The 57,671-nt window shown below is 37.9% G+C and carries 47 protein-coding genes, 3 pseudogenes, 3 CRISPR repeat arrays, 1 riboswitch and 1 other annotated feature (2 of these 55 running past the window's edge); of the genes and pseudogenes, 6 read left to right on the top strand and 44 right to left on the bottom strand.

Features of this window, described 5'->3' with window-relative positions; all coding sequences use genetic code 11:
* From TEPIRE1_RS00770 to serC, 4 genes are all read right to left on the bottom strand, one after another.
* Positions 1-1,105, bottom strand: partial view of an aconitate hydratase gene (locus TEPIRE1_RS00770; RefSeq protein ID WP_013777288.1) — the 5' portion only. It extends 833 nt beyond the left edge of the window; 1,105 of the gene's 1,938 nt are visible here — the first part of the coding sequence; it begins with the start codon at positions 1,103-1,105; its stop codon lies off the left edge, out of view.
* Positions 1,106-1,116: 11 nt separating this feature from the next.
* Positions 1,117-2,268, bottom strand: coding sequence for a homocitrate synthase (gene nifV / locus TEPIRE1_RS00765; protein ID WP_013777287.1), 1,152 nt, complete (start codon positions 2,266-2,268; stop codon positions 1,117-1,119).
* Between the two features lie 64 nt (positions 2,269-2,332).
* Positions 2,333-2,524: a MerR family transcriptional regulator gene (locus TEPIRE1_RS00760; protein WP_013777286.1), complete on the bottom strand. Its 192-nt coding sequence runs from the start codon at positions 2,522-2,524 to the stop codon at positions 2,333-2,335.
* Positions 2,525-2,720: 196 nt separating this feature from the next.
* Positions 2,721-3,812 (bottom strand): 3-phosphoserine/phosphohydroxythreonine transaminase, encoded by a 1,092-nt coding sequence (gene serC / locus TEPIRE1_RS00755; RefSeq protein ID WP_013777285.1) that lies wholly within the window; start codon positions 3,810-3,812, stop codon positions 2,721-2,723.
* 360 nt (positions 3,813-4,172) lie between these two features.
* Here serC and TEPIRE1_RS00750 point away from each other — a divergent pair, with 360 nt between their 5' ends.
* Positions 4,173-4,904, top strand: a complete 732-nt coding sequence (locus TEPIRE1_RS00750; protein ID WP_013777284.1) for an HAD family hydrolase — start codon at positions 4,173-4,175, stop codon at positions 4,902-4,904.
* 69 nt (positions 4,905-4,973) lie between these two features.
* Positions 4,974-7,091: a Tex family protein gene (locus tag TEPIRE1_RS00745; RefSeq protein ID WP_013777283.1), complete on the top strand. Its 2,118-nt coding sequence runs from the start codon at positions 4,974-4,976 to the stop codon at positions 7,089-7,091.
* A gap of 70 nt (positions 7,092-7,161) precedes the next feature.
* On the opposite strand, the gene TEPIRE1_RS00740 is transcribed toward TEPIRE1_RS00745, so the two are convergent.
* The 4 genes from TEPIRE1_RS00740 to TEPIRE1_RS13290 form a co-directional block, all read right to left on the bottom strand.
* A complete protein-coding gene (locus tag TEPIRE1_RS00740) occupies positions 7,162-7,674 on the bottom strand; it encodes a tryptophan transporter (RefSeq protein ID WP_013777282.1) in 513 nt (170 codons plus the stop codon).
* Positions 7,675-7,775: 101 nt separating this feature from the next.
* Positions 7,776-9,125, bottom strand: a complete 1,350-nt coding sequence (locus TEPIRE1_RS00735; protein WP_013777281.1) for a TrpB-like pyridoxal phosphate-dependent enzyme — start codon at positions 9,123-9,125, stop codon at positions 7,776-7,778.
* Between the two features lie 268 nt (positions 9,126-9,393).
* Positions 9,394-9,703 (bottom strand) — a binding site (T-box leader).
* 40 nt (positions 9,704-9,743) lie between these two features.
* The gene (locus TEPIRE1_RS00730; protein WP_013777280.1) at positions 9,744-10,316 is read right to left on the bottom strand and encodes an ECF transporter S component; all 573 of its coding nucleotides are present in this window, start codon (positions 10,314-10,316) and stop codon (positions 9,744-9,746) included.
* Between the two features lie 75 nt (positions 10,317-10,391).
* Positions 10,392-10,519: riboswitch (FMN riboswitch) on the bottom strand.
* A 103-nt stretch (positions 10,520-10,622) separates the two neighbouring features.
* The gene (locus TEPIRE1_RS13290; RefSeq protein WP_013777279.1) at positions 10,623-10,775 is read right to left on the bottom strand and encodes an aspartyl-phosphate phosphatase Spo0E family protein; all 153 of its coding nucleotides are present in this window, start codon (positions 10,773-10,775) and stop codon (positions 10,623-10,625) included.
* Between the two features lie 143 nt (positions 10,776-10,918).
* Between TEPIRE1_RS13290 and TEPIRE1_RS00725 the strand changes: the two genes are divergently transcribed.
* Together TEPIRE1_RS00725 and TEPIRE1_RS14335 are read left to right on the top strand one after the other, a co-directional pair.
* Positions 10,919-11,290, top strand: coding sequence for a helix-turn-helix domain-containing protein (locus tag TEPIRE1_RS00725; RefSeq protein WP_013777278.1), 372 nt, complete (start codon positions 10,919-10,921; stop codon positions 11,288-11,290).
* Between the two features lie 196 nt (positions 11,291-11,486).
* Positions 11,487-12,898 (top strand): annotated as a pseudogene (locus TEPIRE1_RS14335) (aminopeptidase).
* A gap of 50 nt (positions 12,899-12,948) precedes the next feature.
* On the opposite strand, the gene TEPIRE1_RS00715 reads toward TEPIRE1_RS14335, so the two are convergent.
* The 15 genes from TEPIRE1_RS00715 to TEPIRE1_RS00650 all read right to left on the bottom strand — a co-directional run bounded on the left by TEPIRE1_RS00715 (position 12,949) and on the right by TEPIRE1_RS00650 (position 28,634).
* Positions 12,949-14,412, bottom strand: coding sequence for a sigma 54-interacting transcriptional regulator (locus tag TEPIRE1_RS00715; RefSeq protein ID WP_013777276.1), 1,464 nt, complete (start codon positions 14,410-14,412; stop codon positions 12,949-12,951).
* Entirely contained in the window at positions 14,402-15,004 is a 603-nt protein-coding gene (locus TEPIRE1_RS00710; protein WP_013777275.1) for a hypothetical protein, read from the bottom strand. Before TEPIRE1_RS00710 ends, TEPIRE1_RS00715 begins: the two co-directional genes overlap by 11 nt.
* Positions 15,001-15,531 (bottom strand): molybdopterin-binding protein, encoded by a 531-nt coding sequence (locus tag TEPIRE1_RS00705; protein ID WP_013777274.1) that lies wholly within the window; start codon positions 15,529-15,531, stop codon positions 15,001-15,003. Before TEPIRE1_RS00705 ends, TEPIRE1_RS00710 begins: the two co-directional genes overlap by 4 nt.
* On the bottom strand, positions 15,521-15,886 hold the full coding sequence (locus tag TEPIRE1_RS00700) for a hypothetical protein (RefSeq protein ID WP_013777273.1): 366 nt from the start codon (positions 15,884-15,886) through the stop codon (positions 15,521-15,523). The genes TEPIRE1_RS00705 and TEPIRE1_RS00700 overlap by 11 nt, the downstream gene beginning before the upstream one ends.
* A 10-nt stretch (positions 15,887-15,896) precedes the next feature.
* Positions 15,897-16,919 carry a hypothetical protein gene (locus tag TEPIRE1_RS00695; protein ID WP_013777272.1) on the bottom strand — a complete coding sequence of 341 codons (1,023 nt, stop codon included), beginning with the start codon at positions 16,917-16,919 and terminating at the stop codon, positions 15,897-15,899.
* Positions 16,920-16,934: 15 nt separating this feature from the next.
* Positions 16,935-17,315 (bottom strand): hypothetical protein, encoded by a 381-nt coding sequence (locus TEPIRE1_RS00690; RefSeq protein WP_013777271.1) that lies wholly within the window; start codon positions 17,313-17,315, stop codon positions 16,935-16,937.
* Between the two features lie 2 nt (positions 17,316-17,317).
* Positions 17,318-18,568, bottom strand: coding sequence for a nickel pincer cofactor-dependent isomerase, group 22 (locus tag TEPIRE1_RS00685; protein ID WP_013777270.1), 1,251 nt, complete (start codon positions 18,566-18,568; stop codon positions 17,318-17,320).
* Positions 18,569-18,583: 15 nt separating this feature from the next.
* Positions 18,584-19,864 (bottom strand): TRAP transporter large permease, encoded by a 1,281-nt coding sequence (locus TEPIRE1_RS00680; protein ID WP_013777269.1) that lies wholly within the window; start codon positions 19,862-19,864, stop codon positions 18,584-18,586.
* Positions 19,865-19,866: 2 nt separating this feature from the next.
* A complete protein-coding gene (locus tag TEPIRE1_RS00675; RefSeq protein WP_013777268.1) occupies positions 19,867-20,343 on the bottom strand; it encodes a TRAP transporter small permease in 477 nt (158 codons plus the stop codon).
* Between the two features lie 50 nt (positions 20,344-20,393).
* The gene (locus TEPIRE1_RS00670) at positions 20,394-21,425 is read right to left on the bottom strand and encodes a TRAP transporter substrate-binding protein (RefSeq protein ID WP_013777267.1); all 1,032 of its coding nucleotides are present in this window, start codon (positions 21,423-21,425) and stop codon (positions 20,394-20,396) included.
* Between the two features lie 348 nt (positions 21,426-21,773).
* The gene (locus TEPIRE1_RS00665; RefSeq protein WP_013777266.1) at positions 21,774-22,346 is read right to left on the bottom strand and encodes a ferritin-like domain-containing protein; all 573 of its coding nucleotides are present in this window, start codon (positions 22,344-22,346) and stop codon (positions 21,774-21,776) included.
* Positions 22,347-22,652: 306 nt separating this feature from the next.
* Positions 22,653-24,128 (bottom strand): aldehyde dehydrogenase family protein, encoded by a 1,476-nt coding sequence (locus TEPIRE1_RS00660; RefSeq protein WP_013777265.1) that lies wholly within the window; start codon positions 24,126-24,128, stop codon positions 22,653-22,655.
* Positions 24,129-24,497: 369 nt separating this feature from the next.
* Positions 24,498-25,463: a CRISPR direct-repeat array (repeat unit 30 nt; unit sequence GTTTCAATTCCTTATAGGTAGGCTATAAAC).
* Between the two features lie 318 nt (positions 25,464-25,781).
* Positions 25,782-26,855 (bottom strand): Na+/H+ antiporter NhaC family protein, encoded by a 1,074-nt coding sequence (locus TEPIRE1_RS00655; protein WP_231848341.1) that lies wholly within the window; start codon positions 26,853-26,855, stop codon positions 25,782-25,784.
* A gap of 20 nt (positions 26,856-26,875) precedes the next feature.
* Complete coding sequence (locus tag TEPIRE1_RS13975) at positions 26,876-27,232, bottom strand: hypothetical protein (RefSeq protein ID WP_023211311.1); 357 nt, start codon at positions 27,230-27,232, stop codon at positions 26,876-26,878.
* 112 nt (positions 27,233-27,344) lie between these two features.
* Positions 27,345-28,634, bottom strand: coding sequence for an L-cysteine desulfidase family protein (locus TEPIRE1_RS00650; RefSeq protein WP_013777263.1), 1,290 nt, complete (start codon positions 28,632-28,634; stop codon positions 27,345-27,347).
* Between the two features lie 268 nt (positions 28,635-28,902).
* On the opposite strand from TEPIRE1_RS00650, the gene TEPIRE1_RS00645 reads away from it, so the two are divergent.
* Positions 28,903-29,205, top strand: coding sequence for a helix-turn-helix domain-containing protein (locus TEPIRE1_RS00645; protein ID WP_013777262.1), 303 nt, complete (start codon positions 28,903-28,905; stop codon positions 29,203-29,205).
* 189 nt (positions 29,206-29,394) lie between these two features.
* Here TEPIRE1_RS00645 and TEPIRE1_RS00640 read toward each other — a convergent pair whose 3' ends face one another.
* The 10 genes from TEPIRE1_RS00640 to TEPIRE1_RS00595 all read right to left on the bottom strand — a co-directional run bounded on the left by TEPIRE1_RS00640 (position 29,395) and on the right by TEPIRE1_RS00595 (position 43,013).
* Positions 29,395-29,793: a hypothetical protein gene (locus TEPIRE1_RS00640; RefSeq protein ID WP_013777261.1), complete on the bottom strand. Its 399-nt coding sequence runs from the start codon at positions 29,791-29,793 to the stop codon at positions 29,395-29,397.
* A 63-nt stretch (positions 29,794-29,856) separates the two neighbouring features.
* Positions 29,857-30,485: direct repeats of the CRISPR family, unit length 30 nt; unit sequence GTTTCAATCCCTTATAGGTAGGCTATAAAC.
* Between the two features lie 255 nt (positions 30,486-30,740).
* On the bottom strand, positions 30,741-31,136 hold the full coding sequence (gene csx20, locus TEPIRE1_RS00635) for a CRISPR-associated protein Csx20 (protein ID WP_013777260.1): 396 nt from the start codon (positions 31,134-31,136) through the stop codon (positions 30,741-30,743).
* 237 nt (positions 31,137-31,373) lie between these two features.
* The gene (locus tag TEPIRE1_RS00630; protein WP_013777259.1) at positions 31,374-32,990 is read right to left on the bottom strand and encodes a TIGR03986 family type III CRISPR-associated RAMP protein; all 1,617 of its coding nucleotides are present in this window, start codon (positions 32,988-32,990) and stop codon (positions 31,374-31,376) included.
* Between the two features lie 2 nt (positions 32,991-32,992).
* Positions 32,993-33,550 carry a type III-D CRISPR-associated protein Csx19 gene (gene csx19, locus TEPIRE1_RS00625; protein WP_013777258.1) on the bottom strand — a complete coding sequence of 186 codons (558 nt, stop codon included), beginning with the start codon at positions 33,548-33,550 and terminating at the stop codon, positions 32,993-32,995.
* Positions 33,547-34,932 carry an RAMP superfamily CRISPR-associated protein gene (locus TEPIRE1_RS00620; RefSeq protein ID WP_013777257.1) on the bottom strand — a complete coding sequence of 462 codons (1,386 nt, stop codon included), beginning with the start codon at positions 34,930-34,932 and terminating at the stop codon, positions 33,547-33,549. The genes csx19 and TEPIRE1_RS00620 overlap by 4 nt, the downstream gene beginning before the upstream one ends.
* Positions 34,932-36,488 (bottom strand): hypothetical protein, encoded by a 1,557-nt coding sequence (locus TEPIRE1_RS00615; protein WP_023211309.1) that lies wholly within the window; start codon positions 36,486-36,488, stop codon positions 34,932-34,934. Before TEPIRE1_RS00615 ends, TEPIRE1_RS00620 begins: the two co-directional genes overlap by 1 nt.
* Positions 36,489-37,148, bottom strand: a complete 660-nt coding sequence (locus tag TEPIRE1_RS00610; RefSeq protein WP_015294800.1) for an RAMP superfamily CRISPR-associated protein — start codon at positions 37,146-37,148, stop codon at positions 36,489-36,491.
* A 1-nt stretch (position 37,149) separates the two neighbouring features.
* Positions 37,150-38,718 carry a Cas10/Cmr2 second palm domain-containing protein gene (locus TEPIRE1_RS00605; protein ID WP_013777256.1) on the bottom strand — a complete coding sequence of 523 codons (1,569 nt, stop codon included), beginning with the start codon at positions 38,716-38,718 and terminating at the stop codon, positions 37,150-37,152.
* Entirely contained in the window at positions 38,715-40,094 is a 1,380-nt protein-coding gene (locus tag TEPIRE1_RS00600; protein ID WP_013777255.1) for a PDDEXK family nuclease, read from the bottom strand. Before TEPIRE1_RS00600 ends, TEPIRE1_RS00605 begins: the two co-directional genes overlap by 4 nt.
* 478 nt (positions 40,095-40,572) lie before the next feature.
* Positions 40,573-41,739: direct repeats of the CRISPR family, unit length 30 nt; unit sequence GTTTCAATTCCTTATAGGTAGGCTATAAAC.
* Positions 41,740-42,056: 317 nt separating this feature from the next.
* The gene (locus TEPIRE1_RS00595) at positions 42,057-43,013 is read right to left on the bottom strand and encodes a D-alanine--D-alanine ligase family protein (protein ID WP_023211308.1); all 957 of its coding nucleotides are present in this window, start codon (positions 43,011-43,013) and stop codon (positions 42,057-42,059) included.
* Positions 43,014-43,272: 259 nt separating this feature from the next.
* Between TEPIRE1_RS00595 and TEPIRE1_RS14330 the strand changes: the two are divergent.
* Positions 43,273-44,147 (top strand): annotated as a pseudogene (locus TEPIRE1_RS14330) (DUF1002 domain-containing protein).
* 112 nt (positions 44,148-44,259) lie between these two features.
* Here the strand turns inward: TEPIRE1_RS14330 and TEPIRE1_RS00585 are convergent.
* The 11 genes and pseudogenes from TEPIRE1_RS00585 to TEPIRE1_RS00530 form a co-directional block, all read right to left on the bottom strand.
* Entirely contained in the window at positions 44,260-44,571 is a 312-nt protein-coding gene (locus TEPIRE1_RS00585) for a DUF4387 domain-containing protein (protein WP_013777252.1), read from the bottom strand.
* Between the two features lies 1 nt (position 44,572).
* Positions 44,573-45,943, bottom strand: coding sequence for an acyclic terpene utilization AtuA family protein (locus TEPIRE1_RS00580; protein ID WP_013777251.1), 1,371 nt, complete (start codon positions 45,941-45,943; stop codon positions 44,573-44,575).
* Between the two features lie 25 nt (positions 45,944-45,968).
* Positions 45,969-47,209, bottom strand: a pseudogene (locus TEPIRE1_RS00575) (methylaspartate ammonia-lyase).
* Positions 47,210-47,222: 13 nt separating this feature from the next.
* Positions 47,223-48,677 (bottom strand): methylaspartate mutase subunit E, encoded by a 1,455-nt coding sequence (locus TEPIRE1_RS00570; protein WP_013777249.1) that lies wholly within the window; start codon positions 48,675-48,677, stop codon positions 47,223-47,225.
* A gap of 19 nt (positions 48,678-48,696) precedes the next feature.
* Positions 48,697-50,091, bottom strand: a complete 1,395-nt coding sequence (glmL, locus tag TEPIRE1_RS00565; protein ID WP_013777248.1) for a methylaspartate mutase accessory protein GlmL — start codon at positions 50,089-50,091, stop codon at positions 48,697-48,699.
* A gap of 30 nt (positions 50,092-50,121) precedes the next feature.
* The gene (gene glmS, locus TEPIRE1_RS00560; RefSeq protein ID WP_013777247.1) at positions 50,122-50,544 is read right to left on the bottom strand and encodes a methylaspartate mutase subunit S; all 423 of its coding nucleotides are present in this window, start codon (positions 50,542-50,544) and stop codon (positions 50,122-50,124) included.
* A 376-nt stretch (positions 50,545-50,920) separates the two neighbouring features.
* The gene (gene cas2 / locus TEPIRE1_RS00550) at positions 50,921-51,184 is read right to left on the bottom strand and encodes a CRISPR-associated endonuclease Cas2 (RefSeq protein WP_013777246.1); all 264 of its coding nucleotides are present in this window, start codon (positions 51,182-51,184) and stop codon (positions 50,921-50,923) included.
* A gap of 559 nt (positions 51,185-51,743) precedes the next feature.
* The gene (locus TEPIRE1_RS00545) at positions 51,744-54,233 is read right to left on the bottom strand and encodes a CRISPR-associated helicase/endonuclease Cas3 (protein ID WP_013777245.1); all 2,490 of its coding nucleotides are present in this window, start codon (positions 54,231-54,233) and stop codon (positions 51,744-51,746) included.
* A gap of 53 nt (positions 54,234-54,286) precedes the next feature.
* Positions 54,287-55,051 (bottom strand): CRISPR-associated protein Cas5, encoded by a 765-nt coding sequence (cas5, locus tag TEPIRE1_RS00540; RefSeq protein WP_013777244.1) that lies wholly within the window; start codon positions 55,049-55,051, stop codon positions 54,287-54,289.
* 2 nt (positions 55,052-55,053) lie between these two features.
* Positions 55,054-56,106 (bottom strand): CRISPR-associated protein, encoded by a 1,053-nt coding sequence (locus TEPIRE1_RS00535; protein ID WP_013777243.1) that lies wholly within the window; start codon positions 56,104-56,106, stop codon positions 55,054-55,056.
* A 60-nt stretch (positions 56,107-56,166) separates the two neighbouring features.
* Positions 56,167-57,671, bottom strand: the 3' portion of a protein-coding gene (locus TEPIRE1_RS00530) for a TM1802 family CRISPR-associated protein (protein ID WP_013777242.1). Its footprint extends 595 nt past the window's final position; only the last 1,505 of its 2,100 coding nucleotides appear in the window; its start codon lies beyond the right edge, outside the window — the gene reads right to left on this strand; it ends in the stop codon at positions 56,167-56,169.

Below are 57,671 nucleotides of genomic sequence, written 5' to 3'. Positions count from 1 at the left end.
TTTCCGGTGCCTGCCCCATGCCTATGCACGGTCCGCAGCCACATTCCAAAATTCGGGCTCCACAGTCTATAAGATCTTTTAATGCGCCTGACATGGAAAGCTTTGTAAGCACCTGCTTTGAACCGGGAGAAATAACCAGGCTCACATCAGGATGAACCTTTTTGCCTTTCAATATTCGAGCGGCTATGGTCAAATCCCTGTAAGAAGAATTGGTGCAGCTTCCTATAGCTACCTGGGTTACGCGAGTGCCTTCTAGCTCGCTTATAGGTTTTACATTGTCAGGGCTATGGGGACATGCCGCCATGGGGACAATCTTTGAAAGGTCTACGGTAAGAGTATCATCATATACCGCATCATCATCTGCCTTAAGTTCTACAAAATCATCTTCCCTTCCCTGCAGCTTTAAAAATTCAAGGGTCTTTTCATCCGATGGAAAGATGGAAGTAGTAGCTCCCAGTTCCGCACCCATATTTGTAATAGTGGCTCGCTCAGGAATGGAAAGGGTTTTTACTCCCTCGCCCGAGTATTCGAATATCTTGCCTACACCGCCCTTTACGGTAAGCTTCCCTAAGATATAAAGAATTACATCTTTTGCCGTGGCAGGCGGATTCAGTTTACCTTCTAAAATAATATTGCACACTTTAGGCATGACCATCGAATAAGTTCCGTTGCTCATGGCAACCGCCACATCCAGCCCCCCTGCACCTATGGCAAGGCTGCCGATACCTCCGGCAGTTGGTGTATGACTGTCGGAACCTAAAAGGGTCCACCCGGGTCTTGCAAAACGTTCCAGGTGAACCTGATGGCAAATGCCGTTGCCCGGGCGGGAAAAAATTATCCCGTACTTGCCCGCTACAGTTTTTATATATAGATGGTCATCGGCATTTTCGAATCCGGTTTGCAGCATATTATGATCCACATACGCAACGGAACATTTTGTCTTTATCTTATCAATGTCAAGAGCTTCAAGCTGAAGATAGACCATAGTCCCTGTAGAATCCTGTGTCAATGTGGAATCTATGGCAATTTCGATATCCTTCTGAGTTTCCATTGATCCGGAAATTAGATGTTCTTTGATAATCTTTTGCGTCAAATTAAGTCCCAATTGTAAACCTCCTAAATCGCATGTTCTATATCATTATTGACATATTCATAATAAAGGTTTAGAAGCTCCATATCGGTCAAAGGCCGTTTGAGTTCTACTGATGTTTTGCGGACACTTTCAAGGATAACGTTTGCCAAATCATCTTCAATAAAAATATTATACTCGCCGAGTTTCTTCTTAATGCTCGCAGTTCCTGAGTGTTTGCCGATTACAAAACGCCGTGTAAGCCCTACATCATCAGGATCGAACACCTCATAAGTTCTTGGATTTTTAATAGCACCATCTGCATGAATTCCCGACTCATGTGTAAAGATGCTTGTGCCTACTATAGCTTTCCATGAAGGCAAATCACGACCGGACGCCTTTGCTACATATTCACAAAGCTCGCGGAATTTTTTTGTATCCTGTTTCATATCAAAACCCAACAGATGTTTTAATGCCATTACGACTTCCTCTAATGCCGCATTTCCTGCCCGCTCGCCAAGGCCGTTTACCGTAACACCTACATGTGTAGCACCTGCGCTTACACCTGTAATCGCGTTTGCTGTCGCCATGCCAAAATCGTCGTGTGTATGCATCTCTATGTCAATGTCTACTGCCTGCCTGATTCTCTTAATCCTGTCATAGATTTCAAGCGGAGTCATTATCCCTACCGTATCGCAGTACCTGATGCGGTCGGCACCGGCCTCCTTTGCAGCTTTTATAAATTGAATCAGATATTCCTCATCGCTGCGGCTTGCATCTTCAGCATTTGCCGAAACATATACGCCCTCTTTTTTGGCGTATTCCACTGCCTTTACCATCTTTTCCAGCACTTCTTCCCTCGTAGAGTGCAGTTTATCTTTTATGTGCATATCTGAAGTTGCTATAGAAATTGCAACTGCGTCTACTCCGCACCGCAAAGATTCTTGTATGTCTTTTATTACAGCCCTGTTCCAAGCCATAATGCGCGCATTGAGTCCAAGCTTTGCAATAGCTGTAATCGCCTCTTTTTCATCTCCGCCCATAACAGGAGTCCCTGCTTCTATCTCGTCTACACCTATCTCATCCAGCATCCGGGCTATCTGGATTTTTTCTCTATTTGCAAAAACTACTCCTGCCGTCTGCTCGCCATCCCGCAAAGTCGTATCCACCAGATATATTTTTTGATTTTCCGTTTTCATAAGACTTCCTCCCCTTGCACTTTTGTATAATTGTATACAATTATACCTGTTTACTTGCACTTCGTCAAGAGTTTTTTTTAATAATATCAGCAGCTTCTTTCCGCGTATTACTAAGCCCCGCACCCATAGGCGAAATTTTACTGGAATCTCTGTAACCCTTTTCCGAAACCTTGGGACAAACCAAACCTTGTTCTTCGTAATATTTCACTGCTTTTTTAGTCAATTTTGTTATTGTACATACTTCTTTAATCAGCATAGCTGCCGCCTCAACAAAACCATAAGTTAATATACAAGGTGATGGTCAAGCTGTTTTATAATTGTTTGTAAATAGTTTGAAAAAACAAATCAAAAACTCCAACAGATAGTTGGAGTTTTTGATATAAATACCGAACTTAATTTAGCATCTAAAATTTGCCGCTAAATCCGCCTCATGGATTTCCTGAAAATTTATGTTATGCCTTATGCTCATTCTCGAATTTTTCAAGGAATGCAACTAGGGCCTCAACGCCCTCCTTAGGCATGGCATTATAGATAGATGCACGTAAGCCGCCAACGCTCCTATGCCCTTTCAGGTTATCGAAGCCGGCCGCTTTGGCTGCCGCAACGACTTTTGCATCAAGTTCTTCATCTCCCGTCACAAAGGTGACATTCATCAAGGAGCGGTATTCCTTTTCCACTGTGCCGCGGAACATTTTGCTGCTGTCAAGAAAATCATATAAAATCGCAGCCTTTTCTTCATTCCTTTTCTGCATAGCAGAAAGTCCGCCGCTTTTTTTAAGGTGTTTGAAAACTTTACCACAAACATAGATGCTCCAACAGTTCGGCGTATTGTACAGGGAACCGCTTTTTGCGTGTATGTCGTAGCGCATATAGGTAGGCACTTTTTCGTCCAAATCTTCACGGATAAGGTCCTCTCGGAGGATCACTATTGCTAAGCCAGCCGGACCAACATTCTTTTGTACTCCAGCAAAGATTAGACCGTAGTCTGAAACATTGCAAGGTTTGGATAGAAACATTGACGACTGGTCAGCAACCAATATCTTACCCTTGGTGTTCGGGAGCTTTTGGAAGGTTGAGCCATGTATTGTTTCGTTTTCACAGATGTAAACATAATCGGCATTAGGATCAACAGGCAGATCCGAGCAATCGGGAATATATGTGTAGTTTTTATCCTGACTGGTTGCAAGTAAATTAACTTTCCCATATTTCTTAGCTTCCAAATAGGCCTTTTTTGACCACGCACCGGTTACAATATAGTCTGCAACACCGTTTTTCATAAGGTTCATAGGAACCATTGCAAACTGTAGCGTGGCACCACCCTGAATGAACAATATCTTATAATTATCAGGAATATTCATAAGTTCACGCAAATCCGCTTCAGCCTCGTCGATGATGGTTTGGAAAACCTCGGATCGGTGTGACATTTCCATGACACTCATGCCGCTTCCTCTGTAGTTTAACACTTCATTAGCAATCTCTTCCAGCACCGGGGTGGGCATAATGGCGGGGCCGGCAGAAAAATTATACACTCTGTTGTAATCCATTTATAACACTCCAATCCTTTTTACTTTGTTTTACTCTTTTATCAAACGTTGAAGTATGCAACCTTGAATGCAGAAGTTTAACTTAATATATTCTATAACGATTTTACTTTTCCTTTTTTTTATATAATAAAATTTTCGCCCGTGATATTTTTTGCTAAGCCTTGGAAATATATAAAAATCCTCGCCCGTTTCTTTTACCCTCTAATGAGGATTACAAGGTCCAAAATAAGGATCATTTTTATGTCGATAGACTAATTCCTACTGGTGTCTTATTCTATTCAAATGATATGATATAATATAATATAGAAAAAATGGATTATTTGCCTGCCCCCAATGAATGATTTCAAGGAGGTGAAAGTCATGGGGAATATAGCTTCATTCTTTGATATTGACGGCACGCTTTTTCGAAATTCTCTTATGATTGAACATTTTAAAAAATTAATAAAGTATGAAGTAATAGACCCTCGCGTTTGGCACGGCAGCCTTAAGGATTATTATTCTGAGTGGGAAAAGCGCTATGGTGATTTCAATGATTATATGGATGAGCTGGTAAAAATTTATGTAAAAGAACTTAGAGGGATAAATAAATCCTACATCGAATTTGTGGCAAGTCAGGTAATAAACATGAACTGGGATAAGGTTTACCGATATACCAGATCAAGGATTAACTGGCATAGGCAGCAGGGCCACATGATATTTTTTATCTCAGGGGCTCCTGACTTTCTAGTGGAAAAAATGGCTGAAAAATATAAAGTTACGGCATATAAGGCAACTCAGTATATTATAGATGAAAATAATAATTTTACAGGCGAGGTTCTCAGCATGTGGGACTCGGAAAATAAGCAAAAGGCGATAAATCAACTTGTAAGCTCGTATGATGTAAATTTAGATGCAAGTTTTGCATATGGAGATACCACAGGGGACCTTTCGATGCTAAAAATGGTGGGCAATCCTGTTGCTGTAAATCCCGTCAAAAAGCTGCTTACGGCTATCAAGAAGGATGATGAGCTTTCAAAAAAGGCCACAATTATAATAGAACGCAAAGATGTAATATACCGGTTTACTCCGGCAGTGGAGATATTAGATCTATAGGCAAAATCAAACTGTGTTTAAAAAAGAAAATATTTTAATCAGACTCGCACAGACAAGCAGGAGGTTAGTATGGAAAAAATCATAAAAACTTTAGCTCAAGAATTAAATATAGGCGAAAGACAAGTTGCGGCAACTGTCGGACTGTTAGACGAGGGAAATACCGTACCGTTCATAGCCCGCTATCGGAAGGAGGTAACCGGAGGTCTGTCGGATGAGCAGCTTCGCCTGCTTTTTGAGCGGCTTTCCTATCTTAGAAATCTTGAAACAAGAAAGACTGAAGTTGTAAAGCTTTTGGAGGAAATGGAAAAACTCACGCCGGAAATTCGACAAAATCTTGATAGGGCTTTAACCCTTCAGGAAGTAGAAGATATCTACCGGCCCTTTAGGCCCAAGCGAAGAACCAGGGCTACCATTGCAAGGGAAAAAGGGCTTGAGCCTCTGGCAGCAAAGATTTTGGCTCAGGAAGACATGGTTGACGAACAAGCTATCGCATCCTTTATAGACCCGCAAAAGGGTGTAGCAACCTGCGAGGAAGCTCTGGCCGGAGCCCTTGACATCATTGCCGAGGTTGTATCAGATGATGCCAAAATTCGCAAGCTTATACGAGATACAGCCTATAAAAAGGGAATTGTTCAGACATCCGGTCTTACCGAGGAAACATCGACTTATTCTATGTACTATGACTTTAAGGAACCTGTACAAAAAATTGTTTCACACCGCATCCTTGCCATAAATCGCGGCGAGAGGGAAAAATATCTTCAGGTAAAAATCTTGGTTCCCGATGATGAAATCATAAGTATCATAAAGGCCGAATACATAAAGGAGTCTTCGCCTACCTCTCATCTTATGGAAAATGCAATCGAAGATGCCTATAAGCGACTTATTTGGCCATCCATAGAGCGCGAAATCAGGAATATGCTTACAGAACAAGCTGAGGAGCAGGCACTTTCTACATTTTCTAAAAATCTCAAACACTTGATTCTCCAGCCCCCTATAAAAGGTCGGGTAATAATGGGCTTTGACCCAGCATATCGAACCGGCTGCAAAATTGTAGTAATAGATGCTTCCGGAAAGCTTTTAGCATACACGGTTTGCTATCCTACACCACCACAAAATAAGTTTGATGAATCCAAGAAGATTATTTTGGATTTAATAGAAAAATACCGAGTCGATGTTGTTTCATTGGGAAATGGCACTGCTTCCCGTGAAAGCGAAAAATTCCTGGCGGAAATTTTAAAGGAAAGCTCAAGACCTGTTTCCTATGTTATCGTAAGCGAAGCGGGAGCTTCGGTATACTCTGCATCAAAACTTGGAACGGAGGAATTTCCGAATCTGGATGTTTCGTTTAGAGGAGCTGTTTCCATTGCGCGGCGCCTTCAAGACCCTTTGGCAGAGCTGGTAAAGATAGACCCCAAATCACTTGGTGTGGGCCAGTATCAGCATGATGTAAACCAAAAGCGGCTTTCAGAAAAGCTCTCGGGTGTTGTAGAAGACTGCGTCAACAGCGTAGGCGTAGACGTAAACACCGCATCGCCTTCGCTTCTTGGCTATGTAAGCGGCATTACCGCATCTACTGCTTCAAATATCGTAAAATATCGGGAAGAAAATGGCATGTTTAAATCAAGAAAGGAATTTTTAAAGGTGCCTAAATTGGGGCCTAAGACTTTTGAGCAGTGTGCAGGATTTCTTCGCGTGCCGGAAAGCAGTAATATCTTAGATAATACCGCCGTCCATCCTGAAAGTTATGATATAGCCGAAAAGATTATGAAGCTTTACACTTTAGATGAGCTTAAGATAAAAATATTTTCTGAAAATGAAATCGCTCAAATGGCTTCAAATCTTGATATCGGCATCCCTACCCTAAAAGATATCCTGTCAGAGCTTAAAAAGCCGGGCCGCGATCCTCGCGAAGAACTTCCTGCCCCCATCTTTCGCACTGATGTGCTGGAAATCTCAGACTTAAAGCCCGGCATGGCCTTAATGGGCAGTGTGCGCAACATCACGGACTTTGGAGCATTTATCGACATCGGCGTCCATCAGGACGGCCTATGCCACATATCGGAGCTTTCCGAAGGCTTTGTGCGTTCCCCCTTTGATGTGGTAAGTGTCGGCGATGTGGTAAAGGTTAAGGTATTATCCGTCGATGCAGAAAGAAACAGGATAAGCCTTACTATGAAGGGAGTATAGCCCTATAAATAATAAAACGCTATAATAAGCACTTGGGCAGCCGGAATTCCGGCTGCCCCGTAAGATTTGCTTATGCTTTATGCAGCACCGATTTTTGCATTGAGGCTACCACTTTGTAGCATATAAAAGTAGCAACAGTGTTTATTGCCGCTGCCGGCAAAACTACTGTCGTAAAAAGTACCGGAAACGCAAGAGGCAGGCTTCCCACTACAAAAAGAGCTGTGCCCAAAAAGACAGTACCGCTTATTATAGTTCCAATAATTGCGGTAATTATTACCGCAGCATTTTGGTTCAATTTAGAAAATACCTTTATCATCGCTATCACTGCAAAAGCTGTAACCATTTTGTCGCACATATTTGCTATTTGGCCTCCGGGAAATCCGGTAGTCATGGCAGAAAATATACCTGCAAGTATGCCTGCAAGCAGAGCATTTTTCGGGCTGCTGTCTATATAAAGTGCTACAAATAGCATTGACAGCAGAAAATCCGGTTTCATACCTCCCATAATAGGCGGAACGATATAGTGAAGCACCAATCCGATTGCTATCAGAAGTGATGTCAAAATCATATCTCTCAATTTCATAATAATTCCCTCCAGTTTTTAATTTATTGTAAATATCTAAAATCAGCATTTAATTGCAATTATAAAGTCTATATTTGTTTGCTTATCTGTCAAATACTGTCTTACTGTAGTTTACTTAAGGTTTCCTGCAAGACATCATCAGACAGGCTGGAGTTTTGCAGCTTGCCGGAAAGATAATTGTCGTAAGATGCCATGTCGAAATATCCATGACCGCTCAAGTTAAACAAAATTGTCTTTTTTTCTCCGGCTTCTTTGGCTTTTAAGGCTTCATCGATTGCTGCTTTTATAGCATGAGCTGATTCAGGTGCCGGCACAATTCCTTCATTTTGTGCAAAAAGCATCGCTGCTTCAAAAATATCCTGCTGGTCATAAGCAACAGCCTCAATCAGCTCATCATGCAAAAGCTGGCTTTGGATTGGAGATGCTCCATGGTAGCGCAAGCCTCCTGCGTGGATTCCCGGTGGAACAAAATCGCTTCCCAAGGTATACATCATCATCTTTGGAGTCAAATGGGCCACATCGCCATAATCGTAAGTGAACTTGCCCTTTGTAAGACTTGGACAGGCGGCAGGCTCAGCTGCGATTATACGTGTTTTTTTGCCGTCTTTGATTTTATCGTGCACAAATGGCATGGCAATTCCGCCAAAATTGCTGCCGCCGCCGGAACAGGCTATTACCACATCCGGATAGTAGCCTGCTTTTTCCATTTGTTTTTTAGCTTCAAGACCAATGACTGTTTGGTGAAGAACTACGTGGTTTAATACACTGCCTAAAGCATAGTTCGTATCAGAATTTTTTACGGCATCTTCCACCGCTTCACTTATTGCAATACCTAAGCTTCCTAAGGAATCCGGATGCTCTTTTAGCACGGCACGGCCCGCATCGGTTTTATCGGTGGGGCTTGCAAACACCTCTGCTCCGAAAAGCTGCATTATTGAGCGCCGATAGGGCTTTTGCTCATAACTTACCTTCACCATGTAAACCGAGCATTCCATGTCAAAGAACTTGCAAGCCATAGAAAGTGCTGTTCCCCACTGCCCTGCACCTGTTTCGGTGGCCAGCCGCCTTATCCCCTGTTTTTTATTATAATAGGCCTGAGGAATGGCGGTATTTAACTTATGACTGCCGGCGGGACTCACTCCTTCATACTTAAAGTAAATCCCGGCAGGCGTATCTAAAGCCTTTTCCAGCCTGTGTGCTCTATAGACGGGCGACGGCCTCCACAATCTGTATAACTTTTGAACTTCCTCGGGTATTTCTATAAAACGCTCTGTACTTACTTCTTGTTTTATGATTTCTTCAGGGAATATTGCCCCTAGCTCCTCAGGCGTCGCAGGCTTCCCTGTAACAGGGCTAAGCGGCGGTTTTACAGGAGTCGGCATATCTGCCTGAATATTATACCAGCTTGTTGGAATTTCGCTTTCCTTAAGTAATATTTTTGTATCTTCCATTTCTGTCATCTCCTCTTTAAATCAAGTATTATTTTTCAATACTTTTATTTTCTATCTTAGGTCGTAATTCTTCTCCTCAAAGGTTTTCAAATTTACAAGCAATGCTAGAAAAGTTCATTGCATATTATTGATAGGTTTTTCACTGCTGTATATATTAATTTTGCGCTTTCATGTCATATCTATCACCTCAAACCGGAATATTTTATTAAGTAAGATTCTTCGCTACGCTCAGAACGACAGTAGAATATAAAAAAACCGTCCCTTACATAAAAGGGACGGTTGCTTCCGTGGTGCCACCCAAATTAGCCTTACACCGGGTGTATATAACAAAAAAGCATCTCATCTTCAGGATGAAATGCTTGCCACCTCAATGTAAAACTCACTTTTCTCAGATACGGCGATGTTCTCGCGATATCCTGTCCTTCGCTAACGGGGGACATGCCGTGCAAAGCTACTTAAAGTATTTCGCCTTGCCTTCTCCAAGACCCATTCACTATGACTTTCGGTGCCGCACTCCCACCGCCGGCGGCTCTCTTTAACCTTCCATCAAAGCTACTCTTTCCTGTCATCGAATTTCCGATTGATTTAGATAATTGTATCACAGGCTTTGGATAAATGTCAACAGTTTTTTGTTAACGGTTTTATGGGTTTTACTTCCACTCTCATGACCTTCCCAACCGGTTTATAAACCAAGAACGTCAGTGTCGAATTAATGGATGCCTTCAGTAAATTAAAAGGTATTATAATCGGGATAATCATGGCTTTTACGGCTTCCATAGGAACATTCATGAATTTTGTTGTAAATATTAGGTTAAGGGGTATCATCACAAGTGTCATGCTAATTGACGCTGCAGCCAGTGCAATTATTGCACCTTTTTGTGTGTGGATTTTTTTATAAATATATCCTGCAACCGCAACCATCGTTCCAGTAGCTATAAAATGCATTATCGCACCGATCCAGCCGCTTCCTGCACTGACCGTTAAAGCCTGTATAAGTGAAACTATCAGAGTCACTAAAACACCTGCTCCCGGGCCGAACAAAAATGCTGCTATTAATGCCGGCACATCACCCGGCTCATATTCCAAAAATGGCGCTGAAGGAATAAGCGGAAACCTGATTAAAAACATTAAAAGTATTGATAGAGCTGCAAGCATAGCAAGTCTTGCCATTTTATTTACTTCACTTTTCATTGCTACACACCCTCCGTTAATTTAAAAAATTCCCAAAGACATAATCTCAGGGAATTTTAAAATCCATCATAAAAAATCAATCTTCTTTCATCCAGACTTTACTGTCGGCCTCGGAATCTAACCGAGTCTGCTTTCGCTCGCGGGCTAACGGAACTTGCCGCATTACCGCCGGTCGGGAATCACACCCTGCCCTGAAGATTATATCCGGTTTTATTTAATTTTATATTAACACGGCAATTAGCAGGTGTCAATAGCTGAGGTTTTTCGCCATGCACCAAAACATCATTTTTCCATTAACATAAACAGCTAATATTTTTTAGATTTGTCCTCTTTATAGTATTCTATAATATATTTATCAATTTCTCGGCTGATTTCGAGCACCTTTTCTTCATTGTCTTTTCCCTTTAAAGCATTATGCAGTGCTTTCCTCGCTGTTTCTATCTTATCTTCTATATTCATTATTCACACTCCCATGTTATATAGTAATGCATTTAATATACATTAAATACATTCTCATTGCAAATAATAAATATATGCTTACTGCTAATTTTTTTATGTTCGAAAATTAGATAAGGTTATTCTAATAAGGAGTGAATTGAAAATTGGAAATAGACAACGATGCTATCGGTAAAAGAATACGTGAAGAAAGAGAAAAACTGGGATTATCACGGGAAGAATTTGCAGAGATAATCGGACTTTCAGACTATTATATAGGTCAGCTAGAGCGAGGTGAGCGGCAAATGAGTATGCCGACTTTAATCAAAGTCGCAAACTGTTTGCATGTTTCTTTGGATTACCTTGTTCTGGGAAGGTTAAGCTTTGATGCGGCTTACATATGTGATCCAAATAATAATACATATGAAACTTGGGATGAAGGCTTCTATGAAATAAATAATTTGCTTAAAAAGTGTTCTCCACATGAAATAGAACTATTTAAAAAACTCATAAAAACTATTCTTCCTTATATGCGGTAATACGGTAAAACCAGCTGCTTAAATAAAATTATTATATTAAATATATATGACATTTGCAAAAATGCCTTTTCCTTATTATACCGCATTTATCGTTTTATTTGCTTGAAATCAAGTCATAGGTTTTTTTGTTATATATTTTTTCATCTTTGGTAAAATATAGTGTGTGAGTAAATTAAAATATTGGAGGTAAATTTCGATGAATGAAGATAATAAATCTCCCTTTGAAAAGGAATACGAAATCGCATGGGATAAATATTCAAAAACAGATTTAAAAAAAGTATTTGATTTATCCGAGAAATATATCGATTTTATGTCCCGTTGTAAAACTGAAAGAGAATGTGTCGAAGAATTTACAAGCCGTGCAGAAAAGAAAGGTTACAGGAATCTACAGGAACTTATAAACCAGGGAAAATCATTAAAGCCCGGAGACAAAGTATATGCGGAAATTATGGGAAAAACTATTGCTCTTTTTGTTATCGGAAAAAAGCCTTTAGAAGAAGGTCTTTGTATAATAGGAGCACATATAGACTCCCCAAGGTTGGATTTAAAGCAAAACCCTCTGTATGAAGACGCAGACTTGGCACTTTTTGAAACCCATTATTACGGCGGAATTAAAAAATATCAATGGGTTACGCTGCCCCTTGCCTTACACGGAGTAATCGCGAAAAAAGACGGTTCCCGCATAAACATAGTTATGGGCGAAGACGAGGGCGATCCAGTGCTGGGAGTATCGGATTTACTAATCCATCTTGCACAAGACCAAATGAAAAAGACCTTGGCCGATGGTGTAGAAGGTGAAAACCTTAATATACTTGTTGGTAGTATACCCTTAAAGGGTAAAGAGGCAAAGAACAGAGTCAAACATAATATCTTGAAAATCCTAAATGAGAAATACGGCATAGTTGAAGAAGATTTCGTCTCAGCGGAACTTGAAATCGTTCCTGCCGGAAAGGCGAGACATTATGGAATAGATAAGAGTATGATTATGGCTTACGGCAGGATGACAGAGTTTGTGCCTATACATCTTTTGAAGCTATAACCGAAATAGAAAATCCTGAAAAGACTTGTGTAGCTTTGCTTGTTGATAAGGAGGAAATTGGCAGTGTCGGAGCTACTGGCATGCACTCAAGATTTTTTGAAAATACCGTAGCGGAAATTGCTAACTTGCTTGGGGACTATAGTGAGCTGAAAGTTAGAAGAGCCTTAGCCAATTCAAAGATGATATCCTCCGATGTAAGTGCGGCCTTTGACCCAAATTATCCCGATGTCATGGAAAAGAAGAATTGTGCAAGGTTTGGCAGGGGAATCGTATTTAATAAATACACCGGATCAAGAGGAAAGAGCGGCAGCAATGATGCCAATGCGGAATTTATTGCAGAACTCAGAAACATCATGGATAAACACAAGGTCATCTGGCAGACATCAGAACTTGGAAAAGTAGATCAGGGTGGCGGCGGTACCATAGCCTATATCCTCGCCAACTACGGTATGCAAGTCATCGATGCAGGCATAGCCCTGCACAATATGCACGCACCTTGGGAAATCTCCAGCAAGGCCGACCTCTATGAAGCCAAAAAAGCATATTATGCATTCTTAAGCGAGGCTTAGCTAATACCAATACCCCCAACAAAATAACCCTGTGGGGTTATTTTATATTACTATATATTTGAATTACGTTGTTTTTTTAATCGATATGCTACCTGATAGTACTTTATATCATACCCTTTTTCTTCCAACACTCGAGCGATTTTCCTTGGCCCAAGACCCTTCTCATTTAGAGTAAAAATTATCTTGTTTAATATTTCTTCTCTATCCATCTTGCTGTCATCAAAATTAAAACTTTCTATGGTTTTAGGCTCTTCCTGTTCTTGATATACTCCATCACTTCCACTGCTTTCAAACATATAAAAGGGTATATGATTTATATCTACCACAGCAGTGACTTTTTTGGATGCAGGCACATCGCTTATCAGAGGTACTGCCGCATCAATAGTAGCATAAGTTATATCTCTGAACTGCCGGATGTTCCTCGGATAATAGGCATTTAAGAGAATACCCTTAGCTTCATTTGTAAAATCTATTTTGAGTTTGACATTATATTTGTCACCAGCATTGTACTCATAATTTTCTATGAAACAGTTCAGTAGTTTTTCCTTTTCTGATAGCGGTCTCTCCCGAAGAGGCGGCAATTTTATTTCATACTGGGCAAGTCTTTGGTACAGTTCTGGCAAAAGCACATTTTTTAGATTTTTGGTTGAGGCTGCAATAACAATCACATTGATATCTATATCCTTTCTGCCACCTATCCTTCGGATCTTGCCTGATTCAACTGCTTTAAGAAGCATTGTTTGATAATGTGCTAATGCATGAGCCTCATCCAAAAAGAGCACACCTCCATCCGCCAGCTCAAATAAACCTCTTTTTTCGGTGGCGCCGGTAAAAGCACCCTTTTCTGATCCAAATATTTCTACCGCTGCTATATCAGGATTTGTAAATTGTGCACAATTCACCTCTATAAAACTGGCATCTTCTGAAATAACATGGATTTTCTTAGCAAAATAGAACATGGCTCGAGCCAGCAGTGTTTTACCGGTCCCTGATTCCCCTGATATAACTGAGTGCCTAGGTCCTCCTAATGCACCGATGGATCTCTGGGCTATTATTATAGCTTCTTTTAAGCTACCGTCCTTTCCTACTATTAATTCAAAGGCGTCATCTACTTTACTGAAAGTGAGTTCCTGTTTTAAAAGTTCTAATTTTTGTCCCAAATTCTCAATCTCCGTAACATCACGAAAAGTTGCTACACCGCCTTTAAACTTACCATTTATTATAAGTGGAACGGCATTTACTACATACTTTCGGCCGTCATCGTGTTCAATTTTTACATCTAATTGAGGTTTTTTAGTTCTTAATACCTCTAACAAAGCGGCACGGGGATAAAATTCGGTTATTTGAGAACCTATCATTTTCGAAACGGTAGAATGAGCATAATCTGCTGATGCCCTATTAGAGAATATAAGGGTTCCATTTTCATCAACTACATTTACACCTTCCCGAAGATTGTCCAGTGTGGTTTCCAGCATCGGCATCTTGTCTTCATCAGACAGCATATTAATATTCATTAAGTGCACTCCTATCGAGAGATATATATTTTATTTCACTGCCTTCAATGGTTAAAGCACAGCCCACAGCATTAAAACCTGTACCATCTGTTATCATTATAGCAGCTGGGATATTAAAGTCTATAGATCTCTTTGCCATCGCAAGTAAAGGCGTTTTCCCTCCATCCGAAGGTTCCGAAAGTGAAAGAATTTCCCGGGCCGTTTGGGGATCTCCGGCGATAACAATCCCGGGGCCGCCGGGGTGGGCGGCTACACTCAAACCGCTGCCGATATATTCACCGGTGCTATTCGCCGAATTCGCTTCGATGTGCGGATTCCCTATAATTCCTCCAGTAGGGCCTGACATTTGGGGCACATGCATCGTTATACCCCAGGCTAAAACATATTCTGGAGCAAATCTGGAAAAGTATTGAGCCATGAAATAATCTGTCATAAATACATCATCAATGGGTTTAAAACTGTAATTCCTTATTAAGCCACTTATTTCGTCCTCCATTGAATCAGTAAAGGAAAAAGGACAGATCCCGGCTATCGCCATAGCATATCCGTCCTTTGTCAAATCTTTTACTAAAAAAGTAGCAAATCCATTCATTTAATTTCTCCACCAGAAGGATACTGCCGGGATACCGCTTCCGATGTCCTTTCCACAATAATTTGAGGATCTGTCTCGCCCTTTAATATGGAATCTAGAGCAGCTTCAGCCGCCGCAACGGCTTCCACATAGGGGCCTGGAACATTTACCAATAAACTATTGCTTTCTTTCGCTGCTATCAATTTTGACCACAAGTGTCCGTTTTTTCCATATATTTCCTTAAAACAAGAATTGGGGAACATCTTCAATATAGCCGTATGGGTAAAATCTCGAGCTGCATTAGGTATAAAACGATGGCCTCCTCCAGAACCACCTATGATAAAAATGAGATCGGCTTTTTCTTCAATAGCCCTCTTAAGTTTTGTTATAATTGTAGTTTCATTGTCCACTGAAGGAGTTATCCGTGTAACTTCACACCCCGGGAATCTCTCAAGAATTAGAGCCATTATAGCCGGACTATTGGTATCGACTACCGTTCCGTTTAATATCTCATCCCCAGTAGGAATAATGATGGCCTTACTTGTCAAAATTTAACCACCTTTCCCTGGCGCACCCAGAGTATTTACCTTTCGGAAACTTTTCAACGGAAACTTCTACGGATCTTTCGGCTTGGGCTATTTTTATGACGTCGGCAGCGGTTATTCCCGAAACCGTAGAAATAGCCTTTATTATCCCCTTTTCATCTTTATATACTGCCTCTGGTTCCATGCCATATATATCCATCTCTATTGCACTGCCGGTAACACCAATAACTCTGATAGGTCTTTGCAGAGTATTTTTTAGTGTTTGTTCCAATTCAAATGGTTTTAAACCCTTGATTTGAATTCCGGTTATGCGTACATAGGTTTTATCTACAAAAACTATGACCTGATTATCCACCATCTCACCCCAGTTAAATAGAAAGCGTTAGTTTAGTCACTATATTAGATGAGCTTATTAGAACAGGATCCACCACACCGGGTATTATATCATCGGCCTTTTCAATTATCTCTTTATTAGTCATCAAAGATACCGCTGGTTTCATATGATCTACATCTACTCCTACACTCTTTAACTCGATTTTAGCTTTTTCAGTAATTTTGTCAAGGGCGATTTTAGCTCCCTTGGCGTTTGCTACTGCAAGAACTGCTGGTGAGCAACCGATGTGCAGCCCCGGAATCATACCGGCATCCAGTGCCTGAATTATATACCCTGCCAGCACGCTCTTAGGTGCAACAATACACGGTATGTTGGCTTTCAAGGTTTTTGCATACTCCCCTGAACCGTGGGCTGTATCTCCTGCTCTAAACTGACGAGTTGGAAATACCCGGCCATATTTCTCTGCCACAGTCATCCCGATACCTACTGAAATCACTTCTCCAGTGAGTCCAAAAACAATAGGCTCGTCCTTCATTATTTGCAACTGCCCTAGTATAGGAAGAAGGATCTCTTCCATAGTAACGGCGTTCATCATTTCCGTAGCCGAGTTGTTGTTTACTGCTTTCCCCGTCATGACTACATTGTGCACCGGAATCAGCTTTTTATTAGGATCCGGTCCCCTAAAGAGTTTTTTGCCTTTATAATATTTTTCCCACTGTACAAGATGGGGTTCTTCTTTTATAAGTTCATGGGTAACCTCCATCTCCTCCATATGCAGGATGCCGAATTCTTTATGAACCTTACCAATATCTCCGGCGGCCATGGTAATAATAGCTCCCTCCACTACCAAGCCGTCGCTGGTGGTTGTCACCGCATCCATATCAAACACATTTATCCCAACTGGTCCTCCTACTACTTTTGCAACCATGTGTATAACATCTTCCAAGCTTTTACCGGATGCTTCTACATCTCTTTTGTCAATAAGAGCAATATTAATCGGAGCTCCTTGCTTTGGACCGGTTCCCTGCTTTATAAATCTTACGGTAAGTTCTCCCATGCTTTTTACCTCCTTCTAATGTCTCCCAATGGGTGGTCTTCGATCATCCACTTCTTTTGCATCAACAAGTTCAGCTTCTTCAGTAGGATGAATTATATTTATAACTTCTAAAATTGCCTTTTTGCAAGTTCCGTCTTTTTCTATACCTTTTACTATAACCGTATGCATGGTCTCAGGCACTCTCGGCATTACCACCACTTCCACCTTATCTATATCTTTATCTTCTGCTATTTCTTGAATAGCAAATTCTATTCTTCCCGTGCGAAGTGACTGCATTTTTGCAGATTTAAGATTTTCTATTCCTTTTAACTCAAAGGTCTTGTTGGGGGACTGTTTTATCACCGCTGACTGCAGCTTGAGCTTAAATTCAGGTAAGCTAGTATGCATTAACTTCATAATTATCTCCTCCAATTTACTATCAATGAACCAGACTCATCAAAATTCAATGGATGTCCTTCATCAAGAACAGATATTTTGTCCTTATCCTTTAGAGCCTCAATTGCTGCTTTTGTAGCATATATTTCCTCAAGATGCAGCGTATTAGGGATTATGGCAAGTTTCAGTCGGTCTAAAGGAACATTTCCGATGGTCATCATTGCTGTTTTTATTGCTTCCCTGTCATCTTTCATTATTACAGGAATTTTTCCTCTTTCTAAATACGTTGTAGGTATTGTATTGGCATAGGTTACATCAAAATCGATTTTATCTACTAAGGTTTTTGTAGTTATATCTGCAAGACCTACACCAAGAGCATTACCATAAGAGTTATCGGAAAGATCCAAAACTACGATTTTATTAATACAAGGCTTTTCCATTTCCTCTTCTCCAAAAACCCTTATTCTGCCGATTACTTTAGTATCCATACCGGTGCCGCTAAAGGTCTTGCCCATCTCTTGCACTACTAATATGTCTAAATAATCCCATGGAAGTTTGGGAACTATGGATTTTGCTTCTTTTAATAAAAGCCGTTCTTCTCTTTCAAAATCCTGAGGGAACAGGCCTTTTAACTTATAGGTCTCATCCTTGGAGTTTTCTAGGATTGCTAAACCAAAAATTACATGAGCTTTCTCAAGAATCGCTCGAGCTACTTTGGGTATGGTATCTTCTAGGCCGTTAGCATGGATAGTAGAACATCCTTTATGCTTACCGAGACCTACAGCCAGCATTTTTAAAAGACCGCTTTCTATATTACCCTTAAAGTCCGTATGAGGCTTTACTCGGTTAATAACAATAATTCCATCGGCATTATAAGCGTTTTTGTCCATATATATCGGTACACTTTCAGGGGTTTCTCCGATTTTTACTACATCCATGCATGATACCACCGGAACTCCCATGGTCTCAGGAGTTACTCCCAGTTTTTCAAGTACCATGGTCTGGCCTTCTGCGGTAGCCCCTCCATGGCTACCCATGGCAGGAATGACGAAAGGCCTAGCACCTAAATCCTTTAGATAATCTATGGTAGTTTTGATAATAAGGGAAATATTGGCTATGCCACGGCTACCACAAGTAACTGCAATATTCATACCAGGTTTGATAGCATTCCGTTCTTTTAAAACCTCCAGCTCCTTTTGAACAGCTTGTTCAATGTTTACTATTTTATATTCATCGAACCTTTGTTTGATTCTATATATAACCGGATAGTCCACAATAATAACTCCCTTCTATTTCGTCAGCAAGTTCGGTAAGAACATCGTAATTCCTGGGATATATGTTATCAGCATGAGGGCTACTATCATGGCAATCAGGAAAGGTAATACAGACTTTGATATTCTCTCCAGTGTCATGTCACATATGCCACAAGCCACAAACAGGTTAACACCAAGAGGTGGTGTAATCATTCCTATAGCAAGGTTGACCACCATAATCAGTCCAAACAAAATAGGATCTATCCCCAGTTTGACTATAAGAGGCAAAAATATAGGAGCCAATATAATAATTGCGGCATTAGTTTCCATAAAGCAACCTACAACAAGCAGCAATAGGTTTATAAGCAGCAGTATTACATAAGGACTTGTGGAGAAATTAATAAAGGCCTGAGCAATCTGGTCCGGTATTCTCTGACTCGTCATTATCCAGCCAAAAACTTGGGCGGTAGAAATAATGAACATAACCACTGAAGTGCTAACGGCAGTATTCACAAATATCTTAGGCAGATCCTTGACACTAAGCTCACGATATATAAAAAATCCTATGACAAACCCATAGACAACAGCAACGGCAGCAGCTTCAGTCGGTGTAAAAATGCCGCCATATATACCGCCTAAAATAATAATAGGCATAAGGATAGCCCAAAAGGCCTCTTTTACGGCTTTTAATATATCTAAAAAAGTAGGACGCTCTTTTTCGCCATAGTAACCTCTTTTTTTTGAAATTATATAAACTGCAGCCATAAGAGATAATCCGACCACAAGACCTGCACCGAACCCGCCCATGAAAAGCGAACCAATAGAAACTCCTCCCACAACACCATATGTGACCATGGGAATACTGGGAGGAATAGTGACCCCAATAGCTCCAGCTGCTGCCATAATAGCTGCTGCAAAACCAGCATCATATCCTGCTTCTATCATCGCAGGAATAAGAATTGAACCTATAGCAGCAACAGTAGCAGGGCCGGAACCGGAAATTGCTGCAAAAAACATACATGTCAGTATTCCAACTTGGGCAAGCCCCCCGGTCATGGATCCAACTAATTTATTGGCAAGATTAATGAGTCTTCTGGATATACCACCACTTTCCATAAGTGATCCCGCCATCATAAAAAATGGTATAGCCATAAGCGGGAAGGAATCACATGCTGTGAACATCCTTTGAGCCACAACCATCAAAGGAATATTACTGGCCATAGATATAGCCATGACAGATGAAAGTCCTAGCACAATAGCGATGGGCAAGCCCATTATTGCAAAAAGAATAAAGCTACCAAATAATATCGCTGACATAGCTAAACCTCACCTTCCGATTTTAACTTCAAAGAAACTTGAATAAATCTAATGCTCATAAGCACCATGCCCACCGGTATTGCTAAATAAGCCCACCACATGGGGATCTGCATAGCCGGCGAAACCTGAGCATTTGCTATTTGCATTTCAATGATACTTAAGCTTTCTTTAAATACTATAAAGCAAAATATTACACAAACAGCAGAAATAAGATAGTTTACCAATTTTCTTGCCTGCTTGGGAAGCAACATTAAAAATGCTTCTACACCTATATGAGCACCACGTTTTACACCAATACTCGCTCCTAAAAATGTAACCCATACTAAAATATAGCGGGATAATTCCTCTGACCAAGGTAATGATGCCTTAAGCACAAACCGACATACAACCTGCCAAAAAACCACCACTGTCATAATAAGCAATAAAATAACGACAAAAAATTCTTCTATATTATTGAAGATTTTTTTTACCTTTTCCACAAATGTCACTCCTTGTTATATGAAGAAGGCAGGAAATCTGCCTTCCTTTCTTATTTCTGAGCATCGACTACTTTCTGAATTAACTCAGGAGTAATATCTGATTCAAACTGCTTGTAGACCGACTGAACCGCTTCTACAAAAAGAGTTTTATCAGGCTCGTTAACTTTCATGCCTTTTTCCTTCAATTCTTCCACAAGTTTGGCATTCATGTCGTCGAGCAAACCTCTCTCATAGTCTCTAGCCTCAATAGCTGCTTCTTTTAGAGCTGCCTGAAGTTCTGGAGCTAAACCTTCAAAAAATGATTTACTGATAAGCAATGGGGCTGGTGCATAAAAGTGACCTGTTAAAGAAAGATATTCTTGAACTTCATAGAATTTTGAAGTTTCTATTATTGGTAAGGGATTTTCCTGTGCATCGATGGTTTTCTGCTGTAGAGCTGTGAACAATTCTCCAAAAGCCATTGGAGTAGGATCAGCACCCATAACCTTAAAAGTAGCCATGTGGATTGGATTTTCCATGGTCCGTATTTTAATTCCTTTTAAATCCTCAGGTTTGTTTATAGGATGTTTGCTGTTTGTCACATGTCTGAATCCATTTTCAAAATAGCAAAGACCCATAATCCCTTGGCTCTCTAAAGAATTTAGCAGTCCCTGACCCAATTCGCTGTCTAAAACCTTTCTGGCGGATTCTGTATCTTTGAAAACAAAGGGTAAGTCAAAAACCAAAAACTGCTTTGTAAAACTGGCTAAAGGAGCTGTTGATACCAATGTCATCTCTTGGGTCCCGAGCTGCAGTGCTTCTACCATATCTCTCTCGTTGCCCAGTTGAGAGCTATGGAATACCTCTACCTTGATTTTACCATCGGTTTTCTCATCAACTAATTCCGCAAACTTTTGCAAACCAAGAGTATAAGGATGGGTGGGGGCAAGAACATGACCAACTTTAATTGTTATAGTGCCACCTTTGTCTTGATTTCCGGATGGAGCTGCATCGTTACCGTTCTGTTGGCCTCCTCCACAACCTGCTAATAGACCAATAATCAATAAAGAAATGAGTAATAATGCTAGGTTTTTTTTTGACATAAAAAAACTCCTTTCATAGTTTTATAATTATATTTTATATTGCAAATATCATGCCGTTATTTTTATTACATATTGATAATATAACTTATCATAAAAGTATTACATGCAAAATTTCTTCCATATTTACTGCTATTGCAAGCTAAATCTAACTTTTGACTAATGCATTTTTACAATAAAACTCAATAATATTAATTATATTTTCGAGATATTACGATATCTTATTATAATATTAAACATAGATTTTGTTAGAAAATGTTATAAAACACCTAATATTTTATAACATATATTGATTTTGTTAGAATGTATTACTGGAAAAACCTCCTTGAGTTTTTCAAGGAGGTTATAAATTTACTCTTTTTTTATATTCGGTTTACAGTATTTTTCAGTTACTTGGCTAAATAACTGAACATGATATATTTCATCCAAGATAATCCTTTCCAAAATCTTTTTCACATAAAGATCGTTTATCATCTGTTGATGTTTGCGGTAATTGCTTATGGCCGCCCATTCACCGGCAATATTAGCAGTTATCATGTCACAAAGGACTGTTCCATAATATACGAAGCCTGCATCCCAGTATATTTCGACTTCGTTTGTCGCTATGGTTCTTTGACGGGGATCTACTCCCAATTTTAATATGGTATCAGCAAGAATTTCCATATGATGCATTTCCACCAATGCTACACAGGACAAGAGTTCAGCTACTTCTTCGTATTCCGGTTCCAACACAAAATGATGATAAATATATTGATTTACTGCTGTAAGTTCACCGGCTCTACCTGCATAATCTTCAAGCAAAAGTTTGCCGTAGTAAGGATTTTCCCTTGCCACCTTAATTTCCGGATAAGGTGCCGGATACGCACATTTATTATAGGTTTCAGGAGTTTTGCACCCTTTTAAATCAACAAAGTCTTCACTCATTATATAACCCCTCCATTAAAGTCTTTACTATTATTCTAGTAAAAAAGTCGGCAAATAGTTACTTTTCGGCACTATTTTTTATTCGAGATACTGGTTAACTTCGCAAAAATAGGCTTTATAATGAGTGAAATTTAAATTTGTCAGAAAATCCTCCTTGCTGCGCTTGCACTTTGCACTCAAGGAGGATTTTCCTATTTATTCTCATTACAACATTATATACTTGATGGACAATTCTTTCGGCTGCTTATAATATTTTATATGGCCTCCCTTATGTAAGCGCATTTGCAAATTTAAGCTCTTTACGCTTTAGTATAAGCCAGCCTTATTTTCATTCATACTTATCATTATATTCTTCTTCTGAGTATAATGGTCAAGCATCATATGGTGAGTTTCGCGGCCAATTCCGGATTTCTTATAGCCTCCGAAGGGAGTATGAGCAGGCAGGTTGTTATAATCATTTATCCACATACGGCCTGTCTCTATTCCTCTTGCAACTTTAAGCGCCCTGTTTATATCCTTAGTCCACACAGCGCCGCCCAATCCGTATTCGCTGTCATTTGCCATTTTTATTACTTCTTCTTCATCCTTAAACTTCAAGAAACATGCTACCGGCCCAAAAATCTCTTCTTGAGCAATCCTCATTTTGTTATCAACATCGGCAAAAATCGTAGGCTGCATAAAGCATCCTTTATCTAAGCCATTTTCAGTGATGCGAGAACCGCCGCAGGCAAGTCTTGCCCCTTCTTGTTTTCCAATTTCAATATAGTTTAAAATCTTTTTCAACTGACCTTCATTAATCTGCGTTCCCATAATAGTATCTTCTTCCCATGGCAAACCAACCTTGATTTTCTTAAAGGCTTCAACACATTCTGCAAGGAATTCTTCATAAATATCTTCATGCACAAATACCCTGGAGCCTGCGCAGCAAACTTGCCCTTGATTGAACAAGATGCCCAGTTGCACCCCTTCTATAGCCTTCTCCCATGGGCAGTCTGGGAAATAAATATTTGCGGATTTTCCACCAAGCTCTAGTGTTGACGGAATCAACTTTTTAGCTGCCGCCTCGGCTATACTGTAGCCTACTTCGGTTGAACCTGTAAAGGCAAGTTTTCTAAATCCCGGATGTTCCAACATATAATTTCCTGTGGTGGCTCCGCTGCCAGTTACGATGTTCACAACTCCCGGGGGAAGAACATCATTGATCAATTTACCTAATTCTAAAATGCTCAAAGGTGTTGAAGACGACGGCTTAATAACAACCGTACATCCTGCAGCCAATGCTGGTGCCAACTTCCATGCCGCCATCAGCAGCGGGAAGTTCCATGGAATTATCTGGCCGACAACTCCAATCGGCTCTCTTAAGATAATGCTTAAGGTGTTCTTGTCAATCATTACGGCTTGGCCTTCTTCAGCCCTGATAGCTCCGGCAAAATACCGAAAATGATCAGAACTTAGCGGCACATCAATGTTTCGTGTTTCTCGAATGGGTTTACCGTTGTCGAGAGTTTCAATCATAGCAAGTTTTTCAGCATTTTCATCAATCAGATCGGCTATTTTAAGTAATATTCCTGATTTTTCTTGTGCACTAACATCTTTCCACGTTTCAAATGCCTTCCATGCAGCTTTAACTGCTTCATCCACATCTTCCTTACCGGCATTGGCACAAGTTGCTAACAGCTCGCCATTTGCCGGGTTGTTAGTCTCAAACGTCTCCCCATCCTTTGCATCCACCCATCGACCTCCAATTAACAATTGATAATTTTTGTCAATAGGTTTATTCAAGACAATCGTCTCCTTTTATTTTTTTTATTTAGGCATAACGCCTATAAAATTATTTTCTTGTCCTTAGTTAAGTTAAAATTGGGGAGTTTAATTTTTAAGCCTGATGGGATTATGTTATCTGATTATACTGCCTTCTTAGAATATAATATCATATTATAAACTTTTTATCAATCTTCATTGTTCATTCAATTTTATATTTACATAACTTTCTTTTAAGCTTTAAAAAATCCTCCATGAATATCTCATAGAGGATAATGCACATCCGCAGGAAACCACAAATCAAATATTACATACGGTGCTATTTCAAGGCTCTTGGGGGGGAAATTAAAACAACGTATTTATATTGCATTGAAACGTAACAGACTTAGTGTTTCAATTCCTTATAGGTAGGGCTATAAACCATGGCTACAGTTGATATAGATAAACGGATAAATTATGTGTTTCAATTCCTTATAGGTAGGCTATAAACGAGAGCTTTGGAAGGAGTTTATTCCGGTTACTACTATGTTTCAATTCCTTATAGGTAGGCTATAAACCAAGCCATAAGTGAAATGAGAGATGATATACTCGCGTTTCAATTCCTTATAGGTAGGCTATAAACAGACCCAGTAACGAATAAAACTGCCAGATTAAATAGCTGTTTCAATTCCTTATAGGTAGGCTATAAACATATTTCGCTTTGCTCTCCATACAGTTTATCTATTACCGTTTCAATTCCTTATAGGTAGGCTATAAACATCGCATTTCTAGCACAAGTTGTAAGGTTTCTTCCCGTTTCAATTCCTTATAGGTAGGCTATAAACTTCTTTTTTCGCTATCCATCATGTATACGAGAAGATGTTTCAATTCCTTATAGGTAGGCTATAAACTGCCGCTGACCGGAAAATCATGGGCACTTAAAAACAGTTTCAATTCCTTATAGGTAGGCTATAAACGCCTTGTTGCTCCATTTTATCTATAAATTCATATTTGTTTCAATTCCTTATAGGTAGGCTATAAACGTAATATTAGTTTTTTAGCCAATACGATTTTAGAATTGTTTCAATTCCTTATAGGTAGGCTATAAACTTCAAAGTTATCAAGACACCTTTTAAGGTGTACGATAGTTTCAATTCCTTATAGGTAGGCTATAAACAGAGCATCGGGGCTAAATCCATCAGAGCCGAAAATTGTTTCAATTCCTTATAGGTAGGCTATAAACAGCCGTTTTCCAGACCCGCCAAGGCATATATGTATTAAAGTTTCAATTCCTTATAGGTAGGCTATAAACTAGTATTTGATTGTTAGTCCCGCCTTTAGAAGCATGTTTCAATTCCTTATAGGTAGGCTATAAACCCATAATTTGGGGTAAAAAATAAAGAAAAAGCGAGAAAAATAATTTGTTCAATTTTCTATTAATAATTTCTACATTTAATTGAAAAGTCCTTCTTTTCCAGTTATATTCTTTATTTGTGGGTAATTTAAGGTTGTCGTCGACCTCCAGGGGTTTTTGCACTATCGGAGGTCGACGACTTTTTAAAGTGAGTTTTTTCTATGCGATTTTCTCACTATAATCACATAAAAGTATATCATACATTAAATTACATTTCTAAGCTTCTTACTTATTTTATATTTCAATATTTTATAAAGTGAAAAACCAAGCCTTTACCTTTATCATGCCGATGGGTGTTTAACTCTTCCTCCGTCTTCTCCTTCAAGCTCCCTGCCCCAGCCTGAAATGCATGCGAATAGTGTCACAAACCAAACTGCCCAACTGTAAAAAACGGTGAAAAAGAGCGAGGAGGGGTCTAGGGGTTGCACAAAAGGATATGTGGAAGACACTGATTTCATGGTGCCTAGCAATAGCAAAACGCATCCGCCATAAGGCACGAAAAATGGGAACGAGCAAACAGCTGTACTCAGGATATCGGCACGTCTATATGGGTGTAGGTCGCTTTTTCGCCCTATTGCATTTACAAACGGTGATACACATATATTTGCTATAGTATTTATAGCAGCTATAAGTATGCCAAAGATCGTCGACAGTAAGAATATTGCAAGGTCTGCGTCTCTTGGAGTTTTGATGACTTTCTCATTTAACCAATTTACAGTAGTTTCCATACAGCCACTTTTAACAAGCAAATTACCCATGGATACAACCACCATCAAAAGTATAGAAACTGTCGTCATGCCTGCAACACCATCAGGAATTGCTCCTACAACCGCACCATCTTCAATCATAGCAAGATCCGCCACGCTAAACAGCCCGGCTGCTAGCCCGATTATTATAGCAAGTATTATCCCTGTGCTAAGTGTCGCAAAGATGCTCTTTCCTTTTACTGCCATCCAAATTACAACAGCAGTTGGGATAAGAAGGAGAAGGCCCATTGGATTTTGGTATTCTGTAAGTATTTTTGCTGCGCTTTCTGTATTTGTTGAAGTTGCACTTCCTCCAAAAAACCAAAACAGCACCGCTGCAATAATTCCGGCAACTATTACATACTTAAAACGGCTTTTGACCACTCCGCCTATCTCTGCAGTTCCTTCTTTGTATTTATATGTTTGACTGGTTGCAGATATTATGGTGGTATCCGAAACCGGTGCCAGATTATCTCCAAAGGCTGCACCGCTTAAAATAGCTCCTCCCAGCACAGCAGGATTTGAGCCTAAAAGAAGTCCGGCAGGGTAAAGGATAAAGCCCATTGTGGCAATAGTGCCGAAACCCGTGCCGGTTGCTACCGCAAAAATAGCAGAAAATATAAATGCTGCTACTGTGAAGCTGCGCCTTTTACTCCTAGTTTACAGCTTAGCCACACCAACCCTTCTACTATTTTGCCGCTTTTTAGCACGCTTCCGTATATCCCTACTACTATCCAAATTAGGACTGCGGTCATGCCCACATCAGAACCTAATCCTTCTATAATGACGTTCCAATACTCTTCTTTATCTTCGCAAAAAAACATACCGATAATCAGCCCAATTATCCCAGATGCTATCATCATATTAAGGTCTGCTGCTTTCATAAAAGAAAGCGAAATGGTGATTATTATAAATATGGCAAATGGCACTAGGGCCGCAAATTGACTGGGTCTAAAGGATAATATTCCAGAGTCTTTTTTATCCATTATTAAGCCTCCTGATGCATTGTTTTTTAATGAAGCTTTATGTTAAAATAAATTTACGGTTTATTTTTTCATCGCAATTTCTTTTATGAAGTTGCGATTTTTTTATTTTTTCTTAATCATGTCTATTTATCATAATGTCCAAAATAACATCGTTTGTCTTTGTCATTCCCGGTGATGCTATTTTCCCAATGTTTTGCATGGTTTCTTCCACTGTATTTCCTACGATACCGCTGTCTTTGGGTATATGGATATTTTTTAATGCCAAAAGTGCCGAAAGTATGGCGGTGCTTGCAGCTGTTACAGCTTTAAGTGAGCAGCCAAAGTTACCGCCGTCACAGATTATACCCGTGATATCCGCTGCCATGTTATCTATGGTAAATCCTATTTGTTCATTATTTCCGCCTAAAAGGTAGCATATGCCCGCACTTGATCCTGTGCCTGCAGCAACAGCACAGCCGCAAAAAGCTGAAAGCCTACCGGCAAAAGTTTTTATGTACATTGTAACAAGATAGCTTAGAAGTATTGATCTTACAAGTTTTTCTTCTGGTATTTCTTTTTTATTGGCTATTGCTATGAGGGGCAGCGTTGCTACAAGACCATGGTCACCACTTCCGCATATGGACATGGCAGGTTTTGAAACTCCTCCCATACGTGCATCAACAGCATATCCCGTATAAGCCATAGCATAAGTTAATATGTCTTCTTTCAAATATCCTTCTTCTATAAGATCTGATATCCCCCTTCCTAATTCCATGCCTTCACCCTGCTTGCCTGCCTGGGCAAGTTCATCATTGACCCTAACTGCTTCCAATATAAAGCTTATATCCTCATATGGTGCGTGCTCTGCTATATCTATCAGGTCTTTGAGTTTTAGCCTTGATATATCAAAAGCCTTGCCTTCTGAAGTTTTGGTTTCCAGCTGTTTTTTAAAAATTTCTTTTCCGTCTTTTTCTACTAAAACTATATTGGTATGTTTATCTTTGATGACAGCTCTACCTTTACCCTTATCAGTTTCAACTATCGCATCTATGAAAATGTCTGATACGCCTCGTTTTACTTTTATCTCAATTTTTCCTTCTTTGATCAGCTCCTTTGCCCTTGAAACATCTTCCTCTGTCACATCTTCTAGAACCCTTAAACCAAAATCCGGCTTTCCGGCTATTACACCAAGTGCTGCCGCCATCTCATTTCCTTTTTCGCAAGTTCCTGGGATAGCACACGAAAACCCATTTTTAAAAACGCCCTCATCCACCCAAACAGTAACCTTCTTTACCTCACCTCCAATCACTTCATAAGCTTTAGCTGCAGAAAGCGCAATAGCAGCAGGCTCTGTAACCCCCAAAGCTGGAACCATCTCCTCCTTTACCTGTTCTATGGCCTTTTGATAAAGTTCATTTGACATACGAATACCTCCATCGCCTATGTTGTTTAAAGTATTTATAAATATTTTAGAATCTTGTAATTAAATAAGAAAATCACCTATTAATTTTATACATCCACTTCTTTATATTAAACTATTATTTTAATAATATCAATCTTAATTTAATCTATTAGTTTAATTTAACATCAGATACTACCATTTTCCTTTGATTTACTTGCTTTTTCTTGACATTCCAGGCACTCTCATGTATATTTTAATTAAACTATTGGTTTATAATTGAGGTTAGATAATGAATATAGGGCACCGAATAAAACAAATTAGAATAGCCAAGGGATTACAGGGCATTCAGCTTGCAGAGAAAGTTGGAATTACCAATGTGTATTTGAGCTATTTAGAAAATGGAACTAAAATTCCTTCTATTGAAACCCTCCAAAAAATCTGCGATGCTTTGGGCATTACGCTCTCCGAATTTTTTATGGATGAAAATGCTAATCTACCTCCTGAATATCAAGAGCTTATTGAAAATGTTAAGGTGCTTTCCCCTAAACAATTAGAGCTGTTAAATGAATTTTTGAAGACGTTAAGACAATAGAATTCAAATAGATAAATTAGCCATTTCTGAAAAATTAAAAAAATAGACATAAGTAAACCGAGTAAAAAGTATACTAATGTCTAACGAAAGATATTAAGGGACATATCATAAATGTATGACATGTCCCTCTTTTAATTCATGCACTTCGTTAATGAATTTATTTATACTTTTGATATGAAGACCACTTATTTACTTAAAACTGTTCTCATATATATCGAAAAATTGCGTTATCTCCCTTCCCTGTTTGCGGATTTCCTCATCATTATCAGCAGATAATTGCCATCCATAAGTTTTATATGCTTCCCAGTTTTTCTTATTAATCGGTTTTAAATTAAATTCTTTTTGAATGGCTTTAAATCCCTCTGCATAATCAATAAGGGCTTGTTTAAAAGCTTTGTCAGTATCTTTAAAAACCGGCATTTTATCCTTATTAGCTCCTATAGCATAAGCTTCATTACTGCTTTTAACAAAATCACCTCCAAGTTTGCTTGTATCATATTCGCCTACTACTTCACTGTTAGGATTCCCGCAAGCAGTTAGCACAAGCATCATACATACAATAAGTATGATAATACAATATTTTTTCATTTTTACCTCCATAATTTCAAGTGCTGCTGTGCCTTTCATGCCAAGGTTATAGAGTTATAAGAAAGTTCAATCCCTTATAGGTAGGCTATAAACCAGTATAGGTCTAGAATACAACGAATTTGGAGACGGTTTCAATCCCTTATAGGTAGGCTATAAACCCCTAACTACAATGTATCAAGATCATCACAAGAAAGTTTCAATCCCTTATAGGTAGGCTATAAACTTAGCATGGCGGGAAAGATCCTGGGGCGGTTGGGAAGTTTCAATCCCTTATAGGTAGGCTATAAACGCTATCATTAGGGATTACAACGGCCTACGTAAAAAAAGTTTCAATCCCTTATAGGTAGGCTATAAACCACTAAAGTTCCTTTTTGGTTCCCACACTGTTGCAAGGTTTCAATCCCTTATAGGTAGGCTATAAACTCCTTTGAATGTTATTGTAATTGGTTCTCTTGCTTCCGGTTTCAATCCCTTATAGGTAGGCTATAAACTATAGATGTAAAGAACATAATAGCCTTATAATAACAAAGTTTCAATCCCTTATAGGTAGGCTATAAACTGTGTATCTGTTATCTCTGCTGGTTGGTTCATGTCGTGTTTCAATCCCTTATAGGTAGGCTATAAACCACATTGCGACAGCGATGGGATGAACTTTAAGTCCAGTTTCAATCCCTTATAGGTAGGCTATAAACCCGTAATTTGGGGTAAAAAATAAAGAAAGAGCGAGAAAAATAATTTGTTCAATTTTCTATTAATAATTTCTGCATTAAATCGAAAAGTCCTTCTTTTCCAGTAATATTCTTTGTTTGAGGGTAATTTTTGGTTGTCGTCGATCTCCAGGGGTTTTTGCGCTATCGGAGGTCGACGACAATTTTAGAATATACAATTTACCATTTTGCTACAAATGCTTATTACTCTTCTTCACCCATAAGATATTTTTTAAAATTTTAGTCCCATTTTTCAAACTCTCTAAATCTTACATGGATAAAATTTCGTTTCGTCTGAATGGTTTCATCATCAAGAATTGTCTCTGCCACATCTCTTCTAGTAGTAGAATATATAGGAACAAGTCCTTCTTTTATGCAAAAGTTAGCCGTTAAAAAGACCGCTCCAAATTCTCCTTGGACTAATACTATATCATTTGGCTTTGAATGTTCTTTTAGCCAACAAAAAATTTCTTCTAGATAATCCTTTATTGAAGGAAGTTCCGGTGGAACATTTGACCAAATACTTTGCAGGTCTGACGGAAGGTAAATAATTTTATCTACTTTAAATTTATTTTCAAGTTCATCTTGCTGCGATTTTGTAAGTTGGTGTGAAAAAAGTAAAAATGCTTGTCTCATATTTTGCCTCCATCATTTATAGTAAGCGTAATTTCTCAAATTTTATCATCAAAAATGATGTATCTCACCTGCTTTTGCATACTTATAATGGGTTTGAGTTTAAAAGGTAATCCTTGTCACTTATTCTATATTCGACTTTAAAGCTAATAAATATTTTGTAATATTAACTTTTTATAACATTAATAGCGATATAAAATTTTTCTTGAATGTGGAATAAACCTATATAGTATATGTCATTTAATTAGTTGTAAACTTATTATAAACTTCAAGCGGTTTTGATAAAACAGGTCTATTTTTAAACTCTTTAAGTTCCATATAGTCAGTTTCTTGTTTCCAACCCTTAAGCTTAGTATTTTCAAAATCGAGTATTACTTTAAGATGTTTCATCCTCTCATGGTTCCAGAGTGAAGATAAATCGCTGTTTTCGAGTTTATTTACTTGGTTAAGTACATATTGTTCGAAGGCATCTTTAAATTTTTGTATGTTGCTTTCTTCGACTCCTAGATTCCAATTTTCATTCTCAAAAAGATTAGTGTATCGGCTTTCTCGATTAATAAGGAATAATGCCGGCCTTATTTTAATTGTCCCGAGGCCTAGCGGTTTCCCCATACCTATTTTATGGTAACAGTTCTCAGGCAAATCAATTGCAAAGAGTATGGCCCCTATTTCTTCTTGAGATAAATTCTCAAATCTAATCCTATATTTAAATTTTATTCCGGGTTTAATTGGCTTTATTTTAGTTAATATTCTTTTATTCTTTGCTTTCTCTTCATCGTTGCCTTCATACTCCCAACCTAAACCATCTTTATGCCAGTAAAGCTTGTACCCTCGTATTTTCGCCTCTTTAGTATTCCAATGGTTTAAATTTTTTACAGTAACATCTGAAGGTTGTTCTAGATAGTGTTGGAACGTTGTAGGCTTAGGACTGGAAAGTATTTTTGGCGTAAGGGGCTCGTCAGAGACAAAAATATCATTTTGACCAGGCATTAAGGTAGCATCTTCGAAAAATACTCGTGAAGCAAAGCTTTGTTTCTCTGATATCTTTCCAAAGATTGATTCAGGTATATCTATTAGTTCTTTTCGTTTGAGATTTTCCGGAATATGATCGCCAATAGTATATTTATAAGAGGATTTTCTTGTGTTTCTATCATAAGATGACATATTGTTCTGATATTCTAGTCTTAAATTTGATTTGTCAGCAAGTCCGCGATAAAACAAGCGCTTATCTTCATAGAATCCAAACTTCCCCCAACTCATTATCTCAACCATGGTTCTTATCATACCTCTTAAGCTGCTTCCCGGAATTCGAGCAATACCTCCAGGCGAGAAAAAATCAGGATTATCTTCGTTACTTTCCTCTTTTTTTATTATCTCTTCAGTTGTATATGTATCTCTTATATATATGGGTGTTATGCTCTCAAGTTGACATTCTATATAACCGTTAAATCTTTTTAAACCAGCATGCTCGCTGTGATAACAATCAAAATCAGGTATTGGCTGTCCTTCGATCACAGTATCATTTAATGGTATGAAATTATATGGGGCATGGGCTTTTGAAGGTTGCGCAGCTTTATTACTAGCCTGCTTTGTAGTTTTGTTAGTATAATGTTTTTTATTTATTTTTTGGGAAACCGGATCACTGTTACTTGCTTTTGAGAATATAACCTTTTCATCAATCGTAATATTTGTAATTGCTCCACTGTTTCGTTCTATACTGCATTCTATGTTATTTAAAGATACATTCAATTTTGCTCCGGGTGGTATTGACATAGTTTTGCCATCTTCAAACTGAACTTCTCCTATGAGTTTGCCTTTTTTGCTTTTTCTTATGTTAATTAGCTTTGCCTTTTCCATTATTATTTTCCCCCTTCACAAAAGCTCACGAAACGGCAGTCAGTATATCCAGCCTGTCCAATTTCATTATAGCCAACATAATTTCGTGTTCTTATCGCCAGCCTCTTACTGCTAGAATATTCCGGTTTATATAGGTATGGAATGTAAATTTCTGTTCCTCTCGCTTCCTTCAGCACAGTCCATTCATTATTAATGCTTTTTGGGTTTCCCCAGAGCACTTGATCGACTTCTACGAAGTACTGAATATTATCGCCTTCATTATCCAGTCTCATTCTGCCTTCAAATTTATATTCATCCCGTCGCCACAACAAAAGTTCTTTCTCTTCATTAAATACTCGCATTTTTACTATAAACTTCGGATCAAATACTTCATCATTATAAAATTTCAAATTTTTTTCATTTATTTTTCCTATTAAAACTTTGTAATCCAGATAAACAACTGCGTAACTTTTTTCTTTAAAGTTTTCATTTATGTTTTTTTGCAGATCTTGCCAGCTTGCAATATTTAATTCCATGGGCTTTGAGGTGCTTTTAATATTAGCTAGTTTTAATCCGTTCATACTCCTGCCCTCCCGGATTTGCATTTTTCCACAAAAGCACTTACCAAATTTTCGAGTTCATCTTTACCGCAATTAACTCGCAACTTATCTCCTCTTTGTTCTATAATATAATGATTTCCATTAAAGTAAATTTCTGCTGATTGTCCTTCGAAGGTACCTCTACCTATATTTTTCTCGCCACCTGCAGCAAGGTCGCCCGTCCACAAATCCTTTAAAAGCAACATCACAAGGCCCGCTTCCCAGTTTTTGCAGTCATTTATTTCAATATTTATTGTAACCTTGGCATTATCCTTTCCGCTCCAGACAGGAGTTGAATCAAAAAGTGCTGTTTTGATAACGCCTCCAGTAAATCTGTCAATTTTTGTTCTAAACTGTGTCTCTTTTACGGAATTTTGAATATATGCTTCATCTAAAATTAACCGACTCTTTATTTTTTTGTTCTTATCTGAAGCTTCATCTGATGCCCAGCCAAAAAGTTCTTTTACCAGCTCATCGCTTTGCCCTTCTAATGTATTAATTATCTTAACTGCCCTTGCTCTAAGCGCGCCTTTCAACGATGTCCCAGGGAGAATATCTTTTCCTGCCGAAATTATGTGAATAGAATCAGGCTCTTTTGGCATTCCAGTATATGCTTTGACTATAAGTGAATTTCTTATATTAAAAGTAGCTTTTAATGAAAATTTATTTTTTTTAGGTAAGAATATCTCATTTAAATCCAAGGTGATTAATTGTTCCTCTGTACTTTCACCTTTCAGCCACAGTATAACATCTTTGGTTTTATTAGTACCTTGTGTAAAATCATATTCATAAACTTTGCATTCCGACAGTCGACATCTTCCAAACCCTTTTGTAGTCATTGACCCTAGGGATATTTGACCATTTTCTAACGCACTTATTAATGTTGAAATAATTTTTAAAAACATTTCTTTAGAAAAGCATTCTCTAAGCACAACCTCAGCATTAAAACCGAACTCTGCCCCCGGTTCAACAACTTCATAATCAAACTTTTTCTCATCTTCGGCGATTCCTCGCTTGTTGTCAATCTTAATCCCATCTCTGACAACAATATTGGGCTTATTTAAAGCATATAAATCTTCCAAGATAAAAGAACTTTGATATGTATCTTTATCATCCTGATTTTTGCTCGAACCCCAAAAATATTCTATCTGTGTCTTGTCAGTGCCTTGGATAGTAAGATTGTTAAAAAAATAATGTCTGAGAACACCGCGCATAGATGATGCAGGTATGTACGGGATGCCGTTATCATCTTTTTGAACAGAGATATCTATATAGCCTTTTTCACCTGTTCCTATTAAAAGTGGAGATTCTAGGTCAAGCTTTCCCCTAATCAAAAATCGCCCGGTTACTTTTGCGTTATCCATCAAAGCACCTCCTTCTTTGCAACTTTCTGTCTTTGCCGCATACGTCTAAAAAATACTCCAAAATATATTTTCCAAAGTTCCAGTAATAATTCTTTTTCGTCCTTGACATTATATTCAGATATCTTTGTCAACTTTAGATAATCCGCTTTTGTAATGTCATTATAAATACTTTCTATTATTTTAGTTGTATCAAAATTCTTTATATACTCATACAAATTACACCTTTTAGTCTTGTTCCTACAATCCTCAAGTTGACTCTTTGCATTATTCCTTAATTCATCTATAGATTTTTTAAATTCTTCTTCTTTTTGGCATTTACTAAGTATCAGCCCTAATTTTCCGAGAAGACTATTGCTCGGCAAACAACTGAATCCAGCAGCATCTTCATAAGCTTTACGCTCAAATTCCTCTTTAAACATGTTCTGTATAACATTTTCAAAAATCTGTTTAGCTCCTTGAGGAACCTTACTTTCTGGTTTATTTTGATTTGGTTTTATAGTTTTTTTATAGTATTCTTCGGCAGTAGCCATATTCAGCTTAATTCTGCCAAATCCCTCATTCCTTCTCTCTCCTATTCCGTCGTTTGCCATCTTTTCAAAGCCATTTTTTATGTTTTCAAAAGGTAAGTTATTTTTAAATACCAGTTTGACTGTGGAGCCAGCTGAGATTGCAGTTTCTATAGGCCGCTTCATCTTCCAAACTGAAATATAGTTTTCTATAGAAGTTGTTCTCATTACACAGTTTTCTATCTCAAATGAATCCTTGCCCCAAATATTTTCAAGATAACATTTTAAATTAGGTAAAGAGGGATCGGGAAACCCATTTTCGTTGACTAATATGCATGGCGATATAAAGGTCAGTAAAATATAATCCTCGTCCTCTAAGTCTTCATCAGTTAATGCATCTATATCTTCATTAATAATTTTGGAAAGACTTATCTCAACTTCTCCATATTCAGTGTTTCTTGATTTTCCTAACCTGCCAATGATTTTCTCGCCAAAAGTTTTTCTAAATTCTCTTAAGGTTGTTGAATCGCCATAAATTTCTCCTTTAAATATTTGCCCTGGCATAAGGGCTTCGTAGTTAAACATAGCTTCATCTTTCGTATGTCCTCTTAGCCTGTCTCTCATGTGATGAAAGTTTATTTTTTTTGCTAGTTCGCCTGTCTTTATTGTACTTCTTTCGATATAAGAATAAGGTGATATAAATACAGTTTGCTCATCTTCTGTATTAAGCAAAATATTTAATATTCTTTCACCTTTTTTCTGTTTTTTAATACATAACGGAGTAGGCAACATATCTATTTCATCATAATCATCTTTTTCGCTTATATAAGCGTTGGTAAATACTAAATCGCCCTTTAAAAACCACTTATAAAAGTTAGTATTATTATGTGCATATTCAAGATGCTCCTGAGAAATATATTTTGCTGCGAATAAACCAATTAAAGAGCTGGCAGGTATATAGTCAAATGTTTCTGTTAAGTTGTTGTCCGGCACGTCAGCGCTTAATATTATAGGGGATAGAAGATTTATTGTTATTTTTAAATAAGCCATCTATATCGCCTCTCTTTCTATCTGCTCTATACAGCTCTGTGATAAATCCTCATTTCCCTTCTTAAATCTGCATACAATTTTCCCATAGCCTCTATTGCGCATAGTGCCTATATATCGAAGGTTTAGGCAGGCAAGAGCAAGTAGATCAACGGCTTCCTTATCTTCTTCTTTTATGTTAACAGCACCTTCAAATTCTATCCCTCGCTTTAAAACTCTGAACGTTCTCAAGCTTTTATCATCTGCTATCCCTTCATTATTAATTGACGTCTGCTGTTTTATGCTTGTAAATGAATTAACTATTATTTCAGGAGATACTGCACTATTACATTCCTGTAAAGCCCACTTGCACCAATCGTATACATCTTTATAATTTGGTAAATATAAATTATTAAAAACTATACCGGCGCCAGTGGCATCGCCTGAACAGCCAAAAACCTTATCAATTATTTGACTTTCAAATTTTTTAATACCTGCACATTCCATCATTTCCAATACTTCTTTTGCACTTTCTCTAAGACAACCCTTTAAGCGGCGCGCCGGTAAATATGGCAATCCAACATTATCAAAAACAATATCCGCATCAATAACCGATCCCCATCCTTCACCTGCTCCCAGCATGCAGTTTGACTCAAGTTTTATAGTTATCTTATATTCACTCATTTTACTTCACCTGCCTTGTTTCAGCTAGAAAATACTCCGGAATCAAATCCATTAATTCGATCATATCAAAATATGGTGTAAAGCCATCTTGCCATACATTTATATTATAAGTTTTGCTTGTTTCTTTAAATCCATATAATTTTCTACCTTTAAATCTTGCTTCATCTATGAATTGTTGAGATGCAGATTTCCCTAATGTTAAATACTCACGAAACTCTTTAACTTTTGAACGTGGCCATTCTTCTTTATTCTTAAAGGTTTTTATGCCACGCTTTAAGTGGAATATGTTTTTCTCATTGCTTATATCACTGCTTGCTACCAAATATGGCCCAAAATGCAGTTGACCACTTGATGTTGTGTATTTATTTTTACGTATTCCCTCTAAAGTTCCCGAAAAGCCTCCATATGATATGTGAAAATCAAGCCAAGATGTGCCTTTATTCTCTCTAGCCTCACGCTTTGCGCTCTGACATAGTTCTTCTGTCAAATTATATCCTCTAAAAAATGGATACTTTGTTTTAATTATTGCGACACCGGCACAAGCTGACAGCTTATTCTCGTTATACAACGTCTTATCTGACATTAATTCCAGATACTTTTGTGCAAAAGGAATCCCTAAGCGCCCATCTGTAATAAAAGTAATATCGTCTCCTTCTCTCAGAATAGGCCTAAATGGTATTATGTACTTACCGTTTTCTAGCTGTATATTAAATCCGCTTTCATCTGATAATAATAAATCCATTTGTTCAAAAATATAATTTAAAAATTCCTCGTAAACAGATTGCATAATATCCTTTAATCTCTTGGAAAGTTTCCTTATGGCAACAAGATTTTCGCAGGACTTAAAATGCTCTGCCATTGAATTGCCGTCTATATGAACAATGGCGATATGGTTTTGTCCTTTAGTTTGTCCGAGCTTTTCTATGTTAGTTGTAAGAGAAAATTTTCCATTTGAGATTCTCTCTACCTCAACTTTGGCATCATCTATATCGATATGTTTATACTTTACGTATGAAGCTGAGGATATATATGCTCCCTTTTCATCATTGGTGCCGGGCTTATAAACTTCTGCCGAAAGTCCCGAATATGGACAATCTGCCGTAATCCCATGTTTTGGCAAAAATGTCTGAGGAAAATACTTGCTTTTATTAATCTCAAGTTGTTTAAATAAATTTTTCATTTCATTTTGGAAATTATCTATATTAAATTCAGAGATAGCAAAAGCTACGTTTAAACTTGGAGCTTCGAGAAGAAGGCTTCTTGTCCACTCACTGATAAACTCTTTTGCCGTTGCCTCATTATTGAAAAATAGCAGGGCATTACCACCGCCTATATATCCTACTTCAAAATCCGTATTTGAATTTTTAATTGCAATAGTTTCAGGCTGTTTCTCCCACTCGTCTAAACTCACACCATGTTCTAACGTTTTTTCCAGAGTATTTGCTAAACTTTCTTTATAGATGTTGGCAATTATGCTAGATGCCCCTATATTTTCTTTTAATCTATTGCTTGAATATACATATTTTTGTATAGATACAGTATCAGCTAATATTGCAGTTACTTTGCTCATAAATCAGCCCCCCATATATGCTCATAAATCTTCTCCCAAAGCTTTTCAGGAGTTAAATCCTTTAAACCTAATACCATAAATTCATGTGTCCTAGAACCTGATGTATCTTTTAGGTCTTCATAAAAATCTTCTATAGATCTTGATTCTTTATCCTCAAGGCATGCAATTAATATAGATTTTGCCTCCTCCCCTCCCATTTGCCTTGCTCTATGTATGATTTCAAATCCTTTATTTTTGCATGTCGAGTCATCTGAGGCGGTTGTACAAGAAATACCGCAGACTTGATAGCCATTTAGCAATATTACATCGATCTCAAAATGTTTCTTCTCAGTATTTTTCTTTTTTATTTCATAATTATTATCAATAATTAGTTGGCCTTTTTTATATAGTTCATTGAGCTTCTCATTTTGTTTGATTTTTTGGCATATCACATTATAAACATAAACCTCCAACCATTTTCCGTCTAGAAAATTTTCTACGCTATCTCCCACTCTCTCTTTATATTCTTTATTTGTTGTTGATTTATCAGGCACCCATATATCTCCATTTTCATCTAATATGGAGTTTTCTTTTGGAATGCTCTTTAGCAATTCAAGAATGATTTCATCAGTCATTTTATCTTTGAAATTCTGTTTAAATCTTTTTACATCTTCATCACTGTAGATATTATTATGTGTCAAAAAACGATTCTTCTTTTTTATACAATTGCTTCCTTCATAAAAAAACTCTCTTATTGTGCTTTTCTTCCAGGAGAGGTATTCATTTAGTTTGCCAAGCCTTATAATTTCTTCAAACTTTTTAACAGTATCAGGATATGAAGGATTATTTTGACCGCCTTTTTTCTCATAACCATGAAGTTCGAAGAGACTTTCAACAGATATACCTATTTCATACCTTAAATCTTTTGTTACATGTGCTGAGCTTTGATCTCCTTTTAGTTTAAAATCCCTGCCATCTAAGTAGGAAAATGTACATCGTTTGCCAAAATTTTCTAGAAAATATTTATAAGTTTGGACTGCCATAGATTTAGTGCCGCCGGTATAATTTAGGTGAAAAATATTAGGCGATGATACCTCGATTTTCATATTTCTCTGTAACTCATCTAATATCGTAGAAGCAGATCCCACATCGCTAAGCGGCATATGCTTAAATTTAAGATCCGGCTTATTACTTAAGAATTCTTTTTTGATTACTGAAGTGATATTTTCGGCCAATTCTTCGGTTCCTGCTTGTACATTTGTCTCTTCCGAGTATATAAGCCAAATCCGCTTTAATTTTTCATTATGTTTTAAAAAATACTTTATTACTATATAATTTGGCAAAGGATTTGTTCCAACCAAAAGCACTAGATCAGTAAAACTAGTAAAAATATCCAATTATCTCACCTCTTATTATTAAAATTTTTTTGATATTTAAGAAATATTTCGACTAACTTACCTAAAAATCCTGCCTAAAAGTGATTTTTTTCTCTAATTCTTTAAATGCTAGATATAAATCAAAAGAAATGCGCCCTAAGGCTCTAGATAAGCAGGCTGGCGACCAAAGGCAATAATGAGTAATAAGCGGGAGACCAATGGTCTCCCCTACTTGACTGCAATATATGAATTACAAACCTTTTTTTGCCGGTACCCCATCTTTTTTCTACACTGCAGGCTTCTCTCCCATATAGGAATTGCAAACATGTAGAGGCGGTCATCGACCGCCTCTACACATTAACACATATTTTTTTAATGCACATCCATCCATAGAAAACCATAAACCAAATATATATATTACATACGGTGTTATTTCAAGCCTTTATAGGTATGTTAACAACTTGCTTGAGGATATGCGATGCCTTAAAAAAGAATATTTGTTTCAATCCCTTATAGGTAGGCTATAAACCTGTTCTACCACCAACACCCTGAAAATCATACCAAAGTTTCAATTCCTTATAGGTAGGCTATAAACAATTCATACCGGCGGAAGGAGCGGCGGCTGATGATAGTTTCAATTCCTTATAGGTAGGCTATAAACGGCCCAGCTCGTTAATAAGCTGGATAACCATGATGAGTTTCAATTCCTTATAGGTAGGCTATAAACGAGGTTTCAAATGGTGGAGGTAAAGACCGATTGGACGTTTCAATTCCTTATAGGTAGGCTATAAACGAGAGGGAGACAGCGAAACAAAGACAACGGAGAGAAGAGTTTCAATTCCTTATAGGTAGGCTATAAACTCTTCAAAGTCTAATCCATCCTCTTCTGCATAAAATGGTTTCAATTCCTTATAGGTAGGCTATAAACCTCTTGACGTTAGGATAATAAAAGGCCCCATAATTACGTTTCAATTCCTTATAGGTAGGCTATAAACTTAGTAGATCATTAAAAAGTTTATTTAACTGCATTGGTGTTTCAATTCCTTATAGGTAGGCTATAAACGTTAAGAAGGCTTCTATCTAAGTATGGGTTTCTATCTACGTTTCAATTCCTTATAGGTAGGCTATAAACCACACTGGAATTGAAAAAGGTGTTGAAGAAGCAATGTTTCAATTCCTTATAGGTAGGCTATAAACACAAAACTGGTTTATGGCAAAAAGGATACGGAACAGAGTTTCAATTCCTTATAGGTAGGCTATAAACAAAGTAAACAGCACAATCACATTTAGCGGCTCAGCACGTTTCAATTCCTTATAGGTAGGCTATAAACTACGCCAAGAGGATAGCCCGTAGATTTGCTGAAAGAGAGTTTCAATTCCTTATAGGTAGGCTATAAACCCACTATGACATCAGTATCTTTGACTTTTATATCGTTGTTTCAATTCCTTATAGGTAGGCTATAAACTTCATCGATTGCTGAAATTGATTTTGTTCCTGGTGAGTTTCAATTCCTTATAGGTAGGCTATAAACTTCGCATTTATAAACAATTCCTTACCTGTATTTTCCCGTTTCAATTCCTTATAGGTAGGCTATAAATACTTGAAGTGTCTATGATGCATAAAAAAAAGAAAATAGTTTCAATTCCTTATAGGTAGGCTATAAACCCGTAATTTGGGGTAAAAAATAAAGAAAGAGCGAGAAAAATAATTTGTTCAATTTTCTATTAATAATTTCTGCATTAAATCGAAAAGTCCTTCTTTTCCAGTAATATTCTTTATTTGGGGGTAATTTTGGGTTGTCGTCGATCTCCAGGGGTTTTTGCGCTATCGGAGGTCGACGACATTAATTGCGTAAAAGCATGTTGCATGTCAAATTATATATGCTGCCCTGGTCGGAGATGGTTGACGATTTTTATTTGATTTTTTAGGTTATACTACCTTTTGTTCACTGGCTTGTTTGTAGCGATTTATGGCATTTTCAACTATTTTAAGGATAAGGCCTTCATAGCTAGATTGCAGGCACTGGCCATTTTGGTGATATCGCTATAGCCTTTTTGCAGGCCTGGTAATGAATTAACCTCAAGGACATATGGAGTATCGTCTTTTACTCTTACGTCAACTCTGGCATAATCTCTTAAGCTTAGAGCATTGTAGGCTTTTTTTGCAGTGTTTTCTATTTTAGTTTTGAGCTTATTGTCCAGCGGTGCAGGACATCGAAAAATAGTCTTATCCGCATAATTCGCTTTGACTTCAAAACTATAAAACTTAGCTAAGTCATCGGGAAGAGCTTCGAAGCTTATTTCGAGTATAGGCAGTACTTTCAAGTTATTGCCATTACCTAATATGCCAACGGTAAACTCGCGCCCCTTGATATATTCCGTTACCATAATCGGCGGATTATATAATCTTAGTTCTTGCTGAACCTTTCTTTTTAGCGAACGAAAATCATAAACTAAACTGTCTTGATGAATGCCTCTCCCTGAACCTTCGTCACAAGGTTTTACGAGGACAGGAAATTTGATTTCTTTATTTCTGAGCTGCATTAGGTCATCCTTATCGTAGATAGAAATAAACTCCGGAGTTGTGACGCCAGAGCCTTTAAATACTTTACAAGCATAATTTTTATTGATAGCAAGGGTATGCCCTAGTATGGATGAGCCAGTATAAGGAATGCCTGAAAATTCGAGAATAGCCGGGATTTGTGCCTGTCTTGTTTCTCCTCTAATGCCATTACAAAGATTAAATACTAGGCTTACATTTTCATTTTGCAATTTGGATATAATGTCACTGTCAGCTTTTACTAATGAACATTCAAATCGTTTTGAAAGCACTTCTTTTAGATTTTTGACAGTTTTGCGCTTTTGCAGATCCTCATTTAGACCTTCTTCTCCGGGAAGATAAGAAACTCGCGGTTCGTCTATTAATATAGCAATTTTCATTAAACATACTACCTCCTGATTGTTAAAAAATATAAAAGCAGTACCATAGGTATCTGTAAGCCTAAGTACTGCTTGAAAATTTTCTTATTAAAAACCTATGAATAGCGACTCACGCATTTTATTATATCATATTTTTTACAGTTTTTCTACTATTGCAATAAAATAAACTCCTACTAATTTGAATAGCATAACAATATAGGTTATAATTTTGTTCAGAGTTAAGTGCTCCTATTTGTAAAAATAAACCAAATGGAGGTTTATGCTTATGAAGAAATTAATATCTATGCTGATTATCACAAGCATCTTAATTACCCTCATGCCTCTTGGCGTTTTGGCGGATCAGGCTGATGTGGTAATCTTTGGTGCTGATATTACTCAATCTCAGCGCCAAGAAATGCTCAAAATCTTCAACGCCAATGAAAATGATGTAATGATATTAACCGTTACTAATGATGAGGAGCGGGAATACTTAGAGGGGCTGGTACCGGAACAGCAGATTGGTACACGGGCTATCTCCTCCGCTTATGTCAAACTTGCTCCTAAAAATTCTGGTATAAAAGTCGAAACTTATAATATAACTTGGGTCACAAAAGAAATGTATGCAAATGCTATGGTTACTGCCGGTATTGAAGATGCTGAAGTTATCGCAGCAGCACCATTTAAGGTATCAGGCACTGCAGCTCTCACTGGTATTATGAAGGCATTTGAAAAGGCGAGTGGCAAAAAGCTGAACCAGGAAGCAAGAAAACAGCCAGCGAGGAATTAGTATTAACAGGGGATCTCGGCGAAGAGATAGGAAAAGATAAAGCCGCAAAACTTGTACAAGATGTTAAAAAGCAAGTTGTAAAACAAAAAATCAAAAACCCTGAAGATATACGCAATGTGATTAAAAAAATAGCTGCAGAACTTGACATAGAACTTACAGAAGAACAAATCAATCAAATCATGGATTTGATGAAAAGAATCAGCAAGCTGGACCTTGATATAAATAAAATAAGCAAACAATTAGATAAAATAAGTTCTACACTGGGCGATGTGAAAAAAACCGTAGAAGAAAACAAAGGGCTTATTCAGAAGATTTTAGATGCAATAAATCATTTCTTACGTTGGCTTCAAAGTGTGTTTAGCTCTTAAGCTTAAAATAAGATGAGCACGGCAGCCACATTTCTACATCGCAATACTTTTATGAGTAATGCAAAAAGCCCGAACTCCTTGAAATATTAGGGGTTCAGGCTTTTTTATTTGTTTAAACTTCAATGCCAAGGAGCGGGGCATGCTGCTGGGCGCCGTAGACATCGCTTTCTCCTACCGCGCCTGCCACAAGGGGCCTTTTTATTGTGATTTTTATTGCTTTTGCCGGATCGAAGTTTATTATCGATATTATGTCTTCTTCGGGTATTTGGTAAAGGCTGCTGATAAGTTTTTTGTTTATGATGTTTTTCTGCTTTACATTCTCGTATGAGTCAAAGTCTTTAAAGATTATATCCATTGTAAGTTCATATGGACCTGAGTTTTTACTCCTTATAACTTCGGCTACTTCTGTAATCGGAATGCCCATTTTATTCACTTCCTTTTATTGTTTTGACGGTAATGGGAAAGTATTCCTTTGGATCCTCTACTGCCAGCAGGTGATAAATGCTAAATTCATACACTTCTCCCGCCTCTATGTCAGATGGCGAGTAGCGAAGGGCTAGATTGCCCGCGGTAGCTATTCTGCCGGGGTAGCCGTAGTGCAGGAGGCTTGAACGAGTAAAGCTGCAAATTGTGTTGGCCATTTCCTGGGTTTTGGCTACTACTTCGATTATGATGCCAATCTCATGTGAGGGTTTATCCTTTAACGGCTCAAGTTTGCCCATTACCCCGTCTTTTCCGTATAGTGCAAACAGTATCTGGTAATCATCGCTTTTTATATTTGAAAAATTATTTTTTGCCATATCTTTGACTGCTTCCAAAATATCATCAATTTGATTTATCATTATGGGATCTCTTGTCCCTGCAATAGAAATCGTGCGATAGCCGGTTTTTTTGGCGCCTTCAAGTTTTATGGTGTATTCTTCAGATGGTATGAATTTACTGCCGCTGACCTTTACACGCCTTTCATCTATCTGAGTAAACTCTGTTTCTTCCAGATTGATTATCCCTCCCGGTCCATGCAATCTGTATGGATCGTCTTTTTCATAGAGGGTGTGTGCTGCTATGGATGTGACGGTGCACTTTCTCTTTGGGTTTAAGGCTTCTAAGATAAAGCAGTCATGCCTTAATGTGCCCATCATGCAGTCGCTGCCGCTTCCGGGGGTTGCGGCTATGCTGGCGCATTCAAGTATTTTACCCATATGAAGTGCAAGCCCTTTCGGAAATCCTGCTTTAATGCAGGGTGCGGCAAAGGCGGTAGGGTCAAATGCGCGTCCTGCCAAAACCAAGTCTACATCATTTTCTAATGCATCTATGATGGGCTCTACTCCCATCTGAGCCACTATCCGCGTCGTCTCTTCTATGTCCTCTCGGCTAAGTTCTCCTGCCGGAGCAAGCGGCTCGATTTTTCCTTCCTCATATTTTTTTAAAATCTCTTCCTTAGGTATCTGTGCCTCTATGACTGCGACTTTAAGTTCCAGATTTTCTTCTCTTGCTATTTCTTTTATAATATCTTCAGTCCAGTATAGGTGCTCATTTGCTCCTGAGCCTCCGGCTGTACCCACTAGCACAGGTATTTTAAGTTTTTTTCCGGCTTTTAGCATAAGCTTTAAATCCCTTTTTACTGCCTGCCGGTCGGTAAAGGATACTCCCGCCCCAAGGTAGTATGGGCCGGGGTCGGTAGAACCTGCGTCCACCGCTATAAAATCCGGATGTTGCTCAAGCCCTCTTTGAAAGGACTCTTCCGGAAATCCGTAGCCAAGTATGGCAGTTGGCGAAAGAACTTTCAACTCTTCCAATCAGAAGACCTCCTATTTTGTATTTTTAGTTGTTTTTAGATTTTAAAAGAGCAAGTACTCTGTTCATCTCGTTATATACAATCATCATACCTTCATCCACTCCCATGCCGGGCTTTGCAAGTATCTGGCAGGGTCTTGTGGCAAGGGCGATATCCGTGCATATCTGAGCCGAGCGGTCGGTTTCATTGCATGTGCCGCCCTGGTATGCGCCTATTTTATGCTCCTTGCAGTAGAGCACCGCCTCAATGGTATTGTTTATGCCGCCCAAATCTGGCGTTTTTACCTGAATCATGTCTGCAGCACCCTCATCCACAAATTCCTTGATGTCTTCTAAAGTATTGCACCATTCATCGGCTACAATTTCAACCTTGATATTTCGCTTTTTAAGGCTCTCCCTAAGCAGCTTTAATTGCTTTAACTGCTCATATTTACTGCCTGCATCTATAGGGCCTTCAATTCTTAGCATAAATGGCGATGCCGCTTTCTCAAGTTTTTCAAAATAATCCGTTATGGCGCAAATATCACCGTCAAATGCCTCGCCGATTGTTCCGTAAACATCTATGTGAAATATGGCTTATAGTCGTCGCCTGCTATTTGGTAAATTCTTTGTTTTAGCCAGTTAATATATTCTATAAGCTTTTCACCCTGCTTGCCGAGTTTTGAAACATTGTTTATAAGGGCATGCGGAAGAACATCCACCCGCTTTATTATCATCTTATCTGCATTTGTATAGCGGTCATCGCCGCTTTGGGCGAAAATGGGAACTGGTATGAGTTCTAATTCAAGGCCGTATTCTTCTGCTACCACTTCTGTGCGCGTTGTATTTTTCGCCTTAGCAACTGCATCCAGGATTGCTTGGGTGATTCCATAGCGCAAAGCTGTGTGAAGGCTTTTGCCGTCGATTTTGTAGCTGTCTATTTTATCTGCAAGTCTCCTAAAGCTGTCAAGCTCCTCTCCTATCAATATCGGCCTTATTTCATTTTCAATAACCGGTATAAAATCTTCTGCTAAAAACAACGGATCCCGACCGCCGGCTCCCGAGTATTGGACAGCGGCGCAGTCTCCGTAAGCCATCTTGCCGTCATCTGTTATTATCATTACTGAAATAGATTCCCCTGCCTGCCTTACATCTGTAAATCCTTTTGTTTTTGGTGTGCCTTTGTAAATAAACCCATCCTCTTTTGCATCGCTTTTAATTGCCGCCTGATCGTCGAAATAAAAGCCGGCAAGACCTTTAGATGCTATAACTTCCTTAATTTTACTCATTGCCTTGTCTCCTTCATGCAATTTTAGAATCCATTCTTCCTACAAGCATTCCCTGTCCTATTGCGTATATATCGTCTATGACCATTTGAAAGCTTACTTCTCTGTTTTCTGCCTTGGCCCTTTCAGCTAATTTTCTTCTGTGGAATTCTTTTATTTTATCATCAAAGGGAATTGAGCCGAAATTCAAAAACCTGACCGCTCCGCTGTTGTCCCGGGCAGGCAAGATTTTTCCGGCATTAAACTGGCTGGGCGCAAAGGGAACATCAAGTACCCCTGCTTCAAAGGCTCTTACTGCACCTTTTGCCCAATCTCCTTCTCCAAGTTCATACACCTTGGATAAAATCTGCCGTGTTTCTCTTTTTATAATCTCTTTTTCTTTTTCAAGTTCCTGGCTGGAAATCATCCTCTGGTCTTTTAGCATGTTGATTACCTGTCTTGTAGCTCTTAAGCCTTCGGCATTCGCCTCTTTTGTGGGCACGCCAAATGCTTCATGAGGTGTTTTTACAATAACCTTAGTAGCCTTGCTCAACGCTGCAGTGGCAGCTCCCCAAGATATAACTCCGAAGGCTTGAGCTTCATCCTGCGGGAATCCGCCCATCCATTGATGAAAAGCCGTAGTCAGCATAACATCATAATCTTTTAGATATTCCGCTGACAGCTCTTTTAATGTCTCAACAGCTGCAACATCCTGGATTAAATTGCCGCACTGGCCGTATCCGAGGGTAATATTTCGAACACCCTGCTCTGCAGCAAGGAGTCCCTCAATGATTCCTATGCTGTGAGATATACAAGGAGGAACCAGCGTTCCGGTCAGCGGGCCGAAGGGTTCTCTGTTTAAAGAAATCCCGTTTTCTTCGTAAATGCCTACAAGCCTATCCACATACTGCCAATAATAAATCGATTGTTCAATAGAGATTTTCTTGGCATATGGCACGTTATAGGATATACCGCCGCCTTCAAAGTCTGTAAAACCTCCTGCCAGTGTAATTTCAGCTAGCAGCCGAGCATCAGGAGTTCCGTGTCTTACCTGAACAGGACAGTCTACAGATTCAATTACTTTTCTGCATTTTTTTACGCCGTAATTTACTGCGGGAAAACCGTTCAGCAGCGACCGCCCTGCTTTTTCGCTTTCTTTAATGCCTTTTTCGGCTTCTTCATACCTGTTTTGCCTAGTGTAGCTGTCTATTGTGGTAGGCAGCACATCTGCCTTTCCTTTCTGCCTGAGGAATTTCAAAAGTTCTATATGTTCATCAAGCAGGGCTACACCGGCCCGAGGTTGTATCAGTGTATTATTTTTAGTGGCAGCCTCCCGCAGCTTATTTGTCATAATTTGATTTTTGGGAAGGTTTTGGTGATACCTTACTGCTTCCTCAAAATCTACTTCCTTTCCCGTGGGCCACTGATTTAAAACCTCCTGCCTCATTTCACTAAATTTTTTCATATCCCATTTTTTATTTTGAACTTCCATAGTACATGCCTCCTTAAAATTAAAGCTCTTTAAGATATTTTTTTGCCAAGTTTAAAGCCTTGTCAGGCGCGATTTCACTTAATAACCCTAAAGATGATAAAAGGTATTTTTCATCAAGAAGCATTTTGGGATTTTCCGGTGCCAGCACTTCCGGCCGGCTGCTGTCGTATAGGCCATGTCTTAATATTTCCTTTGGATTTTCGCTGTATATGAGGACTCCGCCGGTTGCTATCATAAAATCAAGCTTTGTAAGGTCTTTCCCATGCTGAACATATGCCGCACCGAATGGGCTATAGACTGTTTCGATTCTTCCTACATGTCTTTTGACTGCAAGGTCTGTTGCAGCTTTTGCGATTCCGCAATCTATTTGTTTGTCCGTTTCATTACAAGGCACATAATCTGTATCAATGCTTATTTTTTTGACATACTCTTGCAAGGTTTTTTCATCCATACCGCAGGGAAGGTAATTTTTCAACATATTCTTGATGCCGACTTCTTCGACCAGTGCCAAGGCGCTGTAGCGCATCCCGAGGTCCCCTTCCACGGTCCTTTTTATAAAAGGTTCTTCAAGACCTCTTAACGTCACCCCTGCCTTTGTCGGCTCTCCTGTTGCAGCAGAATCCACATCTGTTGTAGCTCCCCCGATATCGACAATCATAACCTCTCCATACCCTGCCTCATTATCGCTCCCCTTGGCAAGAAGCTCAGCCGCCTTCATTACCGCTGAAGGAGTGGGTATGATAGGGCTGTCTACATAATTACTTACTTTTGACAGGCCTTTGGCATAAATAATCTTGCTTAAAAAAACTTCTCTGATAATCTTTTTGGCAGGTTCGATGTTCAGGCATTCAAGTTTAGGCATTACATTTTCGGTAACATAGACTTCTTTAGAGGCTGCACGCAGGGCTTTTTCGGCAGCAGATGCCGCTGTTTTGTTGCCTGCAACGATTATCGGGGCATCAACTTTAAGTTCTGCAAGTTTTTCAGCATTATGTATTATCACATCTTTATTGCCGCCATCGGTGCCGCCTGCAAGCAGAATTATATCCGGCGAGTACCTTGCTATTTGATTCAGCTCATCATCTGTCAGCTCATAGCAAAACACATGTCCTACCTTAGCTCCTGCACCTAGTGCTGCTCGCTTTGCGGCTTCGGTCGTTAGTTCAGGCACAAGGCCCACTGCTACCATCTTAAGACCGCCTGCCGCACTGCTGCATGCAAGTTTGTGTTTTGCCTTTGCAGGATCGATTCCCATTGCTTTGAGTTCTTCGAGGGCCTTATTTATCCCTATATTTACATCTTCAGCTACGGTAGTTGCCGCTTGTGCCCTGGCTTTTAGCTCGACGGTTTCCAAATCTACGGCAGTCACTTTTGTATAGGTGCTTCCAATATCTATAAGTAAGGCTAGTTCCATTCTCACACCTCTTTGTAAACAAAGATTATCTTATTTAATCCCTAAATCATTTTTTAAATCATTAATAGGTATTTCAGGCAGTGTCCCTGGAGGATAAACCCTGTCAAATCCCATGTCTAAAAATTTCTTTTCAGTAGCCGGCCAATCTTGTTTTCCAACCACCAGATTGCCGCCTACATATAGGATCACATCACCTAAGCCTGCTTCAACGCATTTTTCCTTAAAACCTTTGCAGTCAAGCTCTCCATGTCCATATAGCGAAGACACCAAGATGGCATCGGCATCGGTTTCAATGGCGGCATTGATAAAATCTTCCTGTGATGATAAAACTCCGATGTTTACCACATTAAAACCGGCTTCACTAAAGGCTTCATCGAGAATTCTAATACCTACTGAGTGCACATCAGAACCTATAACTCCTAGCACAATCGTTTTTTTATCGTCGTATTTCAATTTATATCACCTCATTAATAATTGTTTAATTGAAGTAACGTATACAGAATATTCCGTATTTTTGAATGCCAGGTTTCCTGTATACAATGACGCAAGAATATTAAATTCAAAATTGTAAATTAGCCTTGCTGCAAGCACAAATTAAAATCTTAATTTGTGTTTTTATTTGGGATATATACGCATACATGAAATACTGTCCTTTTGTATACAGAATACATAATCCCCTTTGTTTTACTATACCACATATTATAAATTTTGTATTATGCTTTTTTTCTAAAAATATTAATATTATCATGTTTCCTGCCGGAAACTCCATTTTCTTACTGCAATCTGCTTTATGCTTGCATTATATAAGTTTTTCGCCGCATTAGCCAAATCAAATAAATAATTCATCTCCGCCCTTTTTTATCCCCATGCTCTGCCTCTCAGAATACTTAGTTGTTCGCAATATATAAAATATGACCGAATCCTCATCTTCATCGATAACTCGCTTTAATTCTAGCTTTAGCTTTTTGAAATTCGCAGCAGAAATTTCCCCTTCCAGCACAGAATTTTGCACCCAGGTTAAATACTTCCGACATATTTTCAGGACCTTCGCCACTCGCTTTTCCCCAACATCATACACCAATATGATAAACATCCATCTCACCCTTTAAGCATTTTGTTTCGGCAGACAACAACTTTGCCATAGCGTGTTACCTGTTTAAGTTTAATATATCAAATTTTCAACGACATAAAAATAAACCCATAAAAAGGGTTTAAATTTATAAAGGAAAAGTGTGCAAATACGGGAAAGCCAAATAATTTACTATTTATTTAAGCATAGAAACAAGAAGATGTGAGCCCTTATAGGTAGGCTAAAAACGCGTCTCTCCGCATCGATTAAGTAATGGAGTTAAATATTTGTTTCAATCCCTTATAGGTAGGCTATAAACCTGGGTCTTAGTGAACTTCTGGCAGATTTTAAATTTAGTTTCAATCCCTTATAGGTAGGCTATAAACCCGTAATTTGGGGTAAAAAATAAAGAAAGAGCGAGAAAAATAATTTGTTCAATTTTCTATTAATAATTTCTACATTAAATCGAAAAGTCCTTCTTTTCCATTTCTATTCTTTATTTGAGTGTGATTTTAGGTTGTCGTCGACCTCCAGGGGTTTTTGCACCATTCCCATCGACAACTTTTTTGTATCGGATTTTATATTAAATGAATCCGTCACCGCTTTCATCTTTAAAACCCGTATCTTCATCATAATAATCATCACATTTGGTTGGAGGCACCCAGTACAAACTAGATTCTATATTTCCTCTCTCTTTAAATTCCACAGGTCTATTTTCTTTTAATCGTGAGACTCTTACTTGAATTATATAATCATGCATTTTAGCCATTATAAGCCTAAGCAAAGCCTTTCTTTGAAACACATTAAGTGTTTTCTCAAATTGGTCTGATTTAAAGTCGGGAAATATTTTAGATAAATCGTAATCAAAACTATCTTTATATCCTAATACTTGTTCATATGCATCTGCTAAATTCGTAGCAGACAGTTCTTTTTCTATAAATACATCGTAAACTTCGCCCGGTGACTCTATAAGCTTAAATTCTTCTAGCTTATCAAAATCCAACTTTAATATTCCATCATTCCAAATTCTCTTTGACGCATCATCTACTCCCTCTTTAAGGATTAAATCGTAATATCTCTTAGTTAAACTAACATAATCAGTTTCTTTTATCTCTTCTTGCGCCGTTAACAGCTCTTTGAGTAAATTTATAGTAACTTCACGAAGCGATAAATCATAAATATAATGGCTATCATTTTCTAGCTGAATAATATATACTGGAGAATAATTGCCTTTTTTCCCTTGTCGATTAACCCTGCCGGCTGTCTGAACAAGAGAATCCAGAGGGGCAAAATCCCTAAATGCCATATCAAAATCTAGATCTACGCCTGCTTCTATAGTTTGAGTTGAAACCAGAATAACCGGCTGCTCACTTTCCAACAAATCTTTAACTTCTTGAATCACATCTCTTCTTTTTAAAGGAATAATATTCGTAGAAAGATAATATACTGGTAATTTAAAACCTCTCAGTGCTAGTTCTTCTTTGATTTTCTTATAAACATCTATACTTCGTTTAATCGTATTGACAACAATTAGGCAAGATTTTGTGTAATCCCATTTATTAAAAAATACATCAAGGAAGTCTTCTGTGTCCAATACATTTTCTAAAAGCGGTACAAATTTAGTCCTAGTCAAACACTTAAAATATTCTTCATGGTTTGGTAAAAGCTCTATGCTCTCAATTTGTTTTGAATTTTTTTCAGTGTATTGCAAAAGCATACTGCCGAATTGAAGAATCTTGGGCTGTGTAGCAGTCATTAAAATAAATCGTGTTCCGTAATATTTCGCAATCATCTGAAGTGAAGCTCCTATTAAAGGCATATATTTTTCAGGGATTGCTTGAATTTCATCCAGAATTACAATGCTTCCGGCAAGTTTATTAATTTTTTTTAACATTTTATTTGTGCTGGAAAACAGAGATTGAAATAATTGGACAAAGGTTGTAAGTATAACATCTGCTTCCCATGACTCAGTTTCTAAAAGAACTCTATCCACCGGTATTGTTTCATCTTTAGATTTAGCCACTCCAAAATCAGATAATCTATGGTGGACAGCTATTTTACACTCTTTCCCCATTACATTTTCATATTCTAACTTATTTTGCTCGATAATATTTATAAACGGGATAGCCGTAATTATCCGTGGAGTATATCCTTCTGTTTCTGCTATTTTTTGCTGGAGGTCAAGAGCACACTGAAGAGATGAGAGGGTTTTCCCTATCCCTGTAGGTGCTGTTATCGTAAAAAACCTTACATTCTTTAATGCGTCATTACTTAAACTCTCAACTACTTCTATCATGCTTTTTCTTGCTTTTTCGCGATTATTAATTAATTCTGTATCTGACTTCTTGCCATGTTTACTAAAAATATAGCTAGTAACGTTTTCCGGTGGAACGGTGGATATTTTTTCACTTTTTATATTTGCCGAGTCTAATTTGTCAGTATCTATTAACATTGAAAACAAATAAATGAGCAGAAAATACCACTTTGGATTACTTATTCGACTATTATTAAACATTAATGGGATTCGTTCAAGAGAGAAAGCATTAGCCTTGAATTTTTCAATATCAATCAGCGCACGAAATTCTTCATCTGACATGTCTTGAGCAAGTCCTAAGTCCTTTATAATTTCATTGCTTTTGTCACTTATATTTTTGCTTATAGGAATTAAGTCCTCCCATATTCCATAATTAAATAATCCTTTGCATTTTAATGATGTATGGTGCAGCCTTATACACGTATAAATAAAAAAAAGTAACGTTTTGTCAGAGTCAAATCGCGATGTTGCTTTGTTGGATAAATACGAGTAAGCAAAGCATGCTGAAATGTGAGCGTGATTTTTCAGAGGACTACTTATTCCTTTTTGTAAGTAATCTTGGAAATAAATGCTATACTTGCCCAAATCATGAAAATATCCCGTCCAATAGCAAATCTCTTCAATCTTTGAGCTATCCAAATCATCAAATACAACACATGGCAATACTCGAGTTTTGGCTAATGTAGCTACTGAAGTTAAATGCTCATTCAAAAATTGTTTTTCTTGTTTTCCTTTATCGTAATGAGCTAAATATTGCATTTTATTTCACCTTTTTAAGGCACTGGAGGATAAACTTTCTCCAGTGCCTTTTTTTATTCTAACCATGTAATAACTTCACCATTATCTAAACTGACAAATGAATCTACTACAGCAGGTATATAGTCGCCATTAACATTTATTAATATTTCTTTTAATCCTTCTTTAGTGATACGCCTCTGCTGGTCAAATTCTAAAGGCACTTCTTCTTTTATCAATTTATACACCTTGTTAGTATTAATCTCATCAACTTTAATTTCTTCTATGTTATGTATGGGTATGGAAGATGATACTAGTTTTTTTGACTTGACAAATTTTTCTTCTGCTTCTAATATTTCTCCCTTTTCTATCCAACCCAAATTAAATGCACTGCCCAGAGCTACACAGGACCATTTGCTTTCATAAAATGGAGAGCAATCATTTATTATACTTTCAACATCGCTCATTATTTTGTTGTCGCAATGGTGAAACCATATTTTATAATCAATATATCCTGACCTGATATCCTGGGGAATTACCAGCTCTGTGGCAGTCTGGCTATGATTTTCTTGAGATCCGTTTAAGTCTTGGACGGATTTAATCATAAGGTAATTTAACTTTTGCATAGTCTTTTTTAAGGGACTGCATGAAGTTATGGTTATTTTGCAATTGTCTAGAGAAAAGTCGTCATAATATCCGTCTCTTTCTAGTCCTAATAGCCCTGCTATAATGCCGCATATCGTGGTTCTTGGAGGCACAAAATATGAAAGAGCTGATGCGTTTGAGTAAAACTTTCTAAAATGAGCCATCTTGCCCTTTAAATGAAATGAAATAACCTTCATGTTTATTCCTCCGTTTTTATAGGAGCCAAAAGATCTATGTTTTCAAATTCAGGTAAATTCATGAAGCTTTCGTTGGGAATAAAAGGATTTACCCAACCTATCACTTTGTCTATATAGCCTTTATTTTTCACATTATTTATAGCATCATTTAATCGGCTAAAGTCTACTTTAATATCGTCTAGACTCCTTATAGCATAAGTTGCATATTCAACATTTAAAAATCTCCTTAAATCGCCCAAGTAGCCGTCAAATTCAGGAGCATAAAGGATCTCTAAGTAAAATATCGGTTCTTGACCTTGCTTGCTGTCTGTTTGATTTGCCATTAGACTTTGACCTAAAGCTTTTCTGAATAATTCTCTATCCTTTTCTGTCATCCCTGTCAGTTTTGCATTATATTTATTTATTGTGCCGTAATGGGCCATTAAAGCATAATAGAGTTTGTATTTTTTCCCAAAGGTCGAGTTATCTTCGTTCATTATAGAAGTGATTGTATTTGACTTAATCAATTCTACTGGATGGAGTGAATAACCCCAGTTCAATTGAACAGGGCCGGTAAAAGTTTTACTTACGCCTTCAACAGCCATGGCGCTGCCGAAAAGGCGTATATCTATAAGTTCTTTTTTGATTATTTCAGTTAGAAAAATATTATTCAATCTTATGAAATCTTTATTTTTCTTTAACTTTTCCTTTTTCTCATTATATTCTTTGTTAGGATTCTCTGTCGTTCCAAATACTTTTTCCCATTGGACTTTTAAGTTTGGATTTTCTTTAAAAAGAAGTTCTATATTTCCCGAATTTTCCAAGAAAGTATCTGTTATGTACTCCAACATTTTGTCCATGGGAACTTTTTGATCTGCAAGTGTGTCAACAAAAATTTTGTAACCTTTGTTTTTTAAAAAATCTCTTACATCTCTTTTTCTCCTAGCATCACTTACTAGTGCTGTCGAAGTTTCGTAATCCATTCTAGGCTTATTTTCCTGGTCTGGATCCCCGTTGGGATTTGACATTGTAGCTTGAAAGCCAAAGAGAAAATCGCTGTTCTGGTTTATCAACATGAAAATCGTCCTTTCCTTAATTAATGTATAATATTTGGCTATTTATCGTCATTGCTCTTCTCATTCTTCTATGCGATCCTCGCTTACTTCTTCCTCATCACCTACTCCGATCTCTGCTTCTTCCTCTTCCTTAGTAAAATCAAGTGCTTTATTGCCTACCATATATGAATATCCAGCCATTATATAAAATACATTAGCCCTATCATCAAGTTTCCAATCGCCGTCAAGAGACCCATAGTAATAGTGAAATCTATTCATAATAGCTTCTGTAAATAACGTCATTTTGTTGTATTGGATTAATTTTTCCACTACATCTTGATATAAGCCATATACTTCTTTCGCATTCATTCCTTGAAATTGTATTTTTTTCAAGATAGGTTTCTTCTTATGTTCCTTTTCCATCTGCGCCATCGCTACTCGATTTACCAAAACTCCTAAATAAAACATGGCTTTGGCATTGTTATTAAAGCCTTGGCGTTTTAAAAATTCTTCTATTCGCCTAATTAACGCATTGACTTCTTTTGAAGGCGTTTCAAAATTATCCATAAAATCATCTTCCTCCTCTTTTTGAAATTTAAATACTTCTCTATCTAACAAATTTAACTCCTGACAAGCTTTAAATAAAACTATATAGCCGAATATTAACCTCTTTATAAAAAAGTCTTCATATCCATTTAAATATCGCGTTAAACCCATATTGTAGTAATTGTTAATAGTCGCTTTTTCTAATTGCTTTATCCCTTTTTCTAACCCTTCTAACGCATAATCAAAAAGAGTTCTGCTGCTAATTTTTTCGCCAGACAAAATGGCTTTATAAAGTGATAAAACTCTCCCTACATCAATCTGCTTACCTTTATCATTTACTTTTACCGGGATGAGTCTGTACACAGAACCTAATGAAAAATTTTTTATATGAGGTTTTAATTCATTTGTTATATTCGCAAAAATTTCCATTATTTTCTCTAACCTTAGCATTGGAACATCTTCGATAGTTTCAAGAACTGTAAGCGAAGTGCCGTCTGTTCTGTAAATTATAAAATTTACTAAGTATTGCCGGACACCGCTTAAATCTTGTTCACTTTTAATAGTTTCAAACCACTCTTTAGCATCACTACTTTTAAATGCTAGATCCACATCTTTCTTTAGAATTCCTAGATAGTTATAATCAAAATCTCCCAATAATCCTTGGGGTATAATAAAAACATCTTCTCCGGCAATTTTGCTCCTAAAATCCATTGATATTACCTTCTCGCCCGCCTTGAGTTTTTGATAGCAATCAATACATATAGAGTATACCTTGTCATAATCAGATTTTTTCAAAAATGGAGATGTATTTATCGTTGTTGTCGTAAAAATTTTATTAATCCCTGTTCTGCTAAATTTTTTAGAGTATTCACTCGAGACGTCCGGACCTTCTTTTTTACAAATGTAGCAAATTCTTTTATTTTTATTTGAATCTTTAGTTAAATTTTGGTTTGAGCCTAGCTTATTTTCTCTTCTAACCAATTCCAAATATTCATCATGAGTAGATAGTATTATTTCATGGCCATCTTCAGTTATTACTT

Source organism: Tepidanaerobacter acetatoxydans Re1 (assembly GCF_000328765.2).
GTDB lineage: Bacteria > Bacillota > Thermosediminibacteria > Thermosediminibacterales > Tepidanaerobacteraceae > Tepidanaerobacter > Tepidanaerobacter acetatoxydans.
This window is presented reverse-complemented; position numbering and strand designations above follow the sequence as displayed.

Excerpts from the sequence above, each read along its gene's own strand:
- TEPIRE1_RS13290 (WP_013777279.1), bottom strand. The coding sequence starts at position 10,775 with ATGAATATAGAAGATAAGATAGAAACAGCGAGGAAAGCACTGCATAAT.
- TEPIRE1_RS00690 (WP_013777271.1), bottom strand. The coding sequence starts at position 17,315 with ATGAAGTTAATGCATACTAGCTTACCTGAATTTAAGCTCAAGCTGCAG.
- TEPIRE1_RS00695 (WP_013777272.1), bottom strand. The coding sequence starts at position 16,919 with ATGGGAGAACTTACCGTAAGATTTATAAAGCAGGGAACCGGTCCAAAG.
- TEPIRE1_RS00715 (WP_013777276.1), bottom strand. The coding sequence starts at position 14,412 with ATGAATATTAATATGCTGTCTGATGAAGACAAGATGCCGATGCTGGAA.
- TEPIRE1_RS00595 (WP_023211308.1), bottom strand. The coding sequence starts at position 43,013 with ATGAAAATTGCTATATTAATAGACGAACCGCGAGTTTCTTATCTTCCC.
- TEPIRE1_RS00640 (WP_013777261.1), bottom strand. The coding sequence starts at position 29,793 with ATGAAAAAATATTGTATTATCATACTTATTGTATGTATGATGCTTGTG.
- TEPIRE1_RS00710 (WP_013777275.1), bottom strand. The coding sequence starts at position 15,004 with ATGAATGGATTTGCTACTTTTTTAGTAAAAGATTTGACAAAGGACGGA.
- TEPIRE1_RS00535 (WP_013777243.1), bottom strand. The coding sequence starts at position 56,106 with ATGTTGATAAACCAGAACAGCGATTTTCTCTTTGGCTTTCAAGCTACA.
- TEPIRE1_RS00760 (WP_013777286.1), bottom strand. The coding sequence starts at position 2,524 with ATGCTGATTAAAGAAGTATGTACAATAACAAAATTGACTAAAAAAGCA.
- TEPIRE1_RS00585 (WP_013777252.1), bottom strand. The coding sequence starts at position 44,571 with ATGGGCATTCCGATTACAGAAGTAGCCGAAGTTATAAGGAGTAAAAAC.
- TEPIRE1_RS00610 (WP_015294800.1), bottom strand. The coding sequence starts at position 37,148 with ATGAGTGAATATAAGATAACTATAAAACTTGAGTCAAACTGCATGCTG.
- TEPIRE1_RS00700 (WP_013777273.1), bottom strand. The coding sequence starts at position 15,886 with ATGGTGGATAATCAGGTCATAGTTTTTGTAGATAAAACCTATGTACGC.
- TEPIRE1_RS00665 (WP_013777266.1), bottom strand. The coding sequence starts at position 22,346 with ATGAGTGAAGACTTTGTTGATTTAAAAGGGTGCAAAACTCCTGAAACC.
- cas5 (WP_013777244.1), bottom strand. The coding sequence starts at position 55,051 with ATGAAGGTTATTTCATTTCATTTAAAGGGCAAGATGGCTCATTTTAGA.
- csx20 (WP_013777260.1), bottom strand. The coding sequence starts at position 31,136 with ATGAGACAAGCATTTTTACTTTTTTCACACCAACTTACAAAATCGCAG.
- cas2 (WP_013777246.1), bottom strand. The coding sequence starts at position 51,184 with ATGTTTATCATATTGGTGTATGATGTTGGGGAAAAGCGAGTGGCGAAG.
- TEPIRE1_RS00615 (WP_023211309.1), bottom strand. The coding sequence starts at position 36,488 with ATGGCTTATTTAAAAATAACAATAAATCTTCTATCCCCTATAATATTA.
- TEPIRE1_RS00735 (WP_013777281.1), bottom strand. The coding sequence starts at position 9,125 with ATGGAAGATACAAAAATATTACTTAAGGAAAGCGAAATTCCAACAAGC.
- glmL (WP_013777248.1), bottom strand. The coding sequence starts at position 50,091 with ATGGAACTAGCCTTACTTATAGATATTGGAAGCACCTATACAAAAGTG.
- TEPIRE1_RS00650 (WP_013777263.1), bottom strand. The coding sequence starts at position 28,634 with ATGTCAAATGAACTTTATCAAAAGGCCATAGAACAGGTAAAGGAGGAG.
- TEPIRE1_RS00670 (WP_013777267.1), bottom strand. The coding sequence starts at position 21,425 with ATGTCAAAAAAAAACCTAGCATTATTACTCATTTCTTTATTGATTATT.
- TEPIRE1_RS00750 (WP_013777284.1), top strand. The coding sequence starts at position 4,173 with ATGGGGAATATAGCTTCATTCTTTGATATTGACGGCACGCTTTTTCGA.
- TEPIRE1_RS00630 (WP_013777259.1), bottom strand. The coding sequence starts at position 32,990 with ATGGAAAAGGCAAAGCTAATTAACATAAGAAAAAGCAAAAAAGGCAAA.
- csx19 (WP_013777258.1), bottom strand. The coding sequence starts at position 33,550 with ATGAACGGATTAAAACTAGCTAATATTAAAAGCACCTCAAAGCCCATG.
- TEPIRE1_RS00620 (WP_013777257.1), bottom strand. The coding sequence starts at position 34,932 with ATGGATAACGCAAAAGTAACCGGGCGATTTTTGATTAGGGGAAAGCTT.
- TEPIRE1_RS00605 (WP_013777256.1), bottom strand. The coding sequence starts at position 38,718 with ATGAGCAAAGTAACTGCAATATTAGCTGATACTGTATCTATACAAAAA.
- serC (WP_013777285.1), bottom strand. The coding sequence starts at position 3,812 with ATGGATTACAACAGAGTGTATAATTTTTCTGCCGGCCCCGCCATTATG.
- TEPIRE1_RS00645 (WP_013777262.1), top strand. The coding sequence starts at position 28,903 with ATGAATATAGGGCACCGAATAAAACAAATTAGAATAGCCAAGGGATTA.
- TEPIRE1_RS00740 (WP_013777282.1), bottom strand. The coding sequence starts at position 7,674 with ATGAAATTGAGAGATATGATTTTGACATCACTTCTGATAGCAATCGGA.
- nifV (WP_013777287.1), bottom strand. The coding sequence starts at position 2,268 with ATGAAAACGGAAAATCAAAAAATATATCTGGTGGATACGACTTTGCGG.
- TEPIRE1_RS00545 (WP_013777245.1), bottom strand. The coding sequence starts at position 54,233 with ATGCAATATTTAGCTCATTACGATAAAGGAAAACAAGAAAAACAATTT.
- TEPIRE1_RS00680 (WP_013777269.1), bottom strand. The coding sequence starts at position 19,864 with ATGTCAGCGATATTATTTGGTAGCTTTATTCTTTTTGCAATAATGGGC.
- TEPIRE1_RS13975 (WP_023211311.1), bottom strand. The coding sequence starts at position 27,232 with ATGGATAAAAAAGACTCTGGAATATTATCCTTTAGACCCAGTCAATTT.
- TEPIRE1_RS00745 (WP_013777283.1), top strand. The coding sequence starts at position 4,974 with ATGGAAAAAATCATAAAAACTTTAGCTCAAGAATTAAATATAGGCGAA.
- TEPIRE1_RS00570 (WP_013777249.1), bottom strand. The coding sequence starts at position 48,677 with ATGGAAGTTCAAAATAAAAAATGGGATATGAAAAAATTTAGTGAAATG.
- TEPIRE1_RS00730 (WP_013777280.1), bottom strand. The coding sequence starts at position 10,316 with ATGAAAAGTGAAGTAAATAAAATGGCAAGACTTGCTATGCTTGCAGCT.